We start from the raw sequence: 57,671 nt of genomic DNA on the forward strand, positions 1-57,671 counted from the left end.
GGAGCACCTATTGTATTAGTTACTATTAGTTTAATGTCTGTTATATTCATGGGATTTAAAGGTTTAATAAAAAATTAATTATGTTAATAATATTTATTTTTGGTGTTTTGTCTTTTTTACTAGGAGTGATATTAGGTTATACTACTTATAGTTTTCCATTAAAAAAAGATCCATTTGTAGAAGTTATAAATGAATTATTACCCCAGAGTCAATGTGGTCAATGTGGATATTCTGGATGTTATCCTTATGCAGAAGCAATAGTTCACAATTCTGAAAAAGTTGATAAATGTATTCCTGGTGGAACTGATCTTATGTTGAGAATTTCGGATGTATTAAGTTTAGAAATTCCTGAAAAAAACTTAATAGTCAAGACTAAAAAAAAAATATATAACACTGTATGGATTGATGAAAAAAATTGTGTAGGATGTACAAAATGTTCTAATTTTTGCCCAGTAGATGCTATTATTGGCGCTCCTAATTTTATACATACAGTTTTACAAGATTTTTGCACTGGTTGTGAAATTTGTATCTCACATTGTCCAACTAATTGTATCAAAATAAAAAAAGATATTTATGAATAAAAATAAATTATTTAAAATAAAAAATTTTTTTAGAATTCTTTACTTTTTAAAATTATTAAAAAATACCTTTAAGAAAATTTTAAATAAAAAAAAAAATATAATTTTAAAGGTGGTTTAACATGTTTAAATTTGAAAAATCAATCTAATTCTTTACCTTTAAAAACTTTACTTCTTCCTCATAAATTTTTCTTTTTTATAACAAATGATATATATAATAGAAAATTACGTGTAAAAATAAATGAAAGAGTATTACGTGGACAACCTTTAATTTTTGGTGATCGTGTTAATCCTCCTATTCATGCTCCAACATCAGGTTGGATAAAAGATATTTCTTTTGACTTAGATCCTATTAATCAACGTAAACAAAATATTAAAATAATAATTTCACCTGATTATTTAGATCAATGGATTCGATTAAAACCTATTGCTAATTATAAAAAACAAACTATTGAAAAACTAATTCAAATCATTTATCAATCAGGCGTTGTTGGTCTTGGAGGAAGTCAATTTTCATCAGCACAAAAATTAAAGTTAAGCATTAATAAAGTGCACACTTTAATTGTTAATGCTGTAGAAAGCGAACCTAACTCAACATCAGACAATTTCTTAATAAATAATTATATACCTGAAATTTTAAAAGGATGTGAAATTATTTGTTGGATAACCAAAATCAAAATAGTATTAATTGTTATTCAAGAACATAATATAGAAGAAATTTCTAAAATTTATGACTCAATTAAATATCAATCATTATTTAAAGTTTGTATTATTAAAAATAAATATCCTGGAGGAAGTAGTAAAATATTAATTAAATCTTTAACAGGAAAAGAAATTCCTTATGGTAAACATGCTATAGATATAGGTTATCTTATTTTTAATATTGCTACTATATATGCAATAAAAAGAGCTATTGTTAATGGAGAACCATTAACAGAACGTATCATTACTTGTTTAGGAAATAATAATATTTTATCTGGTAATTTTTGGATTAGGATTGGAACTCCAATAAAATATTTTTTACTTGATAAAAAAGAAAATCAATTAAAAAATATTATTATATGTTTAAGAGGTTTTTTTATGGGAGAAAAAATTCATAATTTCAATTATTCTATATTAAAAAATACTAATTGCATTTCTATTGATTATAAAAAAGAACAAGAAAATAAAAACATTAATGAATATACTTGTATTAGATGCAGCTATTGTGCTGATGTATGTCCTATTAATTTATTACCTCAACAACTTTATTGGTATAGTAAAAAAAATAATCATAAAGAAACTGAAAGACATCACATATTAGATTGTATTGAATGCAAAGCATGTGAGAAAGTGTGTCCTAGCTATATTCCATTAGTTTCATATTTTAAAAAAGAAAAACAAATTTTAAATGAGATTAATATAGAATCAAATTTTAAAAAAATATCTTTTATAAATTTTCAAATGAAAGAAAAAAGATTACTTAACCAAAGAAAAAACGTGAATAAATTTAAAATTAATAATAAAAAAATAGATTTGTCTCAAAAAAACATAAGACAACAAATGTTAAAAGAAGCAATCAAACGTATAAAAGATAAAAAATAAATTTTTTATAAAAAATATTTACATTTACAATAAAGCAGTAAAAAAATGAATGCACCGTTTATATATAAAAATTATAGCGTTAGAAAAATAATGTTTTTAGTTATTATAGCCTGTATACCAGGAATTTTAACTAAATGTTATTTTTTTGGTAGTGGTACTTTAATACAAATTGCATTATGTGTAATATCATCTTTAATATTAGAAAGTATTCTTTTAAAAATGAGATCTAAAAAGATAAAAATTCATTTAAAAGATAATTCGGCAGTTCTTACTGCAATTTTATTAGGGGTTAGTGTTCCTTCATTGTTACCTTGGTGGATGGTAATAATGGGAATTTTTTTTTCTATTGTTATTACTAAACATTTATACGGTGGAATTGGACAAAATATATTTAATCCTGCTATGGTTGGTTATGTAATATTATTAATATCTTTTCCAATTCATATGAATAATTGGCATGAAAGAGATTTTTCTATTTCATTATTTAAAGATATAAAAAAATCTGCTAATATTATTTTTTTTGAAAATTATAAAGATACTATCAATTATAATCATTTAAATATTTTTCCAGATATTTTCACCGAAGCTACGCCTTTAAATAATCTTAAAATAAAATCACATTTTAATAGAGATTCTTTAATATCTGAAGATATTAGATTAAGAAATAAAATAATTAATACTAAAAATAGTTGGATATATATAAATATAAGTTTTTTTTTAGGAGGTGTTTTTCTATTATTAAATAGAATAATTTGTTTAAGAATTCCAATAAGCTTTTTAATTACTTTAGCTTTCTTATCCAAAATAACTTATTTTTTTTCAAAAGAACTTTTTGTTTCTCCATTAATTCATTTTTTTTCTGGAGGTACAATGATTTGCGCATTTTTTATTGCTACTGATCCTGTTACAACTTCATGTACTAATATAGGTAAAATAATTTTTGGCATTATAATTGGTTTTTTAGTTTGGATTATTCGTAATTATACTGATTATCCTGATGCAATTGCTTTTTCTATTTTGTTTGCAAATATGACTGTTCCATTAATTGATCGTTATATAAAAACATCTGGATATGGCCATAATAATACATGAAAAAATATCAGAAAATATTACAAAGTGCTTTTTTAATCAGTTTTTTTTCTACTATATCAATAGCAAGTGTAGTTTATATAAATTCTATAACAAAAAATAAAATAATTAATCAACAAGAACAAGAAAAAAATATTTTATTAGAAACAGTAGTACCTTCTAAAATATATAATACTTTTACAAAAAAATTATATAATATACAGAATCAATTTTTAGGAGACAATAAAACTCATAATTTATGGATTTTGTTTAAAAATCAAAAATTAGAAGCTGCTGTTGTCGAGACTACAGCTCCTGATGGTTATTCTGGTTCTATTAATATTTTAGTTGCAGCATATTGCAATGGTAAAATTATTGGTGCAAGAGTTTTATCTCATAAAGAAACTCCAGGAATTGGAGATAAAATAGATATATCTATTTCTAATTGGATTACTAAATTTAATAATATAGTAGTTTCTTCTTTGCAAGATAAAAATTTTAGATTAAAAAAATATGGAGGACAAATTGAACAATTTACAGGAGCGACAATAACACCTCAATCGGTAACAAATGCAATTAAAAAAACAGTAATTTTTATAAAAACTATACCTACAATATTTAATCAATTAAAATGAAATCTTTATGAATATTAAGTATTTTTTATATGTCAGATTGTGGAAGAATAATTCTTCTTTAATTCAATTATTAGGATTATGTCCAGTTTTAGCTATGACTACAAATTCTATTAATGCTATAGGATTAGGAATGACAACAACTATAGTATTAACTATCACGAATACTATAATTTCAACTCTAAAAAGAATTATACCTCATGATATAAGAATTCCTATTTATATGATATTAGTTTCTTCTATTGTAACATCTATAGAAATGTTAATTCATGCTTATCAATTTAATTTGTATCAATCATTAGGTATTTTTATTCCTCTAATAGTTACTAACTGTATTATTGTAGGACGAGCAGATCTTATTGCTTATAAAAATTCTATCATAGTTTCTTTTTTTGATGGTATTTTTATAGGTTTAGGTTCAACTTTTGCTATGTTTATAATAGCTTTTATACGCGAAGCATTAGGTAATGGAACCCTTTTTTTTGGTATAAATAAAATTATACATTCTACAGATAATTTTATGTTTGTTCATTTATTAGATAAAAATTCTACTATAATTTTAGCTGTTCTTCCTCCAGGTGGTTTTTTTATATTAGGATGTATAATTGCTATAAAAAATGCTATAGATTTGTATTTTAAAAAACAAACTGTTATAAAAAATATAAATTGTTCTTGTATATGTAAAACAAAAAAATAGTATTCTTATGAATCAAGAAAAACGTTATAAAATTTTATTACTATTTCATAGTAAAAATCCTACTCCTAGAATAGAATTGGTGTTTTCTTCTGATTTTGAATTATTATTATCTGTAATACTATCAGCTAAATCTACTGATCGTATAGTTAATAAAACTACTAAAATTTTATTTAAAGTAGCAAATACACCTGAAAGCATTTTATTTTTAGGATTAAAACGTCTTAGAAATTATATTAAACAAGTTGGTTTATATCAAAATAAAGCTGTATATATTATTCGAACTTCTTTTTTAATTCTATATAAATACCAAGGAAAGATTCCAAATAATCGTTCTGAATTAGAATCTTTGCCTGGTGTAGGTAGAAAATCATCTAATATTATTTTAAATATATTATTTAAAAAAAAAACTATTGCTGTAGATACACATGTTTTTAGAGTATCTAATCGTACTAATTTTGCTAAAGGAAAAAATACTAATGAAGTAGAAAGAAAATTAATCAAAGTAGTTCCAAATATTTTTAAAATACAAATTCATTCTTGGTTTGTGTTGCACGGTAGATATGTTTGCACTTCACGTCAATTTAAATGCAATATATGCATGATAAAAAAATTATGCGAATTTAATGGGAAAAAATATTAATATATTTTTTTATGGATATATAAGTGATTATTGTGAAAGTAATTTTACCTTTACCTATTAGACAATGTTTTACATATTTTATGTCTGATTTAATGTATCCTGTTATTGGAGGTCGAATAAAAGTTCCTTTTCATTCAAAAAGCATGATAGGTATCGTAGTTGCTTTTTATACAATACATGATATTAGTGGATTAAATTTTAAACATGTTACGTCATTAATTGATAGTAAATCGATTTATACTAATGTTGTTTTAGATCTTTTGATATGGATAAATAAAAACTATCATTGTCCTATTGGAAAATTATTTTTTTCTGTTCTACCTAAATTTTTAGCTAATGGTTATATTATAAAAAATAATTACATTACTCGATGGAGTATAACAAAAAAGGGTTTCGAATTAGATATTAATCAATTAAAAAACAAAAAAAAACAATTATATACAATTACATTTTTAAAAAAAAATAGTGTTTTAAGTACTGAGTTAAATAAATATTGTTTATCTAAGTTTATTTTGAAAAAATTGGAAAAACAAAAATTATGTAAAATAGACTTTAATTATCAATCAATTTTGCATAAAAAATATATTTTTGATTTTAAAAAAAAAATTTTTTTAAATAAAAAACTATTAATCGTTATTAATAATATTTTAGTTAAAAAAAATTTTTCATCTTGGTTGTTAACTAGAGTTAATTTATATGTAAAAGTTAAATTTTATTTAGGGTTGATTAGAGAAATATTACGTCGGGATTTACAGATTTTAATTTTAGTTCCTTATTTTAAATATATAAATGTTATTGCAACTTTTTTAAAAACATATTTTAACGTTAGCATTGGTACTATTCATTCACAATTAACTAATACTCAATATTTAAAAAATTGGATAAAAACACAAGAAGGAGAAAATTCTGTTATAATTGGAACAAATAATAGTGTTTTTTTGCCTTTCTTAAAATTAGGAATAATTATTGTTTTTGATGAGCATAGTTTAAATTATAAAAATATTAATGAATGCAGATATAATGCTAAAGATATAAGTATATTAAGGGCATACAAAGAAAATATACCTATAATTTTAGATTCAGAAACTCCTTCATTAAAAACACTTTATAATATTTTAAATAAAAAATGTTTTTATATTAAATTACATAAATACAACAAACCTAGTTTTAAAACTAATATTATTAATTTAAAAAAAGATAAAATTAAATTTGGTTTATCTTTAACATTAATAAATGAAATTAATAATAATTTTCAAAAAAAACAAGTTTTGTTGATTTTTAATAAATTTAGTTTATTTTTTTTTGTATTAAGTTGTGATAAATGTAATTGGATATTTGAATGTACTAGTTGTCATAATTATTTCGAAATAAATCAATATGATTATATTTTATTTTGTAAATTTTGTTTAATTAAAATAAAAAAACCAATTTTTTGTTATAATTGTGGTTCTTATTTTTTAAAAAGATTAATGATAAATATTGAGAGCATTAAAAATAAAATAAAAAATATTTTTCCAAAAAGACTTATGTTTTTTTTATTGAACAAAAAGAATGTTAATAAAGATATATTAAATACAAAAATTTTTAAATTTTTTAATACAGACCCTTATATTATTATTACGACAGAAGAGATAGTTCAAAATTATTTTTTCCCATATGTAAGACTAATAGGTTTAATTCGAATTGATAATCATTTTATGTCTTTTCAGTTTCGTGAAACAGAATATTTTGCACAATTTTATATTAATTTAAGTCAATTAATTAATAATAGGATAAAATTAATAAAAGTATTAATACAAACATCTCTATTTAATAATTCTGATCTAAAAAATATATGCTATAATGGATATTTTTCTTTTGCAAATAAAATGTTAAAAATTAGAAAACATTTTTTATTGCCTCCTTGGAGTTTTCAAAGTATTATTTATTGTAAAAGTGTAGACATTAATAACAATATTATTTTTTTAAATTTAATTCGTAAATTATTAAAAATAAAATCTAAAAAATATAATTCTTTTTTATGGTTAGTAGGTCCTACTTGTTGTTTTACAATAAATAATAATAAAAAAAATTATTATCAATTATTTGTTCAGTGTGCTTCGCGTTCTCTTCTTAAGCGTATATTAAATGAATCTATTTCTATAATAAATTTATTTTCTATTTCAAGAAAAGTAAAATGGTTTATAGATATTGATCCAAATTGAAAGGTTAATAATATTTTATTTAAAAAACAATTAATTATTTTTATTTTACTCGTTGAAGTTCGTATAAAAGTATCATAAAATAATGTTAAAAATTATAAATTGTTTTTAGCTTATAAGATTAATGTTTAAATTGAGGCTATTAATGAGTAAAGTTAATTTAATTGATAAATTACGTAATAGAGGTTTAATATCTTATATTACAAATGAAGATAATTTAAATAAACTTATTGAAAATAGTTCTATTTCTTTATATTGTGGTTTTGATCCAACAGATGACAGTTTGCATATAGGTCATCTTCTGCCTTTAATAATTTTAAAAAGATTTCAAATGGCAGGTCATAAACCAATCATATTAATAGGAGGAGCTACAAGCTTAATTGGTGATCCTAGTTTTAAAAAAAAAGAACGTATTTTTAATACTAATGATAATATTAGTAAATGGACAAAAAAAATTAGTAAGCAAATTTCTTGTTTTTTAGATTTTAATTCTGAGAGTAAGAGTGCTTTGTTATTAAATAACAACACATGGTTTAAGAAGATTAATATCTTATCATTTTTAAGAGATACAGGAAAATATTTTACAATTAATAAAATGATTAATCGAGCAGCAATTAAAAAACGTATTATTAGACCAGATCAAGGTATTTCATTTACAGAATTTTCTTATAATTTACTACAAGCATATGATTTTTTTATTTTAAATCAAAAATATCAAGTAGAATTACAAATTGGAGGAGCTGATCAATGGGGAAATATTTCTTCGGGAATGCATTTAATACATAAAAAATCTCAAAAAGAAGTATATGGTCTTACAACTCCTCTTCTTATGCAATCAAATGGAATGAAGTTTGGTAAAACAGAATCAGGAACTATTTGGTTAGATGCGAATAAAACTAGTCCTTATAAATTTTATCAGTTTTGGATGAATATAGAAGATTCTAATGTATATTATTTTTTAAAAATGTTCACTTTTATAAAAATCACAGAAATTAATAAAAGAGAACAGGAAAATTCTTTTAATAATCAAATTATAAAAGATAAAACTTTTCTTGCTAAGAGTATAACTTCTTTAGTACATGGAGAAGAACAATTATTAGCAGCAGAAAGAATTACATCATTTCTATTTTGTAAAAATATTGATGATATTAAAGAGTCTGATTTGCAACAATTAAGAAAAGACGGTATACCTTCAATTCAAGTATACAATATAAAAGACTTACAAGATGCATTAGTATTATCTTCATTATCAAAATCTCGAACTCAAGCTAAAAATATGATCATATCTAATTCTATATCTATTAATACTAAAAGAATAAGAAAAAATCATATTTTTAATAATAATGATAAATTATTTGGAAAGTTTACTTTGTTATCTAGAGGCAAAAAACATCATTCTTTATTATGTTGGTAGTTTATTTTCAATTTATTGCAAAACTTTCACCACAACCACAGAATTTATCTAATTTAGCGTTATGAAATTTAAAAACTGTATTAATGTTATTTTTCACAAAATCAATTTGAACACCTTCTAAAAATGGGATTTCTTGAGTAGATATATATATATAAACGTTTTTATAAAAAAATACTATTTCTTTTCTATCTTGTTTTATTATTTCTGAATTTTTTACTAATTTCATAGTATAACGAAATCCTGCACATCCTGATTTTTTTATTCCTAATCTTATTCCTTTATTATCAGAATCTAAATTAATTAAAAACAAAATTTGTTTTATAGCATTTTTAGTTATTGAAATACTTTTCCAATCATTTTTTTTAGGAATATAAGTGTTAATTTTATTGTTATTCATTGTATTCTCTTTGAAAAATATTTATAGAAATAAAAAGTAATTTTATTTTAAAATATATCTTATTTTAATAAAATTTTTTTATTTAAAAGAATATGTTTTTTATTAATTATTTTTATAAAATTTAATGTTATAATTGATTTTATATTTTTAATAAAATAAAACTATTTTATAAAATTAAATTCATTTTACAAGAAATAATTTTTAATATAAAAATATTGAGGTACAACAATTATATGCAAAATCCAAAAGAAAAAATGGATTTATCACAGTCTATTTTATCACTAATATTTATTATTTCTATAGGTGTAATAAGTTTTTTGATAATTCACCCATTTATATTAGGATTTTCTTGGGCTAGCATGATTGTAATTGCCACTTGGCCTCTTATGTTAAGAATACAAAATTTTTTGGGAGGCAAACGTTTTTTTGCTGTAATAATAATGATAGCAATTTTGTTGCTTTTATTTATTATCCCAGTATTTTTTTTAGTAAAAAGTTTAATTGCAACAAGTATACCTCTTATTCATTGGTTTAGTTCAAATACTCTAGAATTTCCGGAATTATCTTGGTTACAAGATATCCCTCTTGTTGGTAAAAAAATATTTACTAGTTATAAAGAATTATTAGATGGTGATGGAGGAGAATTAATTCGCGAGATAAGACCTTATATGGGTCGTACAACTGAATTTTTTATTATTCAAGCTAAAAATTGTGGACTTTTTTTTATACATTTAACACTAATGTTATTATTTAGCATATTATTCTATTGGAATGGTGAAAAAATTAGCAGTATTATTCGTTATTTTGCATTTCGACTTAGTAAAAAAAATGGAGACGCTATTGTTTTATTAGCTGCTCAAGCAATTAGAGCTGTTGCTTTAGGAGTAGTTGTAACTGCTTTTATTCAAGCTGTTTTATCTGGAATAGGATTATTCATTTCAGGGATACCTTATTCGGTATTATTAATGATAATAATTTTTTTTTCTTGTTTAATACAATTAGGACCACTACCTATTTTAATTCCATCAATCATATGGCTGTATTGGAATAACAATCCTACTTGGGGTACAATATTATTGATTTGGAGTTGTCTTGTATTTATACTTGACCATGTTCTTAGAGCGTTTTTTATACGTATAGGAGCCGATTTACCTATTTTGTTAATTTTATCTGGAGTGATTGGTGGTTTATTAGTTTTTGGAATAATTGGTTTGTTTATTGGTCCAGTAGTATTATTAATATTTTATCGTTTAATAATATCATGGATGTATGGTATTTCAATTTCATCTTTTTTAAAAAATACATCATTAAAATAAGGTTTTAATTAATCTAATAGCTACATAAGACTTTTAATTAAATATAATTTAAAATTATGATAATATATAAAAAATTGATTTTTTTAGATAATACTTAATAAATTTTTATCGTGATATAATAATATTTTTAAAAAAATTGAACTTCATCACATGTCCTGTTTAAAACTGCTTTCATATTAGTTAAAGTATACTGTTAAAATTCTTCTCCCTAATATTATTAAATTTTTTCTATTAAGTATTTTAAAAAAACTCTATTAGAGATAAGATTATGACTGACTAGTTTTTCGTGAGTGTTATCACATCTTGCTATTCTTTCCAGAATAAAAATTCATTTAGAGAAAAAAATGAAAAAAACAGATGAACTACGTACAATACGAATTGATCCATTAATAACTCCATCTGAACTGGCACAAAAATATGCTATTACTTCAGATATTATGGATACTGTTATCACAACAAGACAAAATATTGCTCGTATTCTGACTGGAGAAGATTTGCGATTACTTGTTGTAATAGGTCCATGTTCCGTTCATGATCCTGTTGCTGCAGTAGAATATGCACATCGATTATATGAATTACGAGTAAAATACAAAGATCGTCTTGAAATTATCATGCGTACATATTTTGAAAAACCAAGAACAGTTGTTGGATGGAAAGGATTAATTTCAGATCCAGATTTAAATGGTAGTTTTCGAGTTAACCATGGATTAGCGCTAGCCCGAAAATTATTATTAGATATTAATGCATTAGGAATGCCTGCTGCAACAGAATTTCTTGATATAGTTATAGGTCAGTTTATTGCAGATTTAATTAGTTGGGGAGCTATTGGAGCAAGAACAACTGAAAGTCAAATTCATAGAGAAATGGCTTCTGCTCTTTCTTGTCCAGTAGGTTTTAAAAATGGCACTGATGGAAATATAAAAATTGCAATTGATGCTATTCGCGCTGCAAAAGTCCGCCACTTGTTTTTAGCTCCTAATAAAAACGGACAGATGACAATTAATCATACTAGTGGAAATCCATATGGACATATAATTATGAGAGGAGGACGTTCTCCTAACTATCATTCTGAGGATGTTGATTTAGCAATACAATGTTTGCGCGAATTTAATTTATTTGAACGTTTAATGATAGATTTTAGTCATGGTAATTGTTTAAAAGACCATATTCGTCAAAAAAACGTCTCTAAATCTGTTTCCAATCAAATTTCTCGTGGTTCTCAAGCTATATTTGGTGTTATGATTGAAAGTTTTTTAGAAGAGGGTTTCCAAAAAGTAGTAGATAATCAAACATTAATATATGGTAAATCAATTACCGATGCTTGTTTAAATTGGAAAGATAGTACTTTAATTATTCAACAATTAGCAGATGCTGTAGATACGCGTTTTTAATTTATATGCTAGTCAAAATAATTGACTAGCATTTTTAAAGATTTTAAAAATATTTTTATTAAGGATTTAAGAATGCCTGTAATAAGATTTTGTGATGGAAGTCAACAGGTCTATAAGAATTCTGTTCGATTAATAGAAGTTATTAAGCATTTACAACCAAATATAACAAAATCTATTATTGCTATTACTGTTAATAGTCATTTTTCAAACTTTAATACTTTAATTACAGAAGATTCTTTTGTAGAATTTATTAAGATCCAAGATAATAAAGCATTAAATGTTATTCGATATTCTTGCGCGCAACTTTTAAGTTATGCTGTAAAAAATATATGGCCACTTGCACAAATTTCTGAAAATAATATTACAAATAATGGTTTTTACTGTGATATAGATTTAAAAAACAAAATTACAGAAGAAGATTTTGTATTATTAGAAACTGATATGAAACGTCTTATTAAAAAAGAATATAATATATTACATCAATTAGTTTCTTATGATCAAGCCATTGAAATATTTCAAAAACGTTGTGAAAAGTATAAAATATCTTTAATAAATAAAAAAAATGATCCTAAAAAGAATATTGCTTTATATTATCATGAAAATTATGTAGATATTAATATAGGCATGCAAGTGTTAAATATAAAATTTTGTAAAAATTTTAAACTGCAAAAAATTGGAGGTGTTTATTGGGAAGGAAATAAAAAAAATAAGATGTTACAGCGTATTTATGGTACTGCTTGGTCTAATCAAAAAGAATTAGAAAAATATCTAAATTATTTAAAAGAATTAGAAAAAAGAGATCATAGAAAGATTGGTGTTTTCCTCGAATTATATCATATGCAAGAAGAATCTCCAGGAATGATTTTTTGGCATAATAAAGGTTGGATTATTTTTAATGAACTTGAGAATTTTGTTCGAAAAAAATTAAAAGAATATAAATATCAAGAAGTTAAAACTCCATTATTAATTGATAAATTAATATGGCAAAAAAGCGGGCATTGGGATAATTATAAAAATGCTATTTTCACAACACCATCAGAACATCGAGAATATTGCATTAAACCAATGAATTGTCCTGGTCATGTTCAAATTTTTAATAGTGAATTAAAATCTTATCGAGATTTGCCTATTCGAATAGCAGAATTTGGAAGTTGTCATCGTAATGAACCTTCAGGTTCATTGCATGGTCTTATGCGAGTACGTAATTTTACTCAAGATGATGCACATATTTTTTGCACGAGAGAACAAGTGCGTTCTGAAATTAACAATTGTATTAAAATGATATATGATTTATACAGTATATTTAATTTTAAAAAAATATTAGTTAAACTTTCTACTCGTCCAGAAAAACGTATTGGTACTGATTCTTTATGGGATCAGTCTGAAAAAGATTTATCTGATATGCTGATAGAAAATCATTTATCATTTCAATATCAATTAGGAGAAGGTGCTTTTTATGGACCGAAAATTGAATTTATTCTACAAGATTCTTTAGATCGAAATTGGCAATGTGGAACAATTCAACTTGATTTCTACTTACCATCACGTTTAAATTCATTTTATATTAATGAAAAGAACGAACGTAAAGTTCCTGTAATTATTCATCGGGCTATATTAGGTTCTATCGAACGTTTTATTGGTATATTAATTGAAGAATGTTCAGGAAATTTACCAACATGGTTATCTCCAATACAAGTCGTAATTATTAGTGTGCATAATATTGGTTTAGATTATATTAAGAAGTTAGTTAAAACTTTTTCTATTATCAACATTCGAATAGAATCTGATATAAGAAATGAAAAAATAGGCTTTAAAATTCGTGAACATACACTGCGTAAAATTCCTTATATACTAATTTGTGGAGAAAAAGAAATCAGCGCTAATAAGATATCTGTTCGAAATAGAAATGGAAATTGTTTTACAATGATTGATGTTGATGTTTTTATTAAAAAGTTACAAGAAGAAATTATTACTCGTAGCTTTTATCAAATGGAGGAATAAAGTATTAAAGGTGGAAAAAGAGTTCAATTAACACGTCCTAATCGAATAAATGGTGAAATCCGTGCTATTAAAGTTCGTCTTACAGGCGTTGAAGGAAATCAAATAGGTATAGTTCATTTACGTGAAGCCTTAGAAAAATCTGAGGAATTAGGTTTAGATTTAGTTGAAATAAGCCCGAATGCTGAACCTCCTGTTTGTCGTATTATGGATTATGGAAAATTTCTTTATGAAAAAAGCAAGTCTTCTAAGGAACAAAAAAAGAAACAAAAAATAATTCAGATAAAAGAAATTAAATTTCGTCCAGGAACAGACGAAGGTGATTATCAAGTAAAATTACGTAATTTAATACGTTTTTTAGAAGATGGAGATAAAGTTAAAATTACTTTAAGATTTAGAGGTCGAGAAATGGCACATCAAAAAATTGGTGTTGATGTGTTAAATAGAATTCAAAATGATTTAATTGAGTTAGCAAGTGTTGAATCATTCCCATCTAAAATTGAAGGTCGTCAAATGATAATGATTTTAGCTCCAAAAAAGAAACAGTGATCTTTACTAGATATTCTTCTGAATATATAAATTATTTTTAAATAATTTTTATATTTTTTTATAATTTAAATGAAATATTTTATGTCTAAAATTAAAACTTTAAAAAGTGCAGCAAAACGTTTTAAAAAAACTGCATCTGGTAAATTTAAGCGTAAGCAAGCAAATTTACGTCATATTTTAACAAAAAAAACAACAAATAAAAAACGTCATCTTCGTCCTAAGATTTTAGTATCTAAAGGAGATATAGATAAAGTTAAATCTTTTTTACCATATGCGTAAATCAACTTATTTGTTAAGATTTTACGAATAGGAGAGCATATATGGCTCGTATAAAACGTGGTGTAGTAGCTCATGCTCGTCATAAAAAAATTTTAAAACAAGCAAAAGGTTATTACGGAGCTCGTTCTCGTATTTACAGAGTAGCGTATCAGGCAGTAATTAAAGCAGGTCAGTATGCTTATCGTGATCGAAGACAACGTAAAAGACAATTCCGTCAATTATGGATTACTCGTATTAATGCAGCTGTGCGTCAAAGTCAAATGTCTTATAATAATTTTATTTTTGGTTTAAAAAAAGCATCGATTAACATTGATCGAAAAATATTGTCTGATATTGCTGTGTATGATATTTTTTCATTTAATATATTAGTTCAAAAAGCAAAAGAAGCTTTATTATAATAAAAAGATCTTAAAATATAAGAGGGGAAAATTACTCTCCCCTCCATTATTACTAATTCAAATAATCAAATCGAATATTTGATATTATTTTTTAAATTTCAACATATTAGTTGAAAATAAGCTTCCTTCATGGAAGCTTTTAGTATTTTAGATGTTATATAAAATATATATTAATAAAAATAAGACCATAAAATGTTAACTTTAAACAAATTGCTCAACATTATTAAAATAGATATAAAAAATTCAAAAAAAATAGAAGAATTAGATGAAATTCGTATTAAATATTTAGGGAAAAAAGGTATTTTAACTTCATATATAAAAAATTTAAAAAATTTTTCTTTTGAAGAAAAAAAAAAGTATAGTATTATGATTAATAAAATTAAAAAAGAAGTTATTCAAACAATTGATCAAAAAAATACAAAATTAACTAATCTTATTTTAGAAGAACGTATTAAAAAAGAACATATTGATATCTCTCTTCCTGGACGTCGCATCAAGAATGGTGTTTTGCACCCTATAACATATACTATTAATTCTATAGTAAATTTTTTTTTAAAATTAGGATTTCAATCATTAAATAGTCCTGAAATAGAAGACGAATATCATAATTTTGATGCTTTAAATATTCCTAAAAACCATCCAGCTAGGAATAGTCAAGATACTTTTTGGCTTGATAATAATCGTTTATTAAGAACCCAAACTTCAAATATGCAAATTCGAATTCTGAAAAAAGAAAAACCTCCCATTAGAATAATTTTTCCTGGCAAAGTATATCGTAATGATTATGATTCTACACATACACCTATGTTTCATCAGATCGAAGGTTTAATAGTAGATAAAAATATTAACTTTTCTCATTTAAAATGGATTATATATAATTTTTTATATGATTTTTTTGGAAAAGAAATTTCTATTAAATTTCGTCCATCTTATTTTCCTTTCACTGTACCTTCTGCAGAAGTAGATATTATTAATCATAAAGGAAAACCTTTAGAAGTATTAGGATGTGGTATGGTTCATCCTAATGTTTTAAAAAATGTTGGTATCAATCCAAAAATTTATTCTGCTTGTGCTTTTGGCATGGGAATTGAACGTATTATAATGTTACGTTATGATATTTCTGATCTTCGATCTTTTTTTGAAAATGATATAAGGTTTTTAAAACAATTCAAATATAATTAGTGAGATACAATGAAATTCAGTGAAAAATGGTTACGTGAATGGATAGATTTAAAAGTTGAAAGTCATGTTTTATATGACCAAATTTCTAGTGCTGGTATTGAAGTTGAGTCAATAGAAAAATTTAAACCTGTGTTAAATGGAGTTGTAGTTGGCAAAATAATAAAATGTATTACGCATTCTCAATCTGATAAATTAAAAATAATAAAAGTAGATATAGGTATAAAAAAATTATTAAATATTGTATGTGGAGCGTCTAATTGTCGTAATGGGATAAAGGTTGCAGTTGCTACTATTGGATCTTTATTAAAAAAAAATATAAAAATTGATATCAAATTTATAAAAGGAGAATTATCTGAAGGAATGTTATGTTCTTATTTTGATTTAGGCATGTTTTATAGCAATAAAGTTATTGAATTAACTCATGAAATTCCTTTAGGAACTAGTATTAATAATTGTTCATTATTACAAGATAATATCATTAAAGTTTCTATTACATCTAATCGTCCAGATGGTTTAAGTATTTTAGGAATATCACGTAATATAGCTGCTATTAATAATTTTAGACAAGTTACTTTAAAACAAAAAATCATTCCTGCAGTAATTCAAAGAAAAATTAAAATCAATATTCAATCTGAAAAAAAATGCATTCGTTATTCAGGAAGAATTATAGAAAATATCAATGTAAATGTTGATACTCCTGATTGGATGAAAAAAAAATTATTTTTTTCTGATATGTTATCAGAAAATATAATTACTAATATTATTAACTATGTATTAATTGAATTTGGTCAGCCATTAAATGCATTAGACTCAGATTATATTTTGGAAAAAAATATTATAGTTCGTATGGCAAAAGATTATGAAAACATAGTTTTACAAGATAATACTCAGATAACTTTAAATAAAAATATATTAGTTTTTTCTGATAGAAAAAAAATATTATCTCTTCCTGGAAATATAAATTCTCATCATGTTGATATTAATAAAAACACTAAAAATATTTTTTTAAATGCGTATTTAATTAAAAAAGGTTCAATGTTTGATATTTTTAAACTTGTTAATAATAATAAGATATTAGAATATTACAATTATGGGATTGATCCATTAAAGCAATTTGATGCCATTGAGTATGCAACTGATTTAATTATAAAAATCTGTGGAGGAATTCCTGGTCCAATTAACACTAAAGATATTAATTCATTTATTTTTTATAATAACAAAACAATAAGGTTGAATCATAAAGTACTAAATAAAAAAATTGGGTTTTTTATTCATGAAAATATTATTTCAAAAATTTTATATAATCTTGATTATCAGTTGACTTTTACAAAAACTTTTTGGGATGTTGTGCCTCCTAGTTGGAGATTCGATATATTAATTGAAGAAGACGTAATTAGTGATATAATTCGAATATATGGATATAATAATATAAGTTTAACTCCGTTACAAGAAAACTTAAATATCATCAAAAAAAATAAATCAGTAGATTTTTTGTTAAGCAGATCTACTACTATATTGGTAAATAAAGGTTATTATGAAGCAATAAATTATGGCTTCATAGATCCTAAAATATGTAATATAATTTTTCCAAATGAAGAAAAAATATTATTATCTAATCCTATTTCTCAAGATATGTCTTGTATGCGTTCATCTCTATGGCCTGGTTTACTTAAAAATATTTCATATAATAAAAATCGTCAGCAACAAAGTATTCGTTTTTTTGAAAGCGGATTTTGTTTCTCTATAGATAAGGAAGAAACTCTTGGTATAAGACAAGATATGTTTTTATCTGGAGTTATAAGTGGAAATTTCATTGAAGAAAATTGGCATGATAAAACAAGAAAAGTAGATTTTTATGATTTAAAAGGAGATTTAGAATCTGTTTTAGAATCAATATGTGATATTAATAATATAGAATTTCAACGTAAATTGGTTTCTGGATTGCATCCTGAACAAAGCGCTGCAATATATCTAAAAAATAATTATATTGGTAGTATTGGTGCAATTGATCCTAGATTAGAAAAAAAACTAAATGTGAATAGTGCTACTTTTTTATTTGAAATATCTTTTAAGAATTTTTTAAATATTAAACCATTAAAAATTAAAGAAATTTCAAAGTTTCCTACTATTCGAAGAGATATTGCAATATTGATTGCAGAAGATATTCCAGCTTATGCTATTATTAAAAAATGTAAAAAATTTTTTACAAACAAAAAAGTAGAAATTAATTTATTTGATGTATATTCTTGTAAAGAATTTGCTAGTCAGAAAAAAAGTTTAGGTATTAGTTTTATTTTTCAGGACGAAAAAAAAACTTTACAAGATAACGAAATTGATTTAATGATGAATGATTGTATAAAAACATTAAAGGAAAAATTTCAAGTTATCTTAAGGAAATAAGCTTATGGTTCTTACAAAATCTGAAATTTTAGAAAATTTATTCGAAAAATTGCAATTAACTAAACAAGAATTAAAAAAATTTGTAGACTTTTTTTTTGAAGAAGTTAGAAAGTCTTTAGAAAAAGGAGAAGATGTTAAATTGTCTGGATTTGGAAACTTTCAAATAAAAAACAAGAAAGCTCGTCCTGGAAGAAATCCAAAAACAGGAGAAAATATTCTCATAACAGCTAGAAGAGTAGTTACTTTTAAAGCTGGTCGAAAACTCAAAAGTAGAATTGATTATTATTATTTAAAAAAAAAATAACATCTAATTTTATTAGAATTTTTTAAATTTTTTACAAGAAATAAAATATGCGAATTTCTGATTTTTCTTTTAATTTACCAAAATCACTTATATCTTTTTATCCTTATCTTATTCGAAGTCAATGTCGTTTAATGATTGTAGATGGAAATACTCATAAATTATCTCATAAATATTTTTTTAATATTATTGATGAAATTAATTCTGGTGATTTACTAATTTTGAATGATACAAAAGTGATTCCTGCTCGATGTTTTGGATATAAAAATAGTGGAGGTAAAATTGAAATTTTAGTTGAACGAATATTAGATTTTAATAAAATTTTAGTAACTATTAAAAATAGAAAAAATATTAACATTGGAACAAATATTTTTTTTGGATATAAAAAGAAAATTATGAGTTCTATTATCGATTATAAAAATTCTTTTTTTACAATTTTATTTCATAATCAAATTAATTCAGCTATTGATATTATTAATACTATTGGAGAAATTCCTTTACCTCCTTATATCAAAAGATTTAAAAATACATTAGATACAGATTTCTACCAAACTGTTTATAAAAAAAAAATAGGTTCTATTGCAGCACCTACTGCTGGACTGCATTTTGATTTACCTTTATTAGATGATTTACGTAATAAAGGTGTAAATATTGACTATATTACTCTTCATATAGGCTCTGGAACTTTTCAACCTATTAAAACTATTAAAATTGAAGATCATATTATGCATTCTGAATTAGTTGAAGTTTCTTCTTTTTTGATACAAAAAATTAAATCTTGCAAAAAACAAGGTGGTCGCATTATTGCAGTTGGAACTAGTACACTGAGAGCTTTAGAAAGCGCTTATAATTCATCCGCTTGGAATAAAAATAAAAATTTTATAAGCGATACTGATATTTTTATATATCCTGGTTACAAACATAATGTTGTTGATGCATTAATTACAAATTTTCATTTTCCTCAATCAACATTAATTATGTTAGTAGCTTCTTTTGTCGGTTATAAAAAAACTATGAATGCTTATCATGAAGCAATAAAGCATAAATATCGTTTTTTTAGTTATGGCGATGCAATGTATATTACTTTTAATAAACATGCTTCATATGAAAAGGTAGTTGCTTAATTTTTAAAATAAATCTTATCAATTATTTTATAAAAAATATGAGAAAAAAATGAATTTTAAAGTTTTACATCAAGATGGAAATGCTAGATATGGTGAATTTTATTTTAATAAAAAAATAATAGCAACTCCTATTTTTATGCCTGTAGGAACTTATGGTGCAATACGCAGTATTAGTACAGAAGAACTTAAAAATACAGGAAGTAAAATTATTTTAGCTAATGCATTTCATTTGCATTTACGTCCTGGAGAAGAAATTATTCAATTACATGGCGGTTTACATAATTTCATGAACTGGTCAGGACCTATTCTTACTGATTCTGGAGGATTTCAGATTTTTAGTCTTTCAAATTTTTGTAAAGTTAATGAAGAAGGAGTCCTTTTTAAAAATTATATTAATGGTGAAAAAATTTTTTTAACTCCCAAACTTTCTATAAAAATTCAATCAATTTTAGGTTCTAATATTGTTATGATTTTTGATCAATGTATTGCATACAATCATAATTGGGAAAAAACCAAAATAGCAATGGAACGTTCTCTAAATTGGGCTAAAAAAAGTCGTTTATACTTTGATTTATATAATAATAATAAAAATTTATTATTTGGCATAATTCAAGGAGGAATTTACCGATCTTTACGTGATACATCACTTAAAGAATTAATAAAAATAAATTTTGATGGATATGCATTAGGAGGTTTGGCTGTTGGTGAATCAAAAGAAGAAATGTATTCATTATTAGAACATATTTGTCCTCAGATACCAAATAATAAACCTCGTTATTTAATGGGAGTAGGCAAACCGGAAGATTTAGTTGAAGCAGTAAGTCGAGGTATAGATATGTTTGATTGTGTTATGCCAACTCGTAATGCTAGAAATGGTTATTTGTTTGTTACAAATGGTATAATTAAAATTAGGAATAAAAAATATAAAACAGATTTATCTGTTTTAGACGAAACTTGTACTTGTTATACTTGTCAACATTATACTCGTTCTTATTTGTATCATTTGCATTCTTGTAATGAAATTTTGGGAGCTCGTTTAAATACAATACATAATATACACTATTATCAAACATTAATGTTTAACATACGAACATCAATTAAAAACAATACATTTAATCAATTTATTTTGAATTTTTATAATCAAAAAAAAAATAGTGATTTTAAAAATAATTTTAAGGAAATATAAATAATGAGTTTTTTTATTCAAAATTCTTATGCTGCAATAAATACATCTTCAGAATCTGGTAATTCATATTCTTTGATATTTATGTTAATAATATTTTTATTAATTTTTTATTTTGTTCTTTTTCGTCCTCAACAAAAAAAAGATAAAGAACATAAAAATCTTATGAATTCTCTTGTTGTAGGAGATGAAGTCATAACAACTAGTGGTTTATTAGGAAAAATAAAGAAAATCACAAAAAATGGATATATTTTACTACAACTAAGTGACACAACAGAAGTTTTCATAAAAAAAGATTTTATAGCATCATCTTTGCCTAAAGGAACTTTAAAATCTTTATAATATATTTAAATTTGTATTGAATAAAAATTAATATAAATAAGAAAAATTAGTGATTTTAAAAAAAAATTTTTTTAATTCATATAATAAAAGTAAGCGATTGATGCGTATTTCAGAGTTACAATCATATATTGTAACTTTATCAAAAAAATTACATATTGGTTTCTCAAGATCTATTATTTTGAGTAAAATTTCTTTATATTTTTTTTCTTTAAACAAATCTTTTGTGTCAGTATGTAATTTTTTAAGTTTGTTAAATAATATAATTTCTTCTGTTGTTTTCATTATTGCAAGATTAATATCTCCATTGATTTCTTTATTTTCTTTCTTTAATATATTAGAAATTCTTTTTATAGACAATAAAATTTTTTTTGAATGCTTTGATTGCTTAAAAAAAGATATATCTTGTATTTTTTTATTGATATCTATTAAATTTGTTGAGTTATATGATAAAACTGAATTAATAATATTTATACAAAAACCTTTTTCTTGATACCAATTTGATATTCTTGCTATAAAAAATTCTATAATTTTATCACATAATATTGAATTATTAGTATTTTTTTTATCATATAGATAAAGACTTTGATTAAATAAATCCTTTAAATCTAATTGTATATTTTTTTTGATAATAATACGAATTATTCCTATAGCCAAACGTCTTAATGCAAAAGGATCTTTATTCGATTTGGGAATATTCCCGATGTAAAACATTCCTGATAAAGTATCTGCTTTATCAGAAATAGATAATAAACAACCTATAGAAGTAGATGGAATTTTATCACCTGAAAAAGACGGTAAATACTGCTCTTTTAGAGCAATAGCAACATTTTTATTTTCTTTATCTTTTAAGGCGTAATACATGCCCATAGTACCTTGTAGTTCTGGGAATTCACATACTGCATTGGTGACAAGATCGCATTTTGATAAAAGTGCAGCTCTAATTACATCTTGTTTATTAATATTTTTGTATTGAGACATCCATGATACAAGAAATTTAAGACGTAATGTCTTATCGTGTAATGAACCTAAATGATTTTGAAATAATACTTTTTTTAAAGATACAAAATAATTTGCTAATTTTATTTTTTTATCATTTTTTAAAAAAAATTCTGCATCTGAAAGTCGTGCATGCATAACTTTTTCATTTCCTATAATAATTTGTTTAGGATACTTTGAATTAATATTAGAAATAAAAATAAAATATGGAATTAAATCTTTTTTAAAATTATATATTGGAAAACATTTTTGTTGTTTTTCTATAATATATATTAATACTTCTTTGGGTATTTTAAGAAATTTTTTTTGAAAAGTAGCTAAAAGTATTGTTGGTGATTCTACTAAAGAAGTTACTTCTTCAATCAAAAAATCGTTAATTTTTATAAAACCATTAATTTTTTTTACTGCCTCTTGCATTTGATTAATGATGCTTTCTTTTCGCATTTTATAATCAGCAATTATTTGATATTTCTTAAAAAGAATGGATGGATATTCTTCTGCATTTTTAATTTTTATTTTTTTGTTAATTGAAGAAATATGACTTTGAAGTAAATTATTAGAAGATATATTAAATATCTTTCCTTTAATAATTTGTTTATCTAATAATATGACTATATTACGAATAGGACGTAAAAATATTTTATTCTCTATTTCCCATCTCATAGATTTTTCTATAGAAATGTTTTTTAATATTAATTCAGTTATTTTAGGAAGTAATAGCTCTATTTTTTCTTGTTTTTCTATTTTTTGATAGAACAACCATGAACCTTTTTCAGTTTTTATATGAGAGGCTTCATTTATATTAATACCACACTTTTGCGCCCAATAAATAGCTGCTTTTGTTGGTGAATTATTTTGATAATACGCGTTTTTTAAAGATGGCCCCTTTTTGTTGATTTCTATAAATCTATCTTTTGTATCTAGTGCTATAATTTTTAATGCGAGTCTTCTTGGAGTAGAAAAAGAATGTGTTTCTTTATATTCAATATTATAAGACTTTAATATCTTAATAAAATTATTATGGAAATTTAAGGATATTTTATACGCTAATTTAGCAGGTAATTCTTCAGTACCTATTTCAATCAAAAGATTTTTTTTTGTCATTTTTTTCTCGTTTTTTTGGAAATGATGGAAAACTTAAATTTTTTCTATAATTTAAGTATTCTTTTGCAATTTGAGTTGTTAATTTACGAATACGTAATATATAATTTTGACGTTCGTTTGAAGATATAACTTTTCTTGCATCTAATAAGTTAAAAATATGATTTGCTTGTAATGTTTTTTCATATGAAACTAACAATAATGGTTCTTTTAAATTTATTAATTTTTTTGCTTCTATTTCATATAATTCAAAAGAACTAAATAAAAAATCAATATTAGAATATTTAAAATTATATTTTGATTGTTCAATTTCATCTTGTTGAAAAATATCACCATAAGTAATTTTATAATGTTGATTTTTATTCCAGATAAGATCATATACTTTTGATTTATTTTGCATATGCATAGCAATTCGTTCTAAACCATAGGTTATTTCTACAGTTACAGGATTGCATTCTAATCCACCTACTTGTTGAAAATAAGTAAATTGAGTAATTTCCATGCCGTTTAACCATACTTCCCAACCAATTCCCCAAGCTCCTAAAGTAGGATTTTCCCAATTATCTTCTACAAAACGTATATCATGTATTGATTGATCAATATTTAATAAATTTAGTGAATCTAAATAAATATTTTGAATGTTTTTAGGAGAAGGTTTTACAATAACTTGAAATTGATAGTAATGCTGTAAACGATTAGGATTTTTAGCATATCTTCCATCCGAAGGACGACGACAAGATTGTACATATGCTGCGCTAATTGGTTCGGGGCCAATTGTACCAAAAAAGGTTCTATTATGAAATGTACCAGCTCCTACTGGTAAATCTAATGGCTGAAAAATAGTACATCCTTGTTTTAACCAGTATGTTTCTAAAGTTAAAATTAAATTATAGAAAGTATTATGATAATTTTTCATGTAAGAACCAGAAAAGATAATAAAAGATATATTTTATATTTTTTATAATTTTATGTAATAATAAGTTTATATATTTTTTTTGTATTAATTTTAAATTTATAATTAATAATTTTATATATATATTGTAATTATTTAAATGTTGTAAAAATAGATATCCAAACATATTTATTATAGAAATTAAAAAAATGATAAAAGAAATTAGTCAAGAAGCTAGTTTAGCATATAATGAACTATTAAAAAAAAATTTAGAGAATCCTATTCTCAAAGAATACAATGATATAAATGAAAAAGAAAGAGAATTATTAATTACTGAATATGTATCTAAAATTATGATCTTACTTAATTTAGATTTAATGGATCAGAGTTTAAAAGATACACCTATTCGTATATCAAAAATGTATATTAATGAGATTTTTTCAGGTTTAAATTATAAAAATTTTCCAAAAATTACATTTATAAAAAATAAAATGAGAATTAAAGAAATGATTATAATTAAAAACATAGTATTAATTAGTACTTGTGAACATCATTTTATAACTATGAATGGACATGCTACTATTGCATATATTCCTAAAAATAAAATCATAGGATTATCTAAAATAAATAGAATTGTTCAATTTTATGCTAAACGACCTCAAATACAAGAACGTTTAACCAAACAAATATCAATCGTATTAGAAGTTTTGCTCGAAACAAAAAACATTGCAATTATTATAAAAATGGATCATTTTTGTGTTAAAGCACGTGGTGTTTGTGATGTAAATAGCCAAACCATTACTTCTTCTGTATCTGGTTTATTTGAATCTGATAAAAACATTTATAATAAATTTTTTATGCAAAAAAATGTTTAATTATGAATTAAATATATTATTTTTTTTAGTTGATTAAAATATATTTTCTCAGTATTATACTAATTTTAAAATAAAGATTTATAGTTATGTTTTTTAATAAATAAAAAATTTTTTAATAATTTTTAGTTATATTCTTGTATAATTCTTTTTTAATTTTTTTATTATCTATTTAAATATATTTAAAAAAATTTAAAATAGAAATAAAATTTTTATAGGAAAAATAAAAAATGAATTATATCGGAGCACATGTTAGTTCTTCTGGTGGTTTAGAGAAAACAGTTTTACGTGCTATTGCAATCAACGCAACAGCATTTTCTTTTTTTACTAAAAATCAACTTCAATGGTTTTCTCCGCCATTAATGAAACAAAAAATAGATAATTTTAAATTATCTTGTATTAAATATAAATTTACACCTCAACAAATTTTACCTCATAGTAGTTATTTAATAAATTTAGGCCACCCTATTGATAGTTTGTTAGAAAAATCTCGTATTGCTTTTATTAATGAAATTAATCGTTGCGATGACTTAGGTTTAGTTTTTTTAAATTTTCATCCAGGTAGTCACTTAAATAAAATTACTGAGACTAATTGTTTGTTAAGAATTTCTAAATCCATTAATATTGCTTTAAAAAATACCAAGAACGTAACTTTAGTAATAGAAAATACTGCAGGACAAGGAACTAATGTTGGATATTGTTTTGAACATTTATCAAAAATTATAAAAAATGTTTATGATCAATCTAGAATTGGAGTGTGTATTGACACTTGTCATTTATTTGTATCAGGTTATGATCTGCGTAGTGTTCAAGATTGCGAATATATGTTTGAAAAATTTAACAATTTAATAGGACTAAAATATTTAAAAGGTATTCATTTAAATGATTCAAAAAAGAAAATTAATAGTCGAGTTGATCGACATGAAAGTTTAGGATTAGGAGAAATAGGCGAAATAGCTTTTGAATGGATTATAAATAATATAAACTTTAACAATATTCCTATGATTTTAGAAACATCGAATCCTAAAATATGGAAAGAAGAAATTATTTGGTTAAGATCAAAAAAAATAGTTCAATAAATTCATTTTATTAAAAAGGTTTAAACATGTTAGAAATTAAAGCAGAAAAAAGAATAGAAAAAGGAAAAAGTTTTAGTAGAAGATTAAGAATCAACAATAAATTTCCAGGAGTTTTATATGGTGTAAATAAAAATATTATGTTATTAACATTAGATCATAATATAATTTTTAATTTACAAAAAAAAATAGAATTTTATAAAGAAAATTTATTTTTGCTTGTTGAAAATCATAAATATATTGTAAAAGTGCAAGCCGTTCAAAGACATCCGTTTAAATTGAAATTATTACATATTGACTTTTTATATATTTAATAGTGATGGTATAAAATATTTTCATCATAATAATTATATGAAAATATTTTTTAGATTTTTTTAAAATAATATAGTGAAAAAAATTTTTCTAAAAATCAACATTGTAGGATGAAACTGTATAGCAATTAGACTGAATATTCCAGAGAGAGTTGTTAATATCGCTAGCCATCCAATTTTTTTCTGAGTAAAAAAAGAAGAAGTTTTTATTTTGTTCTTTTTTATTTTCCACCATTTTGATGTTAACCATATTCCGAGCCATATTAAAATTGAAATTAATAATAATAACCATTTAAAATAATTATTTTCAGTATTTTGTGGTATATTTATGGTAATGCCTGTGACTATACCAGGAAAAAAATATACTGGAGGCCATAGTATACATCCTATGATACTAGGAAAAATAAACTTATTTAAAGGCAGTTTTAACATTCCTGAAACCATAGGTATTAGAGGTCTAGTTGGTCCAATAAATCTTCCAACAATAATAGTCATTATACTATGTTTGTGTAATACAGATTGCACTCTATTAAATAGAGATTGATTTTTTTTTAAAAATTTTAAATTATAAAGCCAATTTTTAAAATACAAACCAATATAATATGAGATCCAGTCTCCTAGTAAACAACCTACTGTTCCGGAAATCCAAGCAGGATAAAATGATAATCTTCCATCTCCTATGAATGTACCTAACATAGTCATTAAAATAATTCCAGGAAGCAATAATCCAACGAAAGCAAGAGATTCTAAAAAAGAAATAATACCGACTACTAATAGCGCATAAGTTAAAGATTCTGTTATAAAAGATGTTATCCAAGATTCCATAAATTCTCTATTGATATATTAAAAAAATTTTATGTATATATTTTATACTTTATATTTTTTTTTAAATAACCTCAAGAAAAATATTTGAAATTTATTTTAATTATGTAAAAATTTTTGTATTAAACCCTATTAAAAAAGAAGAATTTTAATGAAATTATTTATATTTATAATATTTTATATATTTAGTAGTATTTTTTACGTTTTTGCAGATACAAAAGAAAAAAAAATAGACAATATTGTAGCAATTGTCAATGATCAAATTATATTAAATAGTGATGTAGATCAAGCTCTTTCCCTTTTTAAAAATCAAGGTAAAAAATTAACAGTTCCTTGGAAGTTAGATTTTTTTAAAGATAAAATTATTGAAAAATTAATTATAGATTCTTTAATATTACAAGAAGCAAATAAAAAACAAATTAGAATTACTAAAGAACAAGTAAATAATGTTATTAAAAATATTGCTTTAGAACATAATATGACTCTTCGTAATTTTAAAAATTATATTTTATTTAACGATCCTCATCATTATATTTCTTACAAAGATTATTTTAAAAACATCGAAAAATTATTAAAAATAAAAATAATTCAAGATTATGAACTTCGTAAACGTATCAAAATTTCAGAGAAAGAAATAAATGTTCTTTTTAAAAAACTTATTCAAGATGAAAAAAAATTCGAAAAAATCAATTTAAGTTATATTTTAATAAAAAAACATTCTAATGATATTATGCATGATAAAAAAATATTATCAAAAAATATTATAAATAAAATTAATCAGGGCTATGATTTTGATAAAATATATATAGAATGTAAAAAAAATAAAAATGTTTTTTCAGCAAAAAAAATGTTTTGGATGTATTTTAAAGATTTTCAAAATAATTTTTCTGAAACTTTAAAAGTTTTTAAAAAAGGTCAAATTTTAGGACCTATTTTAGGAAAAAAAGGATTTTATATATTTAAAATCAATGATATTAAAAATAATAAAAACATTATTACTGAATTTTATATACAACATTTATTAATTAAACCTTCTATTACTTTAACAAATTCAGAATCAAAAAAATATATTTTTAATATATATAAAAATATCAAAAAAGAAGTTTATACTTTTGATTATGCTGTAAAAAATTTTTCTCATGATATATATTCATCTCAAAAAAAAGGTGATTTAGAATGGATTTCAACAGAGTTATTTAATGCTGAATTTAACAAAGAACTATCATATTTAAATAAATATGAAATCAGTAAACCTATTAAATCTAATTTTGGATGGCATATAGTTAGATTATTAAGAAAACGTATAGTAGATAAAATTTATAATTTAAAAAAACAAGAGGCTTATAATATATTATTAGAAAAAAAAATGATAACAGAAAAATATAATTGGATAAAAGATCTTAAAAATTCTTCTTATATAAAAATTTTAAGATCATAATATATTTTATTAAATAACATTTAAAATAATTATAAATTCATGAGTATAAAGAATTTTTATAAATATTTCCCCCTAAAACAATATGGACAAAATTTCCTTATTAATAAAAATGTAATAAATGATATTATTAAAATAATTAATCCCCAAAAACATCAAATATTAGTAGAAATTGGACCAGGATTGGCAGCATTAACAAAACCAATTTGTCAATTTTTAGAAGAATTAATTGTTATTGAAATAGATGTTTGTTTAGTTGATTTATTAAAAAAATATTTTTTTTGTTCAAAAATAAAAATTTTTCATCAAGATGCTTTAAATTTTGATTATAAGAAATTATATTTTAAAAAAAATAAACTTATTCGTGTTTTCGGAAATTTACCATATAATATTTCTACATCTTTAATTCTTTATTTATTTAAACAGATAGAAGCAATTGAAGATATGAATTTTATGTTACAAAAAGAAGTTGCTGAGAGATTAGTAGCATCACCAGGTAATAAATCTTATGGTCGCTTAAGCATAATTTCACAATATTACTGTAAAATTAAAATATTATTACATATTACACCTGAAAATTTTCAACCAATTCCTAAAGTTCACTCAGTTTTTATTAATTTAACCCCTCATAAAAACTTTCTTTATTTTGTTTATGATGTAAATATTCTTAGTCGTATTACAAAAATAGCATTTCAAAATAGAAGAAAAATTATACGTCATAGTTTAAAAACTTTATTTTCTGAAAAAGAATTAATTGAATTAAAAATTAATCCTAAGTTTAGAGCTGAAAATATTTCTATTATTGAGTATTGTCGATTATCTAATTATTTATATAAAAAATTTAATAACTTAAAAAAAAATTAATATTAAATTTCAAATTTCAAAGGAAAATATCATATGAGTACATATTTTACTAGTGATGTTCACGGATGTTATAAAGAATTTAAAATGCTTTTAGAAAAAGTATCTTTTAATTATAAAAAAGATTATTTATGGATCGCAGGGGATTTAGTTTCTCGTGGTCCTGATTCACTTAAAGTTTTAAGATATGTGTATTCTTTAAAAGATCGAGTTAAAATAGTACTTGGAAATCATGATATTAATTTAATTGCAGTTCATGCTGGTATTAAACAAAATAAGAAAGAAAATAATTTTGATGAATTTTTATCAGCATCAGATAGTTTTAAATTGATAAAATGGTTACGATGTCAATCAATTTTTAAAATTGATGAAACGCATAAAATTATTATGTCTCATGCTGGCATTAGTCCTCAATGGAATGTTAATATAGCCAAAACATGCGCATTAGAAATTGCAGAGTTTTTATCAAATAAAAATTATGATTTATTTTTAGAAGTTATTTATTATAATAATAATATAGATTTTTGGCAATCTAATTTAAATAGATTAAATCGATTAAAATATGCTATGAATAGTTTTACAAGAATGAGATATTGTTATCCTGACGGTCGATTGAATATGTTTTTTAAAGAATCTCCAAATTTAATTAAATATCCTTTACAACCGTGGTTTGCTATTCCTTGTAAAATTCCCCAAGAGTATTCTATTTTTTTTGGACATTGGTCTTCTTTGAAAGGGACTTATGTGCCAAAACCTTTTTTTGCACTAGATTCTGGTTGTTGTTGGGGAGGAGAATTAAGCATGTTTCGATGGGAAGATAAAAAATGGTTTTCCCAGTCTTTTTTGAAGAGATAATAATTTCTCTTTAAATTTTTTATTTTTAATTATTGTAAATTCATTTTATCGTGATAAAATTTCAAACTTATAGTTATAGGGATTTTTTTTGTTTTTAGAAACCTTTTTTGTAAATAATTTTTTCCAAGATGGGTATAATTGATATTTAGGAAAATAAGCATCACCAATTAAATTAATATCTATATGAGTTAAATATAATTTATTAGCATAAAACAACATTTGCTTATATATCTTAGCTCCACCAATAACCATAATTTCTTGATTAGATTGTGATAAAATTATTGCATTATGTATTGAATTAGTCCAAATCACACCTTTTTTTTTTATTTTATTACTACTAATCACAATATTTGTACGCATTGATAAAGGTTTTTCTCCAATTGATTCCCAGGTTAAACGACCCATTATTATGTTTTTTTTTATTGTATTGTTTTTAAACCATTTCAAATCTTCTGGAAGATACCAAGGTATTTTGTTTTTATATCCAATAACTAAGTTATTAGATATAGCAGCAATTAAACTTATATTCATATTTATATATTTATATTTAAGTTGTAATCAAAATTTTCATGGGAATTATAAATATGTTTTACAACATATTTATAAAATTTTTTAAATTTATTGTATTTTTTTATGTATTTTTTGAAGAGATCTTACTGTTTTTGTTGGATTTTCATTTAATGCCATTACTGTTGCAAATGCACCATTTAAAGTAGTATCATAATGAACTTTATATTGAAGAGCACTATAACATATTAACTTCGAATCTTTTATTCCTTGATAACATGATATAGTATTAATAATATAAGAATATTCTCCGTTTTTTAAACGATCTTGTATATGCGGACGTCCTTCATGCACTTTATTAACTAATCTAGATGAAATTCCAAATTTTTTTAAAGCTATTGCTGTTCCTTTAGTAGCATCTATTTTAAATCCTAGTTTTTTTAATTGAATTACTAAATTTTTAATATTTTTTTTATCATCATCTCTTACTGAAATAAGGACTCGACCTGATTTGGTCATATTTGTATTAGCGCCTAACATGGCTTTAGAAAAAGCTTCTGAAAAATTTTTTCCAATACCCATTACTTCTCCAGTAGAACGCATTTCTGGACCTAATATAGGATTGATTCCTGGGAATTTATCGAAAGGAAGAACTGCTTCTTTTACTGAGAAATATGGTGGAATTATTTCAGTTTGAAAACCTTGTTCTAATAGTTTTTGACCACACATTACTCGTACAGATATTTTTGCTAATGCAAGACCAGTTGCTTTTGAAACAAATGGAACTGTTCGTGCTGCTCTTGGATTTACTTCTATAATATAAATAATATTGTTTTTAATAGCAAATTGTACGTTCATTAATCCTTTTACAGATAGTTTAAAAGCTAATTGTGTTACTTGTTCTCTAATTTTGTTTAGAATGTCATTAGTTAAGGTATAAGCTGGTAAAGAACATGCAGAATCTCCGGAATGTATTCCAGCTTGTTCAATATGTTCCATAATACCGCCAATTAATACTGTCTTTCCATCACAAATAGCATCAACATCTACTTCTGTAGCATAATCTAAATATTGATCCAGTAAAATAGGTGTAGTATTATTTTTTTTTAAAACTGTTCTGAAATAATTTTTTAAACCATGTTTATCATAAACAATTTCCATTGCTCTTCCACCTAAAACATAAGATGGTCTAACCATTATTGGATATCCAATTTTTTCCGCTTGTTTGTAAGCATCGTTTAAAGTTAAAACAGTTGCATTGAGTGGTTGTTTTAATTGTAATTTAGCAACAATTTTTTGAAATTTATATCGATCTTCTGCTTTATCTATAGATTCTGGGTTTGTTCCTATTATCGAAATGTTTTCTTTTTCAAATTCACGTGCTAGTTTTAATGGTGTTTGTCCTCCATATTGAATAATAACTCCTTGAGGTTTTTCTATTCTAACTATTTCCAAAACATTTTCTAATGTAATAGGTTCAAAATATAGTCGATCTGAAATATCATAATCTGTAGATACGGTTTCTGGATTGCAGTTTATCATAATTGCTTCAAAACCATCTTCTCGTAAAGCTTGGGCTGCATGTACGCAACAATAATCAAATTCTATACCTTGTCCTATTCTGTTAGGACCTCCTCCTAATATAATAATTTTTTTTTGATTATTATTCGGATTTGATTCACATTCATCTTCCCATGTTGAATACATGTATGCTGTTTCAGTTGAAAATTCTGCTGAACATGTGTCAATTCTTTTATATACCGGATGTAGATTTAATTTAAAACGTAATTGTCTTATTTCTATTTCTTTTTTTTGAGTAAGTATTGCAATGCGTTTATCAGAAAAACCTTTTCTTTTAATATTATATAAGAAATTATATTTTAATCCAATAAATCCATTTTCTTTAATTTTTTTCTCTAGAAGAATAATTTCTTCGATTTGCACAAGAAACCAGGGATCAATGGATGTTAATTCAAAAACGTCATTAACAGACATACCAAATCGAAACGCGTCTCCAATATACCAAAGACGTTCAGAACCTGCATCTTTTAATTCATGTCTAATTTTTATTAAATACTCTGGATCAGAATTAGATATTTTAGAATCAAATCCACTTGCTCCTGTTTCTAAACCGCAAATAGCTTTTTGTATAGATTCTTGAAAAGTACGGCCAATTGCCATGACTTCTCCTACAGATTTCATTTGCGTAGTTAGTCTGTCATCACATCCTATAAATTTTTCAAAATTAAATCTAGGAATTTTTGTTACTATGTAATCTATTGATGGTTCAAATGATGCGGTAGTATTAGTTCCTGTTATATCATTAGCAAGTTCATCAAGTGTATATCCAACAGCTAATTTAGCAGCTATTTTTGCAATAGGAAATCCTGTTGCTTTTGATGCTAATGCAGAAGAACGAGAAACTCTAGGGTTCATTTCAATAACAATCATTCTTCCGTTTTTCGGGTTTATTGAAAATTGTACATTAGCGCCTCCAGTTTCTACACCTATTTCTCTCAGAATAGCCATAGAAGCATTTCTCATCATTTGATATTCTTTATCAGTGAGAGTTTGTGCAGGTGCTACAGTGATTGAATCTCCTGTATGTATGCCCATAGGATCTAAATTTTCAATTGAACAAACAATAATACAATTATCATTTTTATCTCGTACGACTTCCATTTCATATTCTTTCCAACCTATAAGAGACTCGTCAATCAGTAACTCAGTGCTAGGAGATAATTTAAGTCCTCTTTCGCAAATCATTTCAAATTCTTCATGATTATAAGCAATTCCACCTCCATGTCCACCCATTGTAAAAGAAGGACGAATAATACATGGAAAACCTACATCATTTAAAACTAAAAAAGCTTCTTGAAGATTATGCGCAATACCGCATTTTGCAGTTTCTAGTTTTAATTTTTTCATGGAATATTCAAATAACTTTCTATTTTCAGCTTTTTGAATAGCGTTAACTGTAGCACCTATGATTTTAACATTAAAATTATTTAAAATTCCTTTTTTATCTAATTCTAAAGCACAATTTAAAGCTGTTTGACCTCCCATAGTTGGAAGTAATGCATTTGGTTGTTCTTTTTTAATAATTTCTTTTACTGTTTTCCAATGGATTGGTTCAATATATGTAGCGTCAGCCATGCAAGGATCTGTCATAATAGTTGCAGGATTAGAATTAACAAGAATTATCCTATAACCTTCTTCTTTTAACGCTTTACAAGCCTGTGCTCCGGAATAGTCAAATTCACATGCTTGGCCAATGACTATTGGTCCTGCTCCAAGAATTAAAATTGATTTGATATCAGTAGATTTAGGCATTTTTTTTCCCTAATTAATTACTGAGTTTTATCTCGTTTATGAACGATTAATTCAATAAAATGATCAAATAAAGATGAAGCATCATGTGGTCCAGGACTAGCTTCTGGATGGCCTTGAAAACTAAAAGCTGATTTATTAATTAAAGAAAGTCCTTGTAATGTTCCATCAAAAAGAGAACTATGTGTCATTTCTATATTATTGGGTATATTTTTTTTACTTACAGTAAAACCATGATTTTGAGATGTAATAATAACTTTGTTGGTTTTTATCTCTTTTACAGGATGATTAGCTCCGTGATGACCAAATTTCATTTTTATAATATTAGCTCCGCTAGCTAAAGCAAGCAGTTGGTGTCCTAGACATATTCCAAAAATAGGTATTGATGTAGCTAGAAAATCTTGAATAGCTTTAATAGCATAATGACAAGGTCTAGGATCTCCTGGTCCATTAGATAAAAAAATTCCGTCTGGCGATAAATTTAATACTGTTTTTGAATCAGTAGTAGCAGGAACAATAGTTAGATGACATCCCCTATCTACTAACATTCGTAATATATTTCTTTTTACTCCAAAATCATAAACAACAACATGAAATAAAGAATGTTTTTTTTTAAGAGAAAAAAATTTATTTTTCTTAAAAATAAAGCTTCCTGTATTCCAATTATAAATAGATTTAGTAGAAACTTTTTTTACTAAATCTAAACCTTGTAAATTTAAAAAATTTTTAGCATGTTTTTCTGCTATGACGCAGTTTTCTTTTGAATCTTCTATAATACATCCATTTTGAGAACCTTTACTACGTAAAATTCGAGTTAGTTTTCTTGTATCAATATCAGATATTGCAACAATATTATTATCTTTTAAATACAAAGAAAAACTTTTTTTATTTCGATAATTACTTGCAATAGGTGATAAGTCACGAATAATAAGTCCTTTGACGTGAATTTTGGATGATTCTTCATCATTAGAATTTGTTCCAACGTTGCCGATATGGGGATAAGTTAGTGTTACTATTTGATGAGAATAAGAAGGATCAGTAATTATTTCTTGATAACCAGTTATCGATGTATTAAAAACAACTTCACCTACCGTCATTCCCTTAGCTCCAATAGCTCGTCCGTGAAATCTAGTTCCATCTTCTAATACAAGTACTGCTGATTGGCTCAAAACATCCTCCGTTAAAAAATATTTTTTTATTTTTATTTTTTTAACTTAATTATAGTAATTATAATAATTAAGTTGTATTTTAACGAAAATTAATATTTTTGTCTATTATGATAACAGACATTTATATAATATTTAAAAATTGTGTTTATTTTTTATAAAAATATAACTATATATTTAATTGGTTGAATAAATTATATAAAAATATTTTTTAAAAAATTTTAAAATGATAGTACATCTTTCATGTTAAATAAACCTTTATTTTGTCTATAAATCCATAAAGCAGATTGTATAGCACCTTGAGCAAATGATATTCTATTAGATGCAGTATGAGTAATTTTGATTTCTTCTCCAAAACTAGAAAACATAACAGTATGTTTTCCAACAATATCACCTGCTCGTATAATAGAAAAACCAATTTTATTTGTTTCTCTAATTCCGGTAATTCCTTTTTGATAATATATAGAATTTGTATTTAAATCCCAGTTCATTACTTTTGATATAACTTTTCCTATTTCTAAAGCCGTTCCTGAAGGTGCATCTATTTTATTACGATGATGATACTCAATGATATTGATATCAGAATTATTTCCTATTATTTCAGTGGTTTTTTTAACTAATTGCAAAAGCAAATTAATTCCTATGCTAAAATTAGATGAAATAACTATTCCGATGTTTTTAGAACATGATTCTATAATATTAATTTCTCGTTTTGAAAATCCAGTAGTACCAATAACAATATTTTTATTAAATTTATTACAATATTCTAAATATTTCAATGTACTGCTTGGTTTAGTAAAATCAATTAAAATGTCAAAATCGTTCTGTTTTATATTTGATTGATTACTTATAAGAACACCTATTTTCCCTATTCCAAGAATTTCTCCAATGTCTTTATTAATGAGTTCGTGCTTATCTTGAACTAATGCAGCAGATAAAGATACATGTTCATTTTTTTGTATTTCTTTGATAAGTATTTGCCCCATACGACCCATGGGACCGGTAATTGCAATTCGAACTTTTTTATTCATTTTTAGAATATCTCTATATAATTTAACATTTTTTATTAGATAAATTTTTTGGAACTTTAAAAGTTATTTTTTCTTGAACACCCAACATTTCTATAGGTTTATTAGCTCCTAAATTTTGTAAATATTCAATGACTTCTGTAACTAATATTTCTGGTGCAGAAGCTCCAGCTGTAATACCAATAGAATTAACGTTTTTTAACCATTTTATTTTTATATCAGCAACAGAGTTGATAAGTTTAGTAAATGTTCCCATTTCTTGTCCTAATTCTGCTAATCGATTGGAATTGGAAGAGTTTTTTGAACCTACTACCAATATTATATCAGTTATTTTAGATAATTTCTGAACTGCTATTTGACGATTAGTTGTTGCATAGCATATATCTTCTTTAGCAGGACCAGAAATTTTTGGGAATTTATTTTTTAAAGCAGAAATAATGTTTTTTGTATTATTAATAGATAAAGTAGTTTGTGTAACAAAATTTAATTTTTTATCATTTTTAACAGATAAATTTTTAACATCTTTTATTGATTCTATAAGGTATATTTTACCTTTTTTATTATCATATTGTCCGATTGTTCCTTGAATTTCAGCATGTCCTTTATGACCAATAATAATTGTTTCTATTCCTTTTTTACTAGATTTTGATACTTCTATATGTACTTTTTTTACTAATGGACAGGTAGCATTTAATATAGTTAATTTTTTTTTTATTGCTTCTTCAGTAACTTTTTTAGAAACTCCATGTGCTGAAAAAACTACTATTGAATTAGCAGGAATTTGTGAAATTTTTTCAACAAAGATCACTCCTTTTTTAAGTAATTGATTTGTTATATATTGATTATGTACTAATTCGTGTTTTACATATATTGTTTTTTTATATATTTTTAATGCATTTTCTACTATTAAAACTGCTCTTTTAACACCAGCGCAAAAACCTCTTGGATTACTTAATATAATATTCATAATATTGAACAGTCCAGAATTTAGATATGAGTAGCTTTTAATATTATATAAAATATTTTAAAGTTAACGATTTGTTTGTGCAAGAATAATAATTCCAAAAAAAATACTACAATCAGCTATATTAAAAGTAGCAAAATGCCAAGTATCAAGATGCATATCAATAAAATCTATTACAAATCCATAAAGAATTCGATCAATTAAATTTCCAATTGCCCCTGCCATTATTAAACAATAAGCAGTTATTTTTTTTATTTCATTTTTTTGAGATTTTATAATTATTCTGATTATTACTAATACAGTAGAAATGCTAACAGTTGATAAAAACCATCTTTGCCATCCTGATTGATTAGACAAGAAACTAAATGCTGCGCCATCATTATGTACTTGCACAATGCTTACTATTGGTAATATTTCTATAGTTTCACTTATTTTTATGTGTTTTATAATCCAATATTTACTGAAAAAATCGATGATAAGAATTGGAATTATTATGATAATATTAAACCATTTGTTGTATTTTTTAAAATATTGATTTTTCATTATATGAATATACGTTTTTCACCATTTCCTATTGTGTTTAAAATACAACGATTACAAATATTATCATCGTGTACATGATTGTTATCAGGAATGAAATAATGCCAACATCTAAGACATTTCTTACCTTCAATTTTGTTTAAAGAAACTTTTAAATTAGGAATTTTTTTGCTTTTTTTCGTATTTTTAGGAGCTATATCATATATTTTTATTTTAACATCAGATGTTAAAAATATGAATTTTATTTCTTTTTCTAAAATCTTTAATTTTTTAAATAATGAAAGAGAAACATATAGAGTTATACAACATTCTAGTGAATTAGTAATATTTTTTTTTGTGATTTCTTCTTCTATAAATTTATTAATTTCATTTTTGATTTTAATTATTTCATTCCAAAATTGATTATTCAGCAAATCATCTTGATTTAAGTTAAATAATTTATCAAACCACTCTTCCATAAATACATATTGATATTTATTATTTGGTAAATATTTCCATATTTCATGAGCAGTAAAAGATAATATTGGTGCTATCCATCGTACAAGTGCATTAATAATATAGTACATTGCTGTTTGACAACTACGTCTTTCTTTACTATTTTTCTTTAAAGTATATTGTCTATCTTTTATAATATCGAGATAGAAAGAGCCCATTTCTATAGAACAAAAATACATTATACGTTGTACTACTGCATGAAAATTATAATTCTTATAAGATTCTATAATTTCTTCTTGAACTATTTTTGTTTGTCCTATAGCCCATTTATCTAAAAAAATCATATTATTTTTAGATATAATATTTTCTTTTGGATTAAAATCGTTTATATTGGCTAATATAAAACGTGCTGTATTTCTAATTCTTCTATATATATCTGATGAATTTTTTAAGATTTCATTAGAGATACAAATATCACTAGAATAATTAGAAGATGCAACCCATAATCTTAAAACATCAGCTCCTAATGTATTTATTATATTGTTAGGACTAATAGTATTTCCTATAGATTTAGACATTTTTTGTCCTTGTGCATCTACTACAAATCCGTGAGTTAATACTTTAGAATATGGTGCTTTTTTAGTTATTAATGTTGATATAATAAGTGAAGACATAAACCAACCTCTATGTTGATCGGATCCTTCTAAATACATATCTGCACTATTTTTAGTATATTTTTTATTTTTATATTCTATTGATGTATGTGTATTGCCTGATTCAAACCATACATCTAATATATCTAAAGATTTATTATATAGTGCATATTCTTGATCTAATATTTCTTTTAAATCTATATTCCACCATGCTTGTATTCCTTCTATTTCTACTTTTTTTGCTATTTTTTCCATTAAAAAAAATGTTTTAGGATGTATATTACCTGTTTTTTTGTTTATAAAAATTGACATTGGAACACCCCATTGTCTTTGTCTTGAGATGCACCAATCAGGTCTTTTTTTAATCATTTCTTTAATTCTTAATTCTCCCCATTCAGGGATCCAAGATACTTTTTTTATTTCTTTTAATAATTTATCACGTAATTGTTCTCGATCTATATTAATGAACCATTGTGGAGTTGCTCTAAATATAATTGGACTTTTGTGTCTCCAACAATGTGGATAACTATGTAGCAAAGAATCATGATGAAACAATACATTATTTTTAATTAATAATTTTATAATAATTGAGTTAGATTTTAAAACGTTTAATCCATTTAATTGTGGATGTACATAATTTTCATAATTTCCTTGAGAATTTACTAAATTATTAATTTTAATATTATATTGTTTACAAACAATATAATCATCTAAACCATGATCTGGTGCGGTATGAACAGCTCCAGTACCTGATTCTAAAGTTACATGTTTTCCTAATATTACAGGTAAATTAACATTTTTTAAAAATGGATGTAAAAATTTTGTATATTCTAAATATTTACCTTTGATATAATTTATTGATGTCCATTTTTTAATTTTTAGTATATATAATATATTTTTGACTAATTTTTCTGCTATAATTAAATTATATTTTGGAGTTTCTATTAATTCATATTTAAATTCTGGATGTATTGAAATAGCTTGACTAGATGGAAGAGTCCAAGGTGTAGTAGTCCAAATAGGAAGATAAACTTCTTTTTTATTTAATATTTTATAATTAAATAATTTTTCTATAAGATTTACATCTAGACATTTAAAACCTACAATAATTGAATCTGAAGTTTTAGAAGAATATTCAATTTCTGCTTCAGACAATGATGAAGAACATTTAAGACACCAGTATACAGGCTTAAAATCTTTATATAAGTATTTTTTTTTAATAATTTTTGATAATGTTCTAATAATATTTGCTTCATTTTTAAAATTCATCGTTAGATGAGAATTTTTCCAATCACCTATGACTCCTAATCTAATAAAATCTTTTTTTTGTTTTTCAACTTGTTCTTTTGCATATTGTCTACATTTTGTTTGAAATTCTATAGTAGATATTTTTTTATCATTAATTTTTAGTTTTTCTTCAATTTTTTGTTCAATTGGCAATCCATGGCAGTCCCAAGATGGAATATAAGGTGCATCGAAACCTGATAAGTTTTTAGATTTTATAATGATATCTTTTAAAATTTTATTTACTGCATGTCCGATATGAATATTTCCATTAGCGTATGGCGGACCATCATGCAGAAAAAATATTTTTTTTTCTGATTTTGTTTTTCTAATTAATTTATATAAATTATTTTCGTACCAATCTTTTAATATTAGAGGTTCTTTTTTTGATAAATTTCCTTTCATGGAAAATTTTGTTTTAGGTAAATTTAAACTTTTTTTATAATCATTCATTATTTTCTCTTTATCTACTAATATCTATTATTATTAAAATATTTTTTAACTATCTCAACATCTTTAAAAATTTGATTTTGCAGTTCTTCTTTTGAATTAAATGTTTTTTCATTGCGTATTTTTTTGTATATAAAAACTTCTATATCTTTTCTATATAAATTGATATTTATATTAAATAAATGAACTTCAAGATATATATTTTCGTTTGATTTTAAAAAACTAGGTTTGATACCAATATTTGATATTCCTATATATTTTTTATTTGAATTTAAGAAAAAAGATATCTTTACTGCATATACTCCTTTATTTAATAAGAAATTTTTATTTAACAATATATTAGCTGTAGGATAACCTATTGTTCTTCCTATTGCATTTCCATGAATTACTTTACCATAAATACTAAATAAACGACCAAGAAAAAGAGAAGCAAGTTTTATATTATTTTCAGAAAGAGCTTTTCTTATATTAGTACTACTAACTTTTATATTGTTCTTATATAAAGGTTTAATTTTTATAATCTTAAATTGATATTTTTCTCCTAATTTTTTTAAGATAGCAATATTGCCGTTTCTTTGAAAACCAAATTTAAAGTCATTTCCTACTACTATAAACTTCATATGCAGTTTATTTATTAATATATTTATGATAAAATCTTCTGGACTCAAAGATGAAAAGTATTTATTAAATTTAATGCATAAAATTTTATCAAAATTATATGATATAATTCTTTTTATTTTTTCACGAAATTGTGTAATACGAACTGGAGCATCATGTTTTTTTAAAAATTCTAAAGGTTGAGGTTCAAATAAAATAATTATAGTTTTTAAATCATATTTTTGTCCTATCTTTTTTGTATTAAAAAATAATTTTTGGTGACCTAAATGTATTCCATCAAAATTTCCTATAGTCACTACTGAATTAGAATTTATTTCTTTAAGATTATGAATTCCTCTTATAAGTTTCATGATTAATTTAACCTTATTTAATGAAATAAATTACATTTAAAATTTTATATTATATTTTTGCATTAATTTTTAAGAAAATTATTGATTGTTCAAATAGTAGTATTGTTCACTAAGTATAGTAATATATAAGAATATATTTTAATAATATTATTAGTATTATTTTTTAAATAAATATTTAATTTTTAAAAATTCAGGGGTAGACATTGGCTAATATTAAAGCTTCTAAAAAAGATGCTATTGCATCTGAAAAACGTCGAAAAAAGAATTCTAGTCGTCGCTCAATGATTCGAACGTTTATAAAAAGGGTACGAATAGCTATTATATCTGGTGATAAAAAAATAGCACAAGAAGCATTTAAAAAAATGCAACCAATTGTTGATAGCCATGTAAGTAAAGGTTTAATACATAAAAATAAAGCTGCACGTTATAAATCTAATTTATCTTTAAAAATTAATAAAATATCTAGCAATTAGTTTTTTTTTGAATAGTATTGCCTCTAAATTTTATTCAGAAGCAATACTTTACATAGTATTATCCTGTCAAATCATCAAAGAATCTTTTTACTCCATCAAAAAATCGTTTTGAACGAGGACTATTTTTTTCACCTTTAAACCCATTGAAACTATTTCCTAATTCATGAAGAAGATTTTTTTGTTGTTCATTAAGATTAACCGGTGTTTCTACTACTACTCGGCATAATAAATCTCCTTGATATCTGTTTTGAACTGATTTTACTCCTCTACCGCGAATACGAAATAGTTTTCCTGATTGCGTTTCATAAGGTATTTTTAATTTTACTCTACCATCTAGAGTAGGTACTTCTATTTCTCCTCCTAATGCAGCCATGGTAAAATTTATTGGTACTTCACAATATAAATTATTTTCTTCACGTTCAAAAATAGGATGTTTTTTAACGGTAATTTGAACATAAAGATCACCAGATTGAGCTCCATTTAAACCAGGTTCTCCTTCATTATTCAATCGAATACGATCATTAGTATCAACACCTGGTGGAATTTTGATTGATAATGTTTTATATGTTTCAATTCTTCCTTGTCCACGACATAACTGACATGGATCTTTTATTACTGTACCTCTACCATTGCATGTAGGACAAGATTGTTGTACAGTAAAAAATCCTTTTCTCATATGTATTTGACCTTTACCATGACATGTAGAACATGATCTAGGTTTAGTTCCTGTCTTTGTACCACTTCCATAGCATTTTTTACATTTTTGAAGAGTTGGAACTCTAATTTCTTTTGTTACTCCTTTTACTGCTTCTTCTAATAATATTTCTATATTGTAACATAAATCAGCGCCTTTTTTGGCTCGTTGTGTTCTATTGCCACCAAAAATATCACCAAAAACATCTCCAAAAATATCACCAAAATCTGCAGAACTTGTAAAAGTGCTATATGTATTATTACTAGAATGACCATTTTCAAAAGCTGCATGACCATATTGGTCATATGCATTTCTTTTGTCTTCATTAATTAAAATTTCATAAGCTTCTTTTATCTCTTTAAATTTTCCTTCTGCAGTTTTATCTCCTTGATTTCTATCTGGGTGATATTTCATTGCTAATTTTTTATATGCTTTTTTAATTTCTCTTTCTTCTGCTGATTTTGGAATTCCCAAAATATGATAGTAATCTTTTTTAGCCATTTTTATTCTTCTTCCAGATTGTAAAATAATTACACGGGCGTAGAAATTTATCTAGGCCCGTGCTGATTTAAAATCCTTTATAATTATTTTCCATAATTTGACTAAAATTTATTATTTTTTAGGATCTTTAATTTCTTCAAATTCTGCGTCTACAACATTTTCATCTTTTTTATCAGATGATTTATTATTATCTTTTGTATTATTTTCTGATTTTTTTTGAATAATTTCTGTTAGCTTAGATGATGTTTTTAAAAGAATTTGTATATTATTTTCAATTTCGGATTTATTTTCTCCTTTTAATGCTTCTTCTAATTTATCTAAAGCTGATTGAATTTCTTGTTTAGTTTGTTCATCAATTAAACTTTTATTTTCATTTAATTGTTTTTTAATGCCATGAATTAATTGATCCCCTTGATTTCTAGTTTGAATTAATTCTTCAAATTTTTTATCAGCTTCAGAATTTGCTTCTGCATCACTAACCATTTTTTTAATTTCTTCCTCATTGAGTCCAGAAGAAGCTTTGATAGTAATTTTTTGTTCTTTTCCTGTTTTCTTATCTTTTGCTGATACATGTAGTATACCATCAGAATCAATATCGAATGTTACTTCAATTTGAGCAGTTCCTCTAGGAGCTGGCTCAATTCCATCTAAATTAAACTGACCTAAAGATTTATTATCTAATGATCTTTTACGTTCACCTTGTAATACATGTATAGTTACTGCCGATTGATTGTCTTCTGCTGTTGAAAATACTTGACTATGTTTAGTTGGAATAGTAGTATTTTTAGTTATGAGCGGAGTCATTATTCCACCCATAGTTTCAATTCCTAATGATAAAGGAGTTACATCAAGCAATAAAACATCTTTAACATCTCCAGATAGCACGCCTCCTTGTACTGCAGCACCGACAGCTACAGCTTCATCTGGATTTACATCTTTTCTAGGTTCTTTACCAAAAAATTCTGCAACTTTGGTTTGAACCATAGGCATTCTTGTTTGACCGCCTACTAATATAACATCGTTAATATCTTTTATTGATAATCCAGCGTCTTTTAATGCAACTTTTAGTGGTTCAATGGAACGTGTTACTAAATCTTCTACTAAAGATTCTAATTTAGCTCTAGTAACCTTAATATTTAAATGTTTAGGACCATTAGAATCAGCTGTTATATATGGTAAATTTACGTCTGTTTGCTGTGCAGATGATAGTTCTATTTTTGCTTTTTCTGCTGCTTCTTTTAATCTTTGCATAGATAATGGATCATTTCTTAAATCAATTCCTTGTTCTTTTTTAAATTCTTGGACTAGATAGTTAATTAATCTACTATCAAAATCTTCTCCTCCAAGGTGTGTATCTCCATTTGTTGCTAGTACTTCAAATGTTTTTTCTTTATCAACATCATCAATTTCAATTATAGAAATATCAAAAGTTCCACCGCCTAAATCGTAAACAGCTATTGTTCTATTTCCTTGTCCTTTATCTAGACCATAGGCAAGTGCTGCAGCTGTTGGTTCATTAATAATTCTTTTTACTTCTAATCCAGCAATTCTTCCTGCATCTTTTGTAGCTTGACGTTGGGCATCATTAAAATATGCAGGAACTGTTATAACAGCTTCTTTTATTGATTCTCCTAAATAGTCTTCAGCAGTTTTTTTCATTTTTTTTAATACTTCTGCAGAAATCTGAGGAGGTGCAATTTTTTGTTTTTTTATATTAATCCAAGCATCACCATTATCAGAATTTATAATTTGATAAGGCATTATTTTTATATCACGTTGCACTTCATCATCTTGAAATTTTCTACCAATTAAACGTTTTATTGCAAATAACGTGTTTTTTGGATTAGTAATAGCTTGACGTTTAGCTGGTTGTCCTACTAAAACTTCTCCTTCTTGAGTATATGCAATTATTGAAGGAGTAGTACGGTCGCCTTCTGAATTTTCTAGAACACGAGGTTTGTTGCCATCCATAATAGCAACACAAGAGTTGGTTGTTCCCAAGTCAATACCAATAATTTTACCCATTGAACATTCTCCTATTTTATATCTTCATAAATTGGGTTTGCAACCTTTATGAGGCCTTTTGTTGGAGTTTAACTAGCTACATAGGATTGTAATTGTACTTTATTTGATAATGATTATTAAATGGGGTCTCTTTTTCTCTCATCAAGGGTTTAGTACAAAAAAAATAAAGATTTAATGAAGTATTAATGCATTATGATTGATTTTTAGAACTTAAAAAATATGATTATATTATAATGTATAATGTTATATTTATTTTTTATAATTTACTATTATTATAATAAGATAATAATTTTTATTATTTGTAGGAAAATTTATGTTAAGCAATACAAAATTGTTCACTGAATATTTATCTTTTTTTGTTTTTGTTATGTTTTCTTTAGGATTTTGTTTATTCATGTTATTTTTAAGTTGGGTTTTGGGAGGTAAATCTTTTTCTAGGTATAAAGATACTCCTTTTGAATCTGGTATCGTACCAGTTGATAATATTTCTCTTAATTTTTCTGTTAAATTTTACTTAATAGCTATGTTTTTTGTTATTTTTGATGTTGAAGCACTTTATTTATATGTTTGGTCTATTAGTATTTATGAATTAGGATGGATTGGATTTAGTGAAGCCTTTCTTTTTGGAACTTCTCTTTTATTAGGATTATTTTACTTAATTCGTATTAAAGCGTTAAATTGGGCATCTTAAATATTATAAAAAGCTTTTAAAAACTATTTTAGTAAATTTTAATTTATTATAATGAGATATCTATATGAAATATACTTTAACTAGAGTGGATGCTCAAAAAAACAATAAAAAATATCCGAAACGTACAATTAAATCTGTTGCAGATCCTATTGAAGAATATATAAAAAAAAATCTTTTTATGGGAAAAGTTTCTCAATTACTACATAAATTAGTTAATTGGGGACGAAAGAATTCTCTTTGGCCATATAATTTTGGATTGTCTTGTTGTTATGTAGAAATGGTTTCTTCTTTTACTTCTGTTCATGATGTTGCACGTTTTGGATCAGAAGTTTTACGTGCTTCTCCTAGACAAGCAGATGTTATGATTATTGCAGGTACACCATTTATAAAAATGGCTCCTGTTATTCAAAGATTATATGATCAAATGCTAGATCCAAAATGGGTTATTTCTATGGGAGCGTGTGCTAATTCTGGTGGAATGTATGACGTTTATTCTGTAGTTCAAGGAGTTGATAAATTTTTACCAGTTGATATTTATATTCCTGGTTGTCCGCCTCGTCCTGAAGCTTACATGCAGGCTTTAATGTTATTACAAAAATTAATTAATGAAGAAAGACGACCTTTATCTTGGGTTGTTGGAGAACAAGGAGTTTATCAAAAAAAAATGTTATCAGAAAAAATTAAAAAAAGAGATAAAATAATTAAAATTATTAATCTTCCAACAACAGAAACTATTTAATTAAATTTTAAATACAAATTTCTTTTAAATTACTGATATCTATTTTAGATAAAAATAATTTTTTTAAAACTAAATATAAAAAAAAATTTATGATACATTTAATTCAACAAGAAAAAAATAAACATTTATTGAAAAATAATTCTGAATCGCACTTAAATGATTGTGTAATTACAAATTTATTTAATGTTTTTGGAAAAGAATCTTTCTTTCATCAAATTACTTTAACTAATTTTCCTATACTATGGATTGATAAAAATTTATTAATAGAAGTTGGAAAATTTTTAAGTAATTTATCTAAACCTTATATTATGCTTTATGATTTACATGGTACAGATGAACGTCTTAGATTGCATCGTGAAAATTTACCTAAAGCGGATTTTTCAGTTTTTTATCATTTAATATCTATTGAACGTAATTCTGATATTATGCTTAAAGTTCCATTATTAGAGCATAATTTAATTTTACCTACTTTTACTAGTTTATTTCCTAATGCTAATTGGTATGAACGTGAAATCTGGGATATGTTTGGTATTGTGTTTGACAAACATCCTAATTTAACTCGAATTCTTATGCCTAGTAATTGGGAAGGACATCCGTTAAGAAAAGATTATTCTTCACGAGCTACTGAATATAAACCTTTTTTTTTCAATGAATCGAAAGAAGACTTTGAAATGAATGCTTTAAAATTCATTCCTGAGTTATGGGGAATGAAACGTAAAAATGATCTTACCGAATTTATGTTTTTGAATTTAGGACCAAACCATCCTTCAGCTCACGGTGCTTTTAGAATTGTTTTACAACTCGATGGTGAAAATATTGTAGATTGTGTACCAGATATTGGATATCATCATCGCGGAGCTGAAAAAATAGCAGAACGTCAGTCATGGCATAGTTATATTCCATATACTGATCGAATTGAATATCTAGGTGGTTGTGTTAATGAAATGCCTTATATTTTAGCTGTAGAAAAATTAGCTAATATTTCAGTACCAGAAAAAGTAGAAGTTATCAGAGTGATGATGTCAGAATTATTTCGAATAAACAGTCATTTATTATATATTTCTACTTTTATTCAAGATGTAGGATGTATGAGTCCTGTTTTTTTTGCTTTTACTGATCGTCAAAAAATATATGATTTAGTTGAAGCAATTACAGGTGCTCGTATGCATCCTGCATGGTTTCGTATAGGGGGAGTAGCTAATGATCTTCCAAGAGGATGGAATTTTTTATTAAAAGAATTTCTTGACTGGATGCCTAAAAGATTGCAATTTTATATAAAAACTGCTTTACAAAATACTATTTTAATTAATCGTTCTAAAGGAATTGCAGAGTATAATAAAAAAGAAGCATTACAATGGGGTGTAACAGGATCAGGTTTACGTGCTACCGGGTTAAATTTTGATATAAGAAAATATAGACCTTATTCTGGGTATGATAATTATAGTTTTGAAATCCCTATAGGAACAGGAGTAAGTGATTGTTATTCTAGAGTTATGATTAAAGTTGAAGAAATTTATCAAAGTCTTATTATTTTAAAACAATGTTTAAATAATATGCCAGAAGGTCCTTTTAAATCAGATCATCCATTAACTACACCTCCTTCTAAAGAATGTGTTTTACAGAATATAGAGACTATGATTACTCATTTTTTGCAGGTTTCTTGGGGTCCAGTGATTTCAGAAAATGAAAGTTTTCAAATGATTGAAGCAACAAAAGGAATTAATAGTTATTACCTGATTAGTGATGGTAGTACAACGAGCTATCGTACAAGAATACGTACACCTAGTTTTCCACATTTACAACAAATACCTTCAGTAATTCGTGGAAGTTTAATATCTGACTTAATTGTATACTTAGGTAGTATAGATTTCGTCATGTCTGATGTGGACAGATAATTATGTGTAAAAAAAAAGTAAATTAAAAGAAATTTCTCTTAAATTTCAGTTAACCAATGAAGAAATAAATGAAATAGAAAAACACAAAAAATATTACGAAAATTTCCGGGCAGTCTCTATTGAAGCATTAAAAATAGTTCAAAAAAAACGAGGCTGGGTTTCTGATCAAGCGATTAATGCTATTGCTGAAATACTTCAAATTAATTCGATTGAAGTTGAAGGTGTTGCTACTTTTTATAGTCAAATTTTTAGACAACCTGTAGGTCGTAATATTATTCGTTATTGTGATAGTGTAGTTTGTTTTTTAACTGGTTATATAAATATTCAAATTGCTTTACAAGATCATTTAAAAATTAAAAAAGGACAAACTACTAAAGACAATAGATTTACTTTGTTACCAGTTTGTTGTTTAGGAAATTGTGATAAAAGTCCAACAATTATGATTAATGAAGATACATATTCGTTTTTAACTCCAGAATCTATACCATGTTTATTGGAATCATATAAATGAATAAATTTTTACGGATTCAAGAAACACATCCCTTAACTTGGCGATTAAGAGATGATCAAAAAACTGTTTGGATTAAAGAATATTCTGAAAAATATGGTTATCAAGCATTAAGAAAAGCAATAAAAGAAATAATTCCAGAAAATATTGTTAATATAATAAAAGATTCTGGTTTAAAAGGAAGAGGAGGAGCTGGTTTTCCTACTGGATTGAAATGGAGTTTAATGCTTAAAAATAAAATGTCTTTAGATTGTCGATATTTAGTTTGTAATGCTGACGAAATGGAACCTGGTACATATAAAGATCGATTATTAATTGAAAAAATTCCTCATCAATTAATTGAAGGAATGATATTAGCAGCGTATGCACTAAATGTTTCTCGTGGATACATTTTTTTAAGAGGAGAATATGTTCAAGCAGAACATGTTTTAAAGAAATCCATAGAAGAAGCTATTAATTTTGGTTATCTAGGATCTAATATTTTAGGAAGTCATTTCAATTTTGAATTAGTCTTGCATACTGGAGCTGGTCGATATATTTGTGGTGAAGAAACTGCTTTGCTTAATTCATTAGAAGGTCGTAGAGCTAATCCTAGGTCTAAACCACCATTTCCAGCAGTATTTGGTTTGTGGGGCAAACCTACTTGTGTAAATAATGTTGAAACGTTGTCTAATGTTCCATGCATTATATTGCACGGTGTTGATTGGTATAAAAATTTATCTAAAAGTTCTGATTGTGGTACTAAATTAATGGGATTTTCAGGAAAAGTAAAAAATCCTGGTGTCTGGGAATTACCTTTTGGCACTACTGCTCGAGAAATTCTAGAAGATTACGCTCATGGAATGCTTCCTGGATCATTTTTAAAAGCTTGGCAACCTGGTGGAGCTGGAACAGATTTTCTTACTGAAGCACATTTAGATGTACCTATGGATTTTATTCATATTAGTAAAGTAGGAAGCCGTTTAGGAACTGCTCTTGCTATGGCTGTTGATGATAAAACTAATATGGTTTCTCTATTGTATAATATAGAAAAATTTTTTTCTCGAGAATCATGCGGTTTATGTACTCCATGTAGAGATGGATTGCCATGGATTGTAAAAATATTAAAAAATTTGGAACAAAGGAAAGGGCATAAAAATGATATACACACTTTAGAACGATTATGTATTAATTTAGGTCCAGGGAAAACATTTTGTGCTCACGCACCAGGAGCAATAGAACCATTACAAAGCGCCCTAAAGTATTTTCGTTGTGAATTTGAAGATGGAATCAGTATTAAAACGAAAGATATAAATCAACAAATCGTTGGGATTCAATCTAATCTATCTTAGATATAAAATATTGATAAAAAATGTTTATTGTAGATAAATAATTAAAAAAACTTTATTTAATAAAAGTTTTGGGATCATTCTTGTATGGCTAAAATTTATATAGATAATAAAATATACAATGTTAATCAATCAGATAATTTATTACATGCTTGTTTATCAGTAGGTATTAATATTCCTTATTTTTGTTGGCATCCTTTATTAGGAAGTTTAGGAGCATGTCGTCAATGCGCTGTAATGCAATATAGTGATTTAAAAAATTGTTCAGGACGATTAATTATGTCTTGTATGACTCCTGTTACGGAAGGAGCTGTCATATCAATACAGGATAGTGAATCAAAAATTTTTAGACGTACTATTGTAGAACTTTTATTAACTAATCATCCTCATGATTGTCCTGTATGTGAAGAAGGTGGTCATTGTCATTTGCAAGACATGACTGTAATTACCGAACATAATACACGTAATTATAGATTTAAAAAAAGAACACATAAAAATCAATATTTAGGTTCTTTTATTAAACATGAAATGAATCGTTGTATTAGTTGTTATAGGTGTGTTAGATATTATAACGATTATGCAGATGGTACTGACTTAGGTGTTTATGGTGCTAATAATAACATTTATTTTGGTCGCATAGAAGATGGTGCATTAGAAAGTGAACATTCTGGTAATTTAATAGAATTATGTCCGACTGGTGTATTTACTGATAAAATACATTCTAAAAAATATAGTCGTAAATGGGATATGCAATATGCTCCTAGCATATGTCAAAATTGTAGCATTGGTTGTAATATTAGCGTTGGAGAGCGTTATGGAGAAATAAGAAGAATAGAGAACAGATATCATGAAAATATAAATAATTATCTAATTTGTGATCTTGGTCGTTTTGGGTATTTACATAATAATTTACAAAATCGTCCTAAAAAACCTTCTTATCGTGATTATAATAATAATTTAAATATATTAGATTTTAACGATGCTGTGCAATTAGGGTTTGATTTTTTTCAAAAATATAAACGTGTAATTGGAGTAGGTTCTATTCGATCTAGTATAGAAAATAATTTTTCATTACAAGAATTAGTAGGAATAGAAAATTTTTCTAATGGCATGTCCAATAAAGAACATGCTTGTGTTAGTTTAATTTTAAAAGTCTTAAAAAATAACGATATATATATTCCATCTTTAAAAGAAATTGAAAGCTATGATGTAATTTTAATTATAGGTGAAGATTTAACAAAAACATCTCCTCGAATGGCTCTAGCAGTACGTCAAGCAGTTAAAAATAAAGCAAAAGATATTGCAAGTTTAAATGGAATACCTTCATGGAATTCTGCTTCTATTGTTCATCTTGCTGAGAACGTTAAAAATTCTCTTTATATAATACATACACATGAAAGTAAATTAGATGATATTTCTGAATGGTGTTATTATGCACCTGTATATGAACAAGTAAATTTCGCATCTGCGATTGCTCATGAAATAGATAAAAGTTTACCGGTAATTTCAAATCTAAATTCTTTATTAAAACAAAAAGCTTTATTAATTGCTAATCGTTTAGTTCAATCTAAAAAATCTTTAATTATTTCAGGTTCTCATTCTTTTAGTAGTTCAATTATAAAAGCATCTATAAATATTGCTAAATCTATTAAAATAAAAGTTTCTAATCACCATGTTGGAATGGCTTTTTTAACAGCTTCTTGTAATTCTTTGGGTGTAGGATTACTTGGTGGTATGTCTATAGAATGTGCATTAGAACAATTTAAAAAAGAAAAAGCAGATGCCATAATTTTTATGGAATATGACTTATATCGTTTTGCATCTCAATATGATTGTAATTTTATTTTCAAGAATAAAGATAAAGTTATTACTATAGATCATCAATATACAAAAACTTATAAAAATTCTGGATTAACTTTACCTTCAACTAATTTTTTTGAAAGTTCTGGAACAATAATAAATTTTGAAGGTAGAGCGCAACGTTTTTTTCAAGTTTATGATCCTAATTTTTATCACAATAATAACTGTTTAATTGCAAGTTGGAAATGGTTTCATTTTATTAAATATAAAATTCATAATAAAAAAATTTCTTGGTTGAATTTAGATGATGTGATAAGTGCATATACTAAAAAATATTCTTTTTTAGAACCAATTAAAAAACAAGAAGTAAATTCTAATTTTCGTATTCATGGTCAAAAAATTGCTCGATCTCCTATTAGATCTAGTGGTAGAACATGTTTACGTGCTGATATTGATATTCATGAACCTAATCAACCCAAAGATATTGATAGTATGTTTGCATTTTCTATGGAAGGATATAATCAACCTAATAAAAATTTATCTCATGTTCCTTTTGCTTGGTTTCCTGGATGGAACTCTCCACAATCATGGAATAAATTTCAAAAAGAAATAGGTAGGGAATTAATTTCAGGAGATTCTGGTATACATATTTTTAAAAACAATAAAAATATAGAAGATTTTTATTTTGAGTGTATATTTAAAAATTATACGATAGAAGCAAACTGGTATATTATTCCATATTATCATCTTTTTGGAAATGAAGAATTAACTCAATATTCATCAATTATACAAGAAAATATACCTTTAGAATATGCTTTAATCAGTTTATCCGATGCAATTAAATTAGGTTTAAAAAAAGATTCTATAGTAGAATTTAATTGTTTAAATCAAGACTATCAATTAGGGGTGCGATTTTCTAGATATTTAAATCAAAAACAAATAGCCTTGCCTATAGGAAGAAAAGGTTTTCCAACTAATCTTGTTGGCAAAAAAATTAAATATTTACGGGAATTTATTAAATGATTTTTTCAGATCTAAAGATTGTTCAAATATTTTTTTCTCTTTTAAAAGTTATTTGTGTTTTATTTTTTGTCATATTTTCTAGTGCTATGCTGAGTATTGTTGAAAGAAGATTATTAGCTTTTTTTCAAAATAGATACGGACCTAATCGAGTTGGTTGGATGGGAAGTTTACAGTTATGTGCTGATATGATTAAAATTTTATTTAAAGAAGATTGGATTCCTCCATTTAGTAGAAAATTTATTTTTGTCTTATCACCAATAATTGCTTTTCTTTCTTTACTATTTGTAATTCCTATTATTCCATTTACTTCTTCTTTTGTAATTATTGATTTAAATATAGGAATATTATTCTTTTTAATGATGGCTAGTTTATCTGTATATGCTGTTTTATTTGCTGGTTGGTCTAGTAATAATAAGTATGCATTATTAGGAGCAATGCGTGCTTGTGTGCAAACTTTAAGTTATGAAGTTTTTTTAGGATTGTCTCTTATGGGAGTTGTAGCTCGATCAGGATCTTTTAATATATCAGAAATTGTGAATAATCAAAAAGAAATCTGGAATATTTTTCCACAGTTTTTGGGATTTTTGACTTTTTTTATAGCAGGTTTAGCTGTATGTCATAGACATCCTTTTGATCAGCCTGAATCTGAACAAGAATTAGCTGATGGCTATCATATTGAATATTCAGGAATGAAATTCGGTTTATTTTTTATTGGAGAATATATTTCTATTATTACAATTTCATCGTTAATTGTAACAATGTTTTTTGGTGGTTGGTTCGGTCCTTGCATTCCTGGTTGCATTTGGTTTATTTTAAAAACAATGTTTTTTATTTTTTTATTTATTTTAATTCGAGCTTCTTTACCGAGACCTAGATATGATCAAATGTTATCATTTGGATGGAAAATTTGTTTACCAACAACATTGTTCAATTTGTTTTTAACGGCTTTTTTTATATTGCTATAATTTTTTGAAAGAGATTTTTATTTATGATGTTTAAAAATATTATCATTGGTTTGTTTACACAAATTAGAAGCATGTTTATGATTGGTTCAAATATTTTTTCAAGAGTTGAAACTAGATCATATCCAGAAGAAAAAGTAAAACTTTCCCCTCGTTATCGAGGTCGTATTATACTAACTCGTAATATAGATGGAAGAGAACGTTGCGTTGCTTGTAATTTATGCGCTGCTGTTTGTCCTGTTGATTGCATTTCTTTGCAAAAATCTGAAAAAATTGATGGTCGTTGGTATCCAGAATTTTTTAGGATTAATTTTTCTCGTTGTATATTTTGTGGTTTATGTGAAGAAGCTTGTCCTACTGCTGCAATTCAGTTAATTTCTGACTTTGAATTATCTGATTTTAAAAGAACAGATTTAGTATATGAAAAAAAAGATTTATTAGTTTCTGGTCCAGGTAAATATCCCGATTATAATTTTTATAATTTTTCTGGTGTAACTATAGGAGGAAAAAAAACAGGCGATTTGGATATAGAGAGTAAACCTGTTGATGTAAAAAATTTATTGCCGTAAGGAGGTTTTATGGAATTTGTTTTTTATATATGTTCGTTTATAGCAGTTGTTTCTACAGTTTTTATAATTTTTCAAAAAAATGCAATATATGCTTTATTATATTTAATACTTTCTCTTTTATCAATATCAGGCATTTTTTTTTCTCTTGGTGCTTTTTTTGCTGGTTCTTTAGAAGTAATTGTTTACGCTGGAGCCATTATAGTCTTGTTTGTTTTTGTTATTATGATGCTTAACATTAATGAAAAATGTAATATACAAGAAACAAAACATTTAAAAAATACTATTTGGATTGGATCAATTATTTTATCGTTAATATTATTATCTTCAATGACTTATGCAATATTTTGTCTAAAAGAAAAAAAAATAGAAGGATTGTTAATTGATTCTAAAATTATAGGAATAAATTTGTTTGGTCCTTATATGTTTTTAGTAGAATTATGTTCGATTCTTTTATTATCTGCTTTAGTTGTTGTTTTTCATATTGGAACAGAAAAACGTGTTATTAAGAAAAATTAATAACTATATACCATTTTATTAAGGATCATAAATTATGATTTCTGTATTCTATGGATTATTTTTATCATTAATATTATTTATTCTGGGTTTAATATCATTAATCCTTCGACGCAATATATTATTTATACTAATTAGTTTAGAAATTATGATTAACGCTGCTAGTTTAGCATTAATAGTAGTTGGCAGTTATTGGCATCAAGCAGATGGTCAAATAATGTATATATTTAGCATTACTCTAGCTGCAGCAGAAGCTAGTATAGCTTTAGCATTATTACTTCAACTTTACAGACGTCATAAAACATTAAACATTGATATGTTAAGTGAGATGGATGGATGAATATTATTTTTTTTATAATTTTATCTCCTTTAATAAGTTTTTTATTTTTATCTTTTAAACAAGGTTTCATTTCAAATAAAAGCACTGCAAAGATAGGTATTTTTTCAATATTTTTATCGTTTTTTATAACTTGTTATTATGGTTTAATTATTATCAAAGATACCAATAAAATTTTTATTGAAAAATTATGGAATTGGTTATCTATTAATGAATTGAAAATTGATTTTGCTTTATTTTTAGATGGATTATCTTTAAGTATGTTATTTGTAATAACTGGAGTAGGGTTGCTAATACATATTTTTTCTTCTTGGTATATGAAGGATAAAGAAGGTTATTCACGTTTTTTTGCGTATACTAATTTATTTATAGCAAGTATGTCAATATTAGTATTAGCTGATAATTTTTTATTTATGTATTTAGGATGGGAAGGAGTAAGTGTATGTTCTTATTTGCTTATTGGTTTTTATTATACTGAACATAAGAATAATTTTTCAGCTTTAAAAGCTTTTATTTTAACTAGAATTTCTGATGTATTTTTAATAATTGGAATATTTTTAATATATCAAAAATATGGCACTCTGAATTTTCAAGAAATTAAATTTTTATCGAGTTTTTTTAATATAGAAAATCTTCATCAAACTAATATTATTACGCTTTTTTTGTTCATAGGAGTTATTGGTAAATCAGCTCAATTACCACTACATACATGGTTATCTGATGCTATGGTTGGTCCTACTCCTGTATCAGCTTTAATACATGCAGCAACTATGGTGACAGCTGGTGTTTACTTAATAGCAAGAACGTATTTTTTATTTCTATTAACTCCAGATATATTATATCTAATAGGTTTTATTGGAACTTTAACAATATTAATTTCTAGTATTACTGCTTTATTTCAATATGATATAAAACGGATTTTAGCATATTCTACTATGAGCCAAATAGGGTATATGTTTTTAGCTTTAGGTGTAAAAGCATGGAGTGCTGCAATTATACACTTAATTGCACATGCTATTTTTAAAGCATTATTATTTTTATCTGCGGGTTCTTTAATTACGTCGTGTAAGAATGAAAAAAATATATTTAAAATGGGTGGTTTGCGAAAAGAATTGCCTTTTTTATATATTAATTTCATAGTAGGAGGAGGATCTTTAGTTTCTTTTCCTTTAATAACGTCTGGTTTTTATAGCAAAGGCAGCATTTTGTTTAGTGTTTTAGAAAATGGTTATAATAATTTATTTTTTGTTGCTTTATTTTGTTCTTTTTTAACAGCTTTATATACATTTAGAATGATTTTTGTTATTTTCCATGGAAATAATACTTATAGAGTAGCTTCTTCTAATACGTATGCACATAATGTTCCATTGTTAATTCTTTTAATTTTTTCTAC

At 24.9% G+C, this 57,671-nt stretch carries 52 protein-coding genes and 1 pseudogene (2 of these 53 cut by a window edge); 39 read left to right on the forward strand and 14 right to left on the reverse strand.

The window, feature by feature from the left end:
- From rsxA to tyrS, 9 genes and pseudogenes are all read left to right on the forward strand, one after another.
- On the forward strand, positions 1 to 78 hold the end of the coding sequence (rsxA, locus tag D9V59_RS00545) for an electron transport complex subunit RsxA (protein ID WP_158364065.1). Its footprint begins 504 nt before the window's first position; only the last 78 of its 582 coding nucleotides appear in the window; its start codon lies off the left edge, out of view; its stop codon occupies positions 76 to 78.
- A 2-nt stretch (positions 79 to 80) separates the two neighbouring features.
- Positions 81 to 581, forward strand: coding sequence for an electron transport complex subunit RsxB (gene rsxB, locus D9V59_RS00550; protein WP_158364067.1), 501 nt, complete (start codon positions 81 to 83; stop codon positions 579 to 581).
- 105 nt (positions 582 to 686) lie between these two features.
- Positions 687 to 2,162 (forward strand): annotated as a pseudogene (gene rsxC, locus D9V59_RS00555) (electron transport complex subunit RsxC); the annotation flags it as partial.
- A gap of 45 nt (positions 2,163 to 2,207) precedes the next feature.
- Positions 2,208 to 3,254 carry an RnfABCDGE type electron transport complex subunit D gene (locus tag D9V59_RS00560; RefSeq protein WP_158364071.1) on the forward strand — a complete coding sequence of 349 codons (1,047 nt, stop codon included), beginning with the start codon at positions 2,208 to 2,210 and terminating at the stop codon, positions 3,252 to 3,254.
- Entirely contained in the window at positions 3,251 to 3,865 is a 615-nt protein-coding gene (rsxG, locus tag D9V59_RS00565; RefSeq protein ID WP_158364073.1) for an electron transport complex subunit RsxG, read from the forward strand. The genes D9V59_RS00560 and rsxG overlap by 4 nt, the downstream gene beginning before the upstream one ends.
- 7 nt (positions 3,866 to 3,872) lie before the next feature.
- The gene (locus tag D9V59_RS00570) at positions 3,873 to 4,559 is read left to right on the forward strand and encodes an electron transport complex subunit E (protein ID WP_158364075.1); all 687 of its coding nucleotides are present in this window, start codon (positions 3,873 to 3,875) and stop codon (positions 4,557 to 4,559) included.
- Positions 4,560 to 4,566: 7 nt separating this feature from the next.
- Entirely contained in the window at positions 4,567 to 5,199 is a 633-nt protein-coding gene (gene nth / locus D9V59_RS00575; protein ID WP_158364077.1) for an endonuclease III, read from the forward strand.
- Between the two features lie 23 nt (positions 5,200 to 5,222).
- On the forward strand, positions 5,223 to 7,403 hold the full coding sequence (gene priA, locus D9V59_RS00580; RefSeq protein ID WP_158364079.1) for a primosomal protein N': 2,181 nt from the start codon (positions 5,223 to 5,225) through the stop codon (positions 7,401 to 7,403).
- A 142-nt stretch (positions 7,404 to 7,545) separates the two neighbouring features.
- Positions 7,546 to 8,814, forward strand: coding sequence for a tyrosine--tRNA ligase (gene tyrS / locus D9V59_RS00585; RefSeq protein WP_158364081.1), 1,269 nt, complete (start codon positions 7,546 to 7,548; stop codon positions 8,812 to 8,814).
- 7 nt (positions 8,815 to 8,821) lie between these two features.
- On the opposite strand, the gene D9V59_RS00590 is transcribed toward tyrS, so the two are convergent.
- On the reverse strand, positions 8,822 to 9,211 hold the full coding sequence (locus tag D9V59_RS00590) for an iron-sulfur cluster assembly accessory protein (RefSeq protein ID WP_158364083.1): 390 nt from the start codon (positions 9,209 to 9,211) through the stop codon (positions 8,822 to 8,824).
- A gap of 233 nt (positions 9,212 to 9,444) precedes the next feature.
- Between D9V59_RS00590 and ydiK the strand changes: the two genes are divergently transcribed.
- From ydiK to yajC, 12 genes are all read left to right on the forward strand, one after another.
- A complete protein-coding gene (gene ydiK / locus D9V59_RS00595; RefSeq protein ID WP_158364086.1) occupies positions 9,445 to 10,527 on the forward strand; it encodes an AI-2E family transporter YdiK in 1,083 nt (360 codons plus the stop codon).
- 344 nt (positions 10,528 to 10,871) lie between these two features.
- The gene (locus tag D9V59_RS00600) at positions 10,872 to 11,918 is read left to right on the forward strand and encodes a 3-deoxy-7-phosphoheptulonate synthase (protein WP_158364088.1); all 1,047 of its coding nucleotides are present in this window, start codon (positions 10,872 to 10,874) and stop codon (positions 11,916 to 11,918) included.
- A 72-nt stretch (positions 11,919 to 11,990) separates the two neighbouring features.
- Positions 11,991 to 13,919 carry a threonine--tRNA ligase gene (thrS, locus tag D9V59_RS00605; RefSeq protein ID WP_158364090.1) on the forward strand — a complete coding sequence of 643 codons (1,929 nt, stop codon included), beginning with the start codon at positions 11,991 to 11,993 and terminating at the stop codon, positions 13,917 to 13,919.
- A 3-nt stretch (positions 13,920 to 13,922) separates the two neighbouring features.
- A complete protein-coding gene (infC, locus tag D9V59_RS00610) occupies positions 13,923 to 14,465 on the forward strand; it encodes a translation initiation factor IF-3 (protein WP_158364092.1) in 543 nt (180 codons plus the stop codon).
- A gap of 81 nt (positions 14,466 to 14,546) precedes the next feature.
- Complete coding sequence (gene rpmI, locus D9V59_RS00615; protein WP_158364094.1) at positions 14,547 to 14,744, forward strand: 50S ribosomal protein L35; 198 nt, start codon at positions 14,547 to 14,549, stop codon at positions 14,742 to 14,744.
- A 41-nt stretch (positions 14,745 to 14,785) separates the two neighbouring features.
- Positions 14,786 to 15,142 (forward strand): 50S ribosomal protein L20, encoded by a 357-nt coding sequence (rplT, locus tag D9V59_RS00620; protein ID WP_158364096.1) that lies wholly within the window; start codon positions 14,786 to 14,788, stop codon positions 15,140 to 15,142.
- Positions 15,143 to 15,334: 192 nt separating this feature from the next.
- Positions 15,335 to 16,324: a phenylalanine--tRNA ligase subunit alpha gene (gene pheS, locus D9V59_RS00625; protein ID WP_158364098.1), complete on the forward strand. Its 990-nt coding sequence runs from the start codon at positions 15,335 to 15,337 to the stop codon at positions 16,322 to 16,324.
- 9 nt (positions 16,325 to 16,333) lie between these two features.
- Positions 16,334 to 18,724, forward strand: coding sequence for a phenylalanine--tRNA ligase subunit beta (gene pheT, locus D9V59_RS00630; RefSeq protein WP_158364100.1), 2,391 nt, complete (start codon positions 16,334 to 16,336; stop codon positions 18,722 to 18,724).
- Between the two features lie 4 nt (positions 18,725 to 18,728).
- Positions 18,729 to 19,028: an integration host factor subunit alpha gene (locus D9V59_RS00635; RefSeq protein ID WP_158364102.1), complete on the forward strand. Its 300-nt coding sequence runs from the start codon at positions 18,729 to 18,731 to the stop codon at positions 19,026 to 19,028.
- Positions 19,029 to 19,075: 47 nt separating this feature from the next.
- A complete protein-coding gene (gene queA, locus D9V59_RS00640) occupies positions 19,076 to 20,149 on the forward strand; it encodes a tRNA preQ1(34) S-adenosylmethionine ribosyltransferase-isomerase QueA (RefSeq protein WP_158364104.1) in 1,074 nt (357 codons plus the stop codon).
- A 49-nt stretch (positions 20,150 to 20,198) separates the two neighbouring features.
- Positions 20,199 to 21,335, forward strand: a complete 1,137-nt coding sequence (gene tgt / locus D9V59_RS00645) for a tRNA guanosine(34) transglycosylase Tgt (protein WP_158364106.1) — start codon at positions 20,199 to 20,201, stop codon at positions 21,333 to 21,335.
- Between the two features lie 3 nt (positions 21,336 to 21,338).
- A complete protein-coding gene (gene yajC / locus D9V59_RS00650) occupies positions 21,339 to 21,674 on the forward strand; it encodes a preprotein translocase subunit YajC (protein ID WP_158364108.1) in 336 nt (111 codons plus the stop codon).
- A gap of 27 nt (positions 21,675 to 21,701) precedes the next feature.
- Here the strand turns inward: yajC and glyS are convergent, their stop codons facing one another.
- Together glyS and glyQ are read right to left on the reverse strand one after the other, a co-directional pair.
- Entirely contained in the window at positions 21,702 to 23,774 is a 2,073-nt protein-coding gene (glyS, locus tag D9V59_RS00655; RefSeq protein WP_158364110.1) for a glycine--tRNA ligase subunit beta, read from the reverse strand.
- On the reverse strand, positions 23,749 to 24,687 hold the full coding sequence (gene glyQ, locus D9V59_RS00660) for a glycine--tRNA ligase subunit alpha (RefSeq protein WP_158364112.1): 939 nt from the start codon (positions 24,685 to 24,687) through the stop codon (positions 23,749 to 23,751). The genes glyS and glyQ overlap by 26 nt, the downstream gene beginning before the upstream one ends.
- Before the next feature lie 188 nt (positions 24,688 to 24,875).
- On the opposite strand from glyQ, the gene folE reads away from it, so the two are divergent.
- From folE to rplY, 3 genes are all read left to right on the forward strand, one after another.
- Positions 24,876 to 25,538, forward strand: coding sequence for a GTP cyclohydrolase I FolE (gene folE / locus D9V59_RS00665; protein ID WP_158364972.1), 663 nt, complete (start codon positions 24,876 to 24,878; stop codon positions 25,536 to 25,538).
- A 227-nt stretch (positions 25,539 to 25,765) separates the two neighbouring features.
- Positions 25,766 to 26,614 carry a deoxyribonuclease IV gene (gene nfo / locus D9V59_RS00670; protein ID WP_158364114.1) on the forward strand — a complete coding sequence of 283 codons (849 nt, stop codon included), beginning with the start codon at positions 25,766 to 25,768 and terminating at the stop codon, positions 26,612 to 26,614.
- A gap of 26 nt (positions 26,615 to 26,640) precedes the next feature.
- Positions 26,641 to 26,925 (forward strand): 50S ribosomal protein L25, encoded by a 285-nt coding sequence (gene rplY, locus D9V59_RS00675; protein WP_158364116.1) that lies wholly within the window; start codon positions 26,641 to 26,643, stop codon positions 26,923 to 26,925.
- Positions 26,926 to 26,985: 60 nt separating this feature from the next.
- On the opposite strand, the gene D9V59_RS00680 is transcribed toward rplY, so the two are convergent.
- Complete coding sequence (locus tag D9V59_RS00680) at positions 26,986 to 27,747, reverse strand: DedA family protein (protein WP_158364118.1); 762 nt, start codon at positions 27,745 to 27,747, stop codon at positions 26,986 to 26,988.
- A 148-nt stretch (positions 27,748 to 27,895) separates the two neighbouring features.
- Here D9V59_RS00680 and D9V59_RS00685 point away from each other — a divergent pair, with 148 nt between their 5' ends.
- Genes D9V59_RS00685 through apaH form a run of 3 tightly spaced genes read left to right on the forward strand, consistent with a single transcriptional unit; the run spans position 27,896 to position 30,895 of the window.
- Entirely contained in the window at positions 27,896 to 29,182 is a 1,287-nt protein-coding gene (locus D9V59_RS00685; protein WP_158364120.1) for a peptidylprolyl isomerase, read from the forward strand.
- 39 nt (positions 29,183 to 29,221) lie between these two features.
- Positions 29,222 to 30,043: a 16S rRNA (adenine(1518)-N(6)/adenine(1519)-N(6))-dimethyltransferase RsmA gene (gene rsmA / locus D9V59_RS00690; protein WP_158364122.1), complete on the forward strand. Its 822-nt coding sequence runs from the start codon at positions 29,222 to 29,224 to the stop codon at positions 30,041 to 30,043.
- Positions 30,044 to 30,076: 33 nt separating this feature from the next.
- On the forward strand, positions 30,077 to 30,895 hold the full coding sequence (apaH, locus tag D9V59_RS00695) for a bis(5'-nucleosyl)-tetraphosphatase (symmetrical) ApaH (protein WP_158364124.1): 819 nt from the start codon (positions 30,077 to 30,079) through the stop codon (positions 30,893 to 30,895).
- A 45-nt stretch (positions 30,896 to 30,940) separates the two neighbouring features.
- On the opposite strand, the gene folA is transcribed toward apaH, so the two are convergent.
- From folA to ribF, 8 genes are all read right to left on the reverse strand, one after another.
- Complete coding sequence (gene folA, locus D9V59_RS00700; protein ID WP_158364126.1) at positions 30,941 to 31,426, reverse strand: type 3 dihydrofolate reductase; 486 nt, start codon at positions 31,424 to 31,426, stop codon at positions 30,941 to 30,943.
- Between the two features lie 87 nt (positions 31,427 to 31,513).
- On the reverse strand, positions 31,514 to 34,735 hold the full coding sequence (carB, locus tag D9V59_RS00705; protein WP_158364128.1) for a carbamoyl-phosphate synthase large subunit: 3,222 nt from the start codon (positions 34,733 to 34,735) through the stop codon (positions 31,514 to 31,516).
- Positions 34,736 to 34,752: 17 nt separating this feature from the next.
- Complete coding sequence (gene carA / locus D9V59_RS00710; protein WP_261979391.1) at positions 34,753 to 35,901, reverse strand: glutamine-hydrolyzing carbamoyl-phosphate synthase small subunit; 1,149 nt, start codon at positions 35,899 to 35,901, stop codon at positions 34,753 to 34,755.
- Positions 35,902 to 36,119: 218 nt separating this feature from the next.
- On the reverse strand, positions 36,120 to 36,929 hold the full coding sequence (gene dapB / locus D9V59_RS00715; RefSeq protein ID WP_158364132.1) for a 4-hydroxy-tetrahydrodipicolinate reductase: 810 nt from the start codon (positions 36,927 to 36,929) through the stop codon (positions 36,120 to 36,122).
- A gap of 22 nt (positions 36,930 to 36,951) precedes the next feature.
- Positions 36,952 to 37,893 carry a 4-hydroxy-3-methylbut-2-enyl diphosphate reductase gene (gene ispH, locus D9V59_RS00720; RefSeq protein ID WP_158364134.1) on the reverse strand — a complete coding sequence of 314 codons (942 nt, stop codon included), beginning with the start codon at positions 37,891 to 37,893 and terminating at the stop codon, positions 36,952 to 36,954.
- Between the two features lie 63 nt (positions 37,894 to 37,956).
- Complete coding sequence (lspA, locus tag D9V59_RS00725; RefSeq protein WP_158364136.1) at positions 37,957 to 38,433, reverse strand: signal peptidase II; 477 nt, start codon at positions 38,431 to 38,433, stop codon at positions 37,957 to 37,959.
- On the reverse strand, positions 38,433 to 41,255 hold the full coding sequence (gene ileS / locus D9V59_RS00730; protein ID WP_158364138.1) for an isoleucine--tRNA ligase: 2,823 nt from the start codon (positions 41,253 to 41,255) through the stop codon (positions 38,433 to 38,435). The genes lspA and ileS overlap by 1 nt, the downstream gene beginning before the upstream one ends.
- 17 nt (positions 41,256 to 41,272) lie before the next feature.
- Positions 41,273 to 42,220, reverse strand: coding sequence for a bifunctional riboflavin kinase/FAD synthetase (ribF, locus tag D9V59_RS00735; protein WP_158364140.1), 948 nt, complete (start codon positions 42,218 to 42,220; stop codon positions 41,273 to 41,275).
- 203 nt (positions 42,221 to 42,423) lie between these two features.
- Between ribF and rpsT the strand changes: the two genes are divergently transcribed.
- Positions 42,424 to 42,693 carry a 30S ribosomal protein S20 gene (rpsT, locus tag D9V59_RS00740; protein WP_158364142.1) on the forward strand — a complete coding sequence of 90 codons (270 nt, stop codon included), beginning with the start codon at positions 42,424 to 42,426 and terminating at the stop codon, positions 42,691 to 42,693.
- A gap of 58 nt (positions 42,694 to 42,751) precedes the next feature.
- Here rpsT and dnaJ read toward each other — a convergent pair whose 3' ends face one another.
- A complete protein-coding gene (dnaJ, locus tag D9V59_RS00745; RefSeq protein ID WP_158364144.1) occupies positions 42,752 to 43,888 on the reverse strand; it encodes a molecular chaperone DnaJ in 1,137 nt (378 codons plus the stop codon).
- Positions 43,889 to 43,999: 111 nt separating this feature from the next.
- Entirely contained in the window at positions 44,000 to 45,913 is a 1,914-nt protein-coding gene (dnaK, locus tag D9V59_RS00750) for a molecular chaperone DnaK (protein ID WP_158364146.1), read from the reverse strand.
- Positions 45,914 to 46,226: 313 nt separating this feature from the next.
- Between dnaK and ndhC the strand changes: the two genes are divergently transcribed.
- From ndhC to nuoL, 11 genes are all read left to right on the forward strand, one after another.
- Positions 46,227 to 46,604: an NADH-quinone oxidoreductase subunit A gene (gene ndhC / locus D9V59_RS00755; RefSeq protein WP_158364148.1), complete on the forward strand. Its 378-nt coding sequence runs from the start codon at positions 46,227 to 46,229 to the stop codon at positions 46,602 to 46,604.
- A gap of 64 nt (positions 46,605 to 46,668) precedes the next feature.
- Positions 46,669 to 47,343, forward strand: coding sequence for a NuoB/complex I 20 kDa subunit family protein (locus D9V59_RS00760; protein WP_158364150.1), 675 nt, complete (start codon positions 46,669 to 46,671; stop codon positions 47,341 to 47,343).
- Positions 47,344 to 47,432: 89 nt separating this feature from the next.
- Complete coding sequence (nuoC, locus tag D9V59_RS00765; protein ID WP_158364152.1) at positions 47,433 to 49,238, forward strand: NADH-quinone oxidoreductase subunit C/D; 1,806 nt, start codon at positions 47,433 to 47,435, stop codon at positions 49,236 to 49,238.
- A gap of 31 nt (positions 49,239 to 49,269) precedes the next feature.
- The gene (nuoE, locus tag D9V59_RS00770; protein ID WP_158364974.1) at positions 49,270 to 49,749 is read left to right on the forward strand and encodes an NADH-quinone oxidoreductase subunit NuoE; all 480 of its coding nucleotides are present in this window, start codon (positions 49,270 to 49,272) and stop codon (positions 49,747 to 49,749) included.
- Entirely contained in the window at positions 49,746 to 51,077 is a 1,332-nt protein-coding gene (nuoF, locus tag D9V59_RS00775) for an NADH-quinone oxidoreductase subunit NuoF (protein WP_158364160.1), read from the forward strand. Before nuoE ends, nuoF begins: the two co-directional genes overlap by 4 nt.
- Before the next feature lie 84 nt (positions 51,078 to 51,161).
- The gene (nuoG, locus tag D9V59_RS00780) at positions 51,162 to 53,897 is read left to right on the forward strand and encodes an NADH-quinone oxidoreductase subunit NuoG (RefSeq protein ID WP_158364162.1); all 2,736 of its coding nucleotides are present in this window, start codon (positions 51,162 to 51,164) and stop codon (positions 53,895 to 53,897) included.
- Positions 53,894 to 54,862 carry an NADH-quinone oxidoreductase subunit NuoH gene (gene nuoH, locus D9V59_RS00785; protein ID WP_158364164.1) on the forward strand — a complete coding sequence of 323 codons (969 nt, stop codon included), beginning with the start codon at positions 53,894 to 53,896 and terminating at the stop codon, positions 54,860 to 54,862. The genes nuoG and nuoH overlap by 4 nt, the downstream gene beginning before the upstream one ends.
- A gap of 23 nt (positions 54,863 to 54,885) precedes the next feature.
- Positions 54,886 to 55,428: an NADH-quinone oxidoreductase subunit NuoI gene (nuoI, locus tag D9V59_RS00790; RefSeq protein WP_158364166.1), complete on the forward strand. Its 543-nt coding sequence runs from the start codon at positions 54,886 to 54,888 to the stop codon at positions 55,426 to 55,428.
- Between the two features lie 9 nt (positions 55,429 to 55,437).
- Positions 55,438 to 55,944: an NADH-quinone oxidoreductase subunit J gene (nuoJ, locus tag D9V59_RS00795; RefSeq protein ID WP_158364168.1), complete on the forward strand. Its 507-nt coding sequence runs from the start codon at positions 55,438 to 55,440 to the stop codon at positions 55,942 to 55,944.
- Positions 55,945 to 55,978: 34 nt separating this feature from the next.
- Positions 55,979 to 56,281: an NADH-quinone oxidoreductase subunit NuoK gene (gene nuoK, locus D9V59_RS00800; RefSeq protein WP_158364170.1), complete on the forward strand. Its 303-nt coding sequence runs from the start codon at positions 55,979 to 55,981 to the stop codon at positions 56,279 to 56,281.
- Positions 56,278 to 57,671: the 5' portion of an NADH-quinone oxidoreductase subunit L gene (gene nuoL / locus D9V59_RS00805; RefSeq protein WP_158364172.1), read on the forward strand. It continues 451 nt past the right edge of the window; the window shows 1,394 of its 1,845 coding nt (coding positions 1-1,394); its start codon is at positions 56,278 to 56,280; the stop codon falls past the right edge of the window. The genes nuoK and nuoL overlap by 4 nt, the downstream gene beginning before the upstream one ends.

This window comes from Buchnera aphidicola (Artemisaphis artemisicola), from assembly GCF_005082365.1.
GTDB classification, from domain to species: domain Bacteria; phylum Pseudomonadota; class Gammaproteobacteria; order Enterobacterales; family Enterobacteriaceae; genus Buchnera; species Buchnera aphidicola_AR.

Bases quoted from the DNA above. Each gene is read 5' to 3' on its own strand.
- dnaK (WP_158364146.1), bottom strand. From the start codon at position 45,913: ATGGGTAAAATTATTGGTATTGACTTGGGAACAACCAACTCTTGTGTT.
- nth (WP_158364077.1), top strand. From the start codon at position 4,567: ATGAATCAAGAAAAACGTTATAAAATTTTATTACTATTTCATAGTAAA.
- D9V59_RS00590 (WP_158364083.1), bottom strand. From the start codon at position 9,211: ATGAATAACAATAAAATTAACACTTATATTCCTAAAAAAAATGATTGG.
- D9V59_RS00685 (WP_158364120.1), top strand. From the start codon at position 27,896: ATGAAATTATTTATATTTATAATATTTTATATATTTAGTAGTATTTTT.
- D9V59_RS00560 (WP_158364071.1), top strand. From the start codon at position 2,208: ATGAATGCACCGTTTATATATAAAAATTATAGCGTTAGAAAAATAATG.
- D9V59_RS00760 (WP_158364150.1), top strand. From the start codon at position 46,669: ATGAAATATACTTTAACTAGAGTGGATGCTCAAAAAAACAATAAAAAA.
- dapB (WP_158364132.1), bottom strand. From the start codon at position 36,929: ATGAATAAAAAAGTTCGAATTGCAATTACCGGTCCCATGGGTCGTATG.
- nfo (WP_158364114.1), top strand. From the start codon at position 25,766: ATGAATTATATCGGAGCACATGTTAGTTCTTCTGGTGGTTTAGAGAAA.
- ispH (WP_158364134.1), bottom strand. From the start codon at position 37,893: ATGAATATTATATTAAGTAATCCAAGAGGTTTTTGCGCTGGTGTTAAA.
- folA (WP_158364126.1), bottom strand. From the start codon at position 31,426: ATGAATATAAGTTTAATTGCTGCTATATCTAATAACTTAGTTATTGGA.
- nuoF (WP_158364160.1), top strand. From the start codon at position 49,746: ATGAATAAATTTTTACGGATTCAAGAAACACATCCCTTAACTTGGCGA.
- apaH (WP_158364124.1), top strand. From the start codon at position 30,077: ATGAGTACATATTTTACTAGTGATGTTCACGGATGTTATAAAGAATTT.
- queA (WP_158364104.1), top strand. From the start codon at position 19,076: ATGCGAATTTCTGATTTTTCTTTTAATTTACCAAAATCACTTATATCT.
- yajC (WP_158364108.1), top strand. From the start codon at position 21,339: ATGAGTTTTTTTATTCAAAATTCTTATGCTGCAATAAATACATCTTCA.
- nuoG (WP_158364162.1), top strand. From the start codon at position 51,162: ATGGCTAAAATTTATATAGATAATAAAATATACAATGTTAATCAATCA.
- pheS (WP_158364098.1), top strand. From the start codon at position 15,335: ATGTTAACTTTAAACAAATTGCTCAACATTATTAAAATAGATATAAAA.
- D9V59_RS00635 (WP_158364102.1), top strand. From the start codon at position 18,729: ATGGTTCTTACAAAATCTGAAATTTTAGAAAATTTATTCGAAAAATTG.
- ribF (WP_158364140.1), bottom strand. From the start codon at position 42,220: ATGAAACTTATAAGAGGAATTCATAATCTTAAAGAAATAAATTCTAAT.
- ydiK (WP_158364086.1), top strand. From the start codon at position 9,445: ATGCAAAATCCAAAAGAAAAAATGGATTTATCACAGTCTATTTTATCA.
- nuoC (WP_158364152.1), top strand. From the start codon at position 47,433: ATGATACATTTAATTCAACAAGAAAAAAATAAACATTTATTGAAAAAT.
- tyrS (WP_158364081.1), top strand. From the start codon at position 7,546: ATGAGTAAAGTTAATTTAATTGATAAATTACGTAATAGAGGTTTAATA.
- rplT (WP_158364096.1), top strand. From the start codon at position 14,786: ATGGCTCGTATAAAACGTGGTGTAGTAGCTCATGCTCGTCATAAAAAA.
- thrS (WP_158364090.1), top strand. From the start codon at position 11,991: ATGCCTGTAATAAGATTTTGTGATGGAAGTCAACAGGTCTATAAGAAT.
- D9V59_RS00680 (WP_158364118.1), bottom strand. From the start codon at position 27,747: ATGGAATCTTGGATAACATCTTTTATAACAGAATCTTTAACTTATGCG.
- tgt (WP_158364106.1), top strand. From the start codon at position 20,199: ATGAATTTTAAAGTTTTACATCAAGATGGAAATGCTAGATATGGTGAA.
- glyS (WP_158364110.1), bottom strand. From the start codon at position 23,774: ATGACAAAAAAAAATCTTTTGATTGAAATAGGTACTGAAGAATTACCT.
- nuoH (WP_158364164.1), top strand. From the start codon at position 53,894: ATGATTTTTTCAGATCTAAAGATTGTTCAAATATTTTTTTCTCTTTTA.
- rplY (WP_158364116.1), top strand. From the start codon at position 26,641: ATGTTAGAAATTAAAGCAGAAAAAAGAATAGAAAAAGGAAAAAGTTTT.
- rsmA (WP_158364122.1), top strand. From the start codon at position 29,222: ATGAGTATAAAGAATTTTTATAAATATTTCCCCCTAAAACAATATGGA.
- nuoK (WP_158364170.1), top strand. From the start codon at position 55,979: ATGATTTCTGTATTCTATGGATTATTTTTATCATTAATATTATTTATT.
- ndhC (WP_158364148.1), top strand. From the start codon at position 46,227: ATGTTAAGCAATACAAAATTGTTCACTGAATATTTATCTTTTTTTGTT.
- D9V59_RS00570 (WP_158364075.1), top strand. From the start codon at position 3,873: ATGAATATTAAGTATTTTTTATATGTCAGATTGTGGAAGAATAATTCT.
- glyQ (WP_158364112.1), bottom strand. From the start codon at position 24,687: ATGAAAAATTATCATAATACTTTCTATAATTTAATTTTAACTTTAGAA.
- rsxB (WP_158364067.1), top strand. From the start codon at position 81: ATGTTAATAATATTTATTTTTGGTGTTTTGTCTTTTTTACTAGGAGTG.
- carB (WP_158364128.1), bottom strand. From the start codon at position 34,735: ATGCCTAAATCTACTGATATCAAATCAATTTTAATTCTTGGAGCAGGA.
- lspA (WP_158364136.1), bottom strand. From the start codon at position 38,433: ATGAAAAATCAATATTTTAAAAAATACAACAAATGGTTTAATATTATC.
- nuoI (WP_158364166.1), top strand. From the start codon at position 54,886: ATGATGTTTAAAAATATTATCATTGGTTTGTTTACACAAATTAGAAGC.
- pheT (WP_158364100.1), top strand. From the start codon at position 16,334: ATGAAATTCAGTGAAAAATGGTTACGTGAATGGATAGATTTAAAAGTT.
- dnaJ (WP_158364144.1), bottom strand. From the start codon at position 43,888: ATGGCTAAAAAAGATTACTATCATATTTTGGGAATTCCAAAATCAGCA.
- rsxG (WP_158364073.1), top strand. From the start codon at position 3,251: ATGAAAAAATATCAGAAAATATTACAAAGTGCTTTTTTAATCAGTTTT.
- nuoJ (WP_158364168.1), top strand. From the start codon at position 55,438: ATGGAATTTGTTTTTTATATATGTTCGTTTATAGCAGTTGTTTCTACA.
- rpmI (WP_158364094.1), top strand. From the start codon at position 14,547: ATGTCTAAAATTAAAACTTTAAAAAGTGCAGCAAAACGTTTTAAAAAA.
- ileS (WP_158364138.1), bottom strand. From the start codon at position 41,255: ATGAATGATTATAAAAAAAGTTTAAATTTACCTAAAACAAAATTTTCC.
- D9V59_RS00600 (WP_158364088.1), top strand. From the start codon at position 10,872: ATGAAAAAAACAGATGAACTACGTACAATACGAATTGATCCATTAATA.